This window comes from Rubrimonas cliftonensis (assembly GCF_900107585.1).
Lineage (GTDB): Bacteria > Pseudomonadota > Alphaproteobacteria > Rhodobacterales > Rhodobacteraceae > Rubrimonas > Rubrimonas cliftonensis.
Map to the genome: position 1 here is coordinate 502,040 of NZ_FNQM01000002.1, position 54,815 is coordinate 556,854.

52 protein-coding genes and 2 tRNA genes (2 of these 54 running past the window's edge) are annotated in these 54,815 nt (G+C 72.4%); 20 read left to right on the forward strand and 34 right to left on the reverse strand.

All coding sequences use genetic code 11. The annotated features are described in order from the left end of the window. Window positions 1-883 carry the 3' portion of a dihydrodipicolinate synthase family protein gene (locus tag BLW43_RS05015; protein ID WP_093249597.1) on the forward strand. The gene continues 20 nt to the left of window position 1, outside the view, so 883 of the gene's 903 nt are visible here — the last part of the coding sequence; its start codon lies off the left edge, out of view; the stop codon is at window positions 881-883. Window positions 884-1,075: 192 nt separating this feature from the next. Here BLW43_RS05015 and BLW43_RS05020 read toward each other — a convergent pair whose 3' ends face one another. From BLW43_RS05020 to BLW43_RS05055, 8 genes are all read right to left on the reverse strand, one after another. Next, window positions 1,076-2,764, reverse strand: coding sequence for a sensor histidine kinase (locus BLW43_RS05020; protein WP_093249599.1), 1,689 nt, complete (start codon window positions 2,762-2,764; stop codon window positions 1,076-1,078). A 332-nt stretch (window positions 2,765-3,096) separates the two neighbouring features. Further along, the gene (locus tag BLW43_RS24250; RefSeq protein ID WP_245730923.1) at window positions 3,097-3,816 is read right to left on the reverse strand and encodes a YcbK family protein; all 720 of its coding nucleotides are present in this window, start codon (window positions 3,814-3,816) and stop codon (window positions 3,097-3,099) included. 268 nt (window positions 3,817-4,084) lie between these two features. After that, window positions 4,085-4,510 carry a nuclear transport factor 2 family protein gene (locus BLW43_RS05030; protein WP_093249601.1) on the reverse strand — a complete coding sequence of 142 codons (426 nt, stop codon included), beginning with the start codon at window positions 4,508-4,510 and terminating at the stop codon, window positions 4,085-4,087. A 138-nt stretch (window positions 4,511-4,648) separates the two neighbouring features. After that, a complete protein-coding gene (locus tag BLW43_RS05035; RefSeq protein ID WP_093249604.1) occupies window positions 4,649-5,680 on the reverse strand; it encodes an ABC transporter substrate-binding protein in 1,032 nt (343 codons plus the stop codon). A gap of 14 nt (window positions 5,681-5,694) precedes the next feature. Then, a complete protein-coding gene (locus BLW43_RS05040) occupies window positions 5,695-6,468 on the reverse strand; it encodes an ABC transporter permease (RefSeq protein WP_093249607.1) in 774 nt (257 codons plus the stop codon). An 18-nt stretch (window positions 6,469-6,486) separates the two neighbouring features. Next, window positions 6,487-7,335 carry an ABC transporter ATP-binding protein gene (locus BLW43_RS05045; protein ID WP_217632098.1) on the reverse strand — a complete coding sequence of 283 codons (849 nt, stop codon included), beginning with the start codon at window positions 7,333-7,335 and terminating at the stop codon, window positions 6,487-6,489. A 276-nt stretch (window positions 7,336-7,611) separates the two neighbouring features. Beyond that, entirely contained in the window at window positions 7,612-8,388 is a 777-nt protein-coding gene (locus BLW43_RS05050) for an SDR family oxidoreductase (protein WP_093249609.1), read from the reverse strand. A gap of 42 nt (window positions 8,389-8,430) precedes the next feature. Beyond that, window positions 8,431-9,837: an NAD(P)-binding domain-containing protein gene (locus BLW43_RS05055; RefSeq protein ID WP_093249612.1), complete on the reverse strand. Its 1,407-nt coding sequence runs from the start codon at window positions 9,835-9,837 to the stop codon at window positions 8,431-8,433. Window positions 9,838-9,875: 38 nt separating this feature from the next. On the opposite strand from BLW43_RS05055, the gene BLW43_RS05060 reads away from it, so the two are divergent. Continuing rightward, window positions 9,876-10,847: an NAD-dependent epimerase/dehydratase family protein gene (locus tag BLW43_RS05060; RefSeq protein WP_093249614.1), complete on the forward strand. Its 972-nt coding sequence runs from the start codon at window positions 9,876-9,878 to the stop codon at window positions 10,845-10,847. A gap of 5 nt (window positions 10,848-10,852) precedes the next feature. On the opposite strand, the gene BLW43_RS05065 is transcribed toward BLW43_RS05060, so the two are convergent. The 7 genes from BLW43_RS05065 to BLW43_RS05095 form a co-directional block, all read right to left on the reverse strand. Continuing rightward, window positions 10,853-12,169 carry a TRAP transporter large permease gene (locus BLW43_RS05065; RefSeq protein WP_217632099.1) on the reverse strand — a complete coding sequence of 439 codons (1,317 nt, stop codon included), beginning with the start codon at window positions 12,167-12,169 and terminating at the stop codon, window positions 10,853-10,855. Next, window positions 12,166-12,678, reverse strand: coding sequence for a TRAP transporter small permease (locus tag BLW43_RS05070; RefSeq protein WP_093249621.1), 513 nt, complete (start codon window positions 12,676-12,678; stop codon window positions 12,166-12,168). Before BLW43_RS05070 ends, BLW43_RS05065 begins: the two co-directional genes overlap by 4 nt. Before the next feature lie 30 nt (window positions 12,679-12,708). After that, entirely contained in the window at window positions 12,709-13,719 is a 1,011-nt protein-coding gene (locus tag BLW43_RS05075) for a TRAP transporter substrate-binding protein (protein ID WP_175478764.1), read from the reverse strand. A gap of 542 nt (window positions 13,720-14,261) precedes the next feature. Beyond that, window positions 14,262-14,729 (reverse strand): DUF302 domain-containing protein, encoded by a 468-nt coding sequence (locus tag BLW43_RS05080; protein WP_093249637.1) that lies wholly within the window; start codon window positions 14,727-14,729, stop codon window positions 14,262-14,264. A 455-nt stretch (window positions 14,730-15,184) separates the two neighbouring features. Further along, entirely contained in the window at window positions 15,185-16,066 is an 882-nt protein-coding gene (gene bufB / locus BLW43_RS05085) for an MNIO family bufferin maturase (protein ID WP_093249641.1), read from the reverse strand. A 60-nt stretch (window positions 16,067-16,126) separates the two neighbouring features. After that, window positions 16,127-16,447, reverse strand: a complete 321-nt coding sequence (locus BLW43_RS05090) for a BufA1 family periplasmic bufferin-type metallophore (protein ID WP_093249645.1) — start codon at window positions 16,445-16,447, stop codon at window positions 16,127-16,129. Between the two features lie 22 nt (window positions 16,448-16,469). Beyond that, complete coding sequence (locus BLW43_RS05095) at window positions 16,470-17,003, reverse strand: YHS domain-containing (seleno)protein (RefSeq protein ID WP_093249653.1); 534 nt, start codon at window positions 17,001-17,003, stop codon at window positions 16,470-16,472. A gap of 352 nt (window positions 17,004-17,355) precedes the next feature. Here BLW43_RS05095 and BLW43_RS05100 point away from each other — a divergent pair, with 352 nt between their 5' ends. From BLW43_RS05100 to BLW43_RS05125, 5 genes are all read left to right on the forward strand, one after another. Further along, complete coding sequence (locus BLW43_RS05100) at window positions 17,356-18,930, forward strand: amidohydrolase (RefSeq protein ID WP_093249657.1); 1,575 nt, start codon at window positions 17,356-17,358, stop codon at window positions 18,928-18,930. A 345-nt stretch (window positions 18,931-19,275) separates the two neighbouring features. Continuing rightward, complete coding sequence (locus BLW43_RS05110; RefSeq protein WP_093249665.1) at window positions 19,276-20,358, forward strand: SPASM domain-containing protein; 1,083 nt, start codon at window positions 19,276-19,278, stop codon at window positions 20,356-20,358. A 46-nt stretch (window positions 20,359-20,404) separates the two neighbouring features. Beyond that, window positions 20,405-21,610 (forward strand): ABC transporter substrate-binding protein, encoded by a 1,206-nt coding sequence (locus tag BLW43_RS05115; protein WP_093249669.1) that lies wholly within the window; start codon window positions 20,405-20,407, stop codon window positions 21,608-21,610. Window positions 21,611-21,731: 121 nt separating this feature from the next. Then, entirely contained in the window at window positions 21,732-23,381 is a 1,650-nt protein-coding gene (locus tag BLW43_RS05120; RefSeq protein ID WP_093250008.1) for an ABC transporter permease, read from the forward strand. Then, on the forward strand, window positions 23,374-24,024 hold the full coding sequence (locus BLW43_RS05125) for an ATP-binding cassette domain-containing protein (protein WP_093249673.1): 651 nt from the start codon (window positions 23,374-23,376) through the stop codon (window positions 24,022-24,024). The genes BLW43_RS05120 and BLW43_RS05125 overlap by 8 nt, the downstream gene beginning before the upstream one ends. Window positions 24,025-24,279: 255 nt before the next feature. Here BLW43_RS05125 and BLW43_RS05130 read toward each other — a convergent pair. From BLW43_RS05130 to BLW43_RS05160, 7 genes are all read right to left on the reverse strand, one after another. Further along, window positions 24,280-24,356: transfer RNA gene (locus BLW43_RS05130), tRNA-Pro, on the reverse strand. A 91-nt stretch (window positions 24,357-24,447) separates the two neighbouring features. Further along, window positions 24,448-24,807: an MmcQ/YjbR family DNA-binding protein gene (locus tag BLW43_RS05135; protein ID WP_093249679.1), complete on the reverse strand. Its 360-nt coding sequence runs from the start codon at window positions 24,805-24,807 to the stop codon at window positions 24,448-24,450. 22 nt (window positions 24,808-24,829) lie between these two features. Continuing rightward, window positions 24,830-26,236, reverse strand: a complete 1,407-nt coding sequence (locus BLW43_RS05140; RefSeq protein WP_093249692.1) for an FAD-binding oxidoreductase — start codon at window positions 26,234-26,236, stop codon at window positions 24,830-24,832. 28 nt (window positions 26,237-26,264) lie between these two features. Then, complete coding sequence (locus tag BLW43_RS05145) at window positions 26,265-27,524, reverse strand: cytosine deaminase (RefSeq protein WP_093249700.1); 1,260 nt, start codon at window positions 27,522-27,524, stop codon at window positions 26,265-26,267. Beyond that, entirely contained in the window at window positions 27,521-28,390 is an 870-nt protein-coding gene (locus BLW43_RS05150; protein ID WP_245730924.1) for an ABC transporter permease, read from the reverse strand. Before BLW43_RS05150 ends, BLW43_RS05145 begins: the two co-directional genes overlap by 4 nt. Continuing rightward, a complete protein-coding gene (locus BLW43_RS05155) occupies window positions 28,387-29,163 on the reverse strand; it encodes an ABC transporter ATP-binding protein (protein ID WP_245730925.1) in 777 nt (258 codons plus the stop codon). Before BLW43_RS05155 ends, BLW43_RS05150 begins: the two co-directional genes overlap by 4 nt. Window positions 29,164-29,180: 17 nt before the next feature. Then, window positions 29,181-30,182 (reverse strand): ABC transporter substrate-binding protein, encoded by a 1,002-nt coding sequence (locus tag BLW43_RS05160; RefSeq protein WP_093249708.1) that lies wholly within the window; start codon window positions 30,180-30,182, stop codon window positions 29,181-29,183. Window positions 30,183-30,389: 207 nt separating this feature from the next. Here BLW43_RS05160 and BLW43_RS05165 point away from each other — a divergent pair, with 207 nt between their 5' ends. Continuing rightward, window positions 30,390-30,776, forward strand: coding sequence for a RidA family protein (locus BLW43_RS05165; RefSeq protein ID WP_093249709.1), 387 nt, complete (start codon window positions 30,390-30,392; stop codon window positions 30,774-30,776). Here BLW43_RS05165 and BLW43_RS05170 read toward each other — a convergent pair. The 4 genes from BLW43_RS05170 to BLW43_RS05185 form a co-directional block, all read right to left on the reverse strand. Further along, window positions 30,773-32,869, reverse strand: a complete 2,097-nt coding sequence (locus BLW43_RS05170) for a TRAP transporter permease (protein ID WP_093249710.1) — start codon at window positions 32,867-32,869, stop codon at window positions 30,773-30,775. The two genes, BLW43_RS05165 and BLW43_RS05170, sit on opposite strands and share 4 nt — an antisense overlap. 27 nt (window positions 32,870-32,896) lie before the next feature. Further along, complete coding sequence (locus BLW43_RS05175) at window positions 32,897-33,916, reverse strand: TAXI family TRAP transporter solute-binding subunit (RefSeq protein WP_093249711.1); 1,020 nt, start codon at window positions 33,914-33,916, stop codon at window positions 32,897-32,899. A 123-nt stretch (window positions 33,917-34,039) separates the two neighbouring features. Further along, the gene (locus BLW43_RS05180; RefSeq protein ID WP_093249712.1) at window positions 34,040-34,852 is read right to left on the reverse strand and encodes a spondin domain-containing protein; all 813 of its coding nucleotides are present in this window, start codon (window positions 34,850-34,852) and stop codon (window positions 34,040-34,042) included. A gap of 326 nt (window positions 34,853-35,178) precedes the next feature. Next, complete coding sequence (locus BLW43_RS05185) at window positions 35,179-35,589, reverse strand: DUF4864 domain-containing protein (protein ID WP_093249713.1); 411 nt, start codon at window positions 35,587-35,589, stop codon at window positions 35,179-35,181. Between the two features lie 188 nt (window positions 35,590-35,777). Here BLW43_RS05185 and BLW43_RS05190 point away from each other — a divergent pair, with 188 nt between their 5' ends. The 3 genes from BLW43_RS05190 to BLW43_RS05200 are packed head-to-tail and all read left to right on the forward strand — an operon-like array spanning window position 35,778 to window position 37,774. After that, the gene (locus BLW43_RS05190; protein ID WP_093249716.1) at window positions 35,778-36,743 is read left to right on the forward strand and encodes a 2-hydroxyacid dehydrogenase; all 966 of its coding nucleotides are present in this window, start codon (window positions 35,778-35,780) and stop codon (window positions 36,741-36,743) included. 13 nt (window positions 36,744-36,756) lie between these two features. Then, the gene (locus BLW43_RS05195; RefSeq protein WP_093249723.1) at window positions 36,757-37,308 is read left to right on the forward strand and encodes a thioredoxin family protein; all 552 of its coding nucleotides are present in this window, start codon (window positions 36,757-36,759) and stop codon (window positions 37,306-37,308) included. Between the two features lie 13 nt (window positions 37,309-37,321). Continuing rightward, on the forward strand, window positions 37,322-37,774 hold the full coding sequence (locus BLW43_RS05200) for a YaiI/YqxD family protein (RefSeq protein WP_093249726.1): 453 nt from the start codon (window positions 37,322-37,324) through the stop codon (window positions 37,772-37,774). Here the strand turns inward: BLW43_RS05200 and mscL are convergent. Continuing rightward, on the reverse strand, window positions 37,765-38,190 hold the full coding sequence (mscL, locus tag BLW43_RS05205; protein ID WP_093249730.1) for a large conductance mechanosensitive channel protein MscL: 426 nt from the start codon (window positions 38,188-38,190) through the stop codon (window positions 37,765-37,767). The two genes, BLW43_RS05200 and mscL, sit on opposite strands and share 10 nt — an antisense overlap. Before the next feature lie 205 nt (window positions 38,191-38,395). On the opposite strand from mscL, the gene BLW43_RS22855 reads away from it, so the two are divergent. Continuing rightward, window positions 38,396-38,614: a DUF1127 domain-containing protein gene (locus tag BLW43_RS22855; protein ID WP_139283987.1), complete on the forward strand. Its 219-nt coding sequence runs from the start codon at window positions 38,396-38,398 to the stop codon at window positions 38,612-38,614. Window positions 38,615-38,954: 340 nt separating this feature from the next. On the opposite strand, the gene BLW43_RS05215 is transcribed toward BLW43_RS22855, so the two are convergent. Further along, window positions 38,955-41,315, reverse strand: coding sequence for an ATP-dependent helicase (locus BLW43_RS05215; RefSeq protein WP_093249736.1), 2,361 nt, complete (start codon window positions 41,313-41,315; stop codon window positions 38,955-38,957). A 281-nt stretch (window positions 41,316-41,596) separates the two neighbouring features. Between BLW43_RS05215 and BLW43_RS23385 the strand changes: the two genes are divergently transcribed. The 3 genes from BLW43_RS23385 (at window position 41,597) to BLW43_RS05225 (ending at window position 42,890) form a co-directional block, all read left to right on the forward strand. Then, on the forward strand, window positions 41,597-41,773 hold the full coding sequence (locus BLW43_RS23385) for a hypothetical protein (RefSeq protein WP_175478765.1): 177 nt from the start codon (window positions 41,597-41,599) through the stop codon (window positions 41,771-41,773). Next, window positions 41,770-42,249: a hypothetical protein gene (locus tag BLW43_RS05220; RefSeq protein ID WP_093249740.1), complete on the forward strand. Its 480-nt coding sequence runs from the start codon at window positions 41,770-41,772 to the stop codon at window positions 42,247-42,249. Before BLW43_RS23385 ends, BLW43_RS05220 begins: the two co-directional genes overlap by 4 nt. A 101-nt stretch (window positions 42,250-42,350) precedes the next feature. Beyond that, window positions 42,351-42,890 (forward strand): adenine phosphoribosyltransferase, encoded by a 540-nt coding sequence (locus BLW43_RS05225; protein ID WP_093249743.1) that lies wholly within the window; start codon window positions 42,351-42,353, stop codon window positions 42,888-42,890. Window positions 42,891-42,949: 59 nt separating this feature from the next. On the opposite strand, the gene BLW43_RS05230 is transcribed toward BLW43_RS05225, so the two are convergent. The 3 genes from BLW43_RS05230 to lipB form a co-directional block, all read right to left on the reverse strand. Then, window positions 42,950-43,615 carry a glutathione S-transferase family protein gene (locus BLW43_RS05230; RefSeq protein ID WP_093249747.1) on the reverse strand — a complete coding sequence of 222 codons (666 nt, stop codon included), beginning with the start codon at window positions 43,613-43,615 and terminating at the stop codon, window positions 42,950-42,952. Window positions 43,616-43,744: 129 nt separating this feature from the next. Further along, window positions 43,745-44,173, reverse strand: coding sequence for a c-type cytochrome (locus BLW43_RS05235; protein WP_093249750.1), 429 nt, complete (start codon window positions 44,171-44,173; stop codon window positions 43,745-43,747). Between the two features lie 102 nt (window positions 44,174-44,275). Then, complete coding sequence (gene lipB / locus BLW43_RS05240; protein ID WP_093249754.1) at window positions 44,276-44,932, reverse strand: lipoyl(octanoyl) transferase LipB; 657 nt, start codon at window positions 44,930-44,932, stop codon at window positions 44,276-44,278. A gap of 73 nt (window positions 44,933-45,005) precedes the next feature. Here lipB and BLW43_RS05245 point away from each other — a divergent pair. Beyond that, a tRNA-Leu gene (locus tag BLW43_RS05245) sits at window positions 45,006-45,092 on the forward strand. 14 nt (window positions 45,093-45,106) lie between these two features. Here BLW43_RS05245 and BLW43_RS05250 read toward each other — a convergent pair. The 3 genes from BLW43_RS05250 to BLW43_RS05260 all read right to left on the reverse strand — a co-directional run bounded on the left by BLW43_RS05250 (window position 45,107) and on the right by BLW43_RS05260 (window position 50,105). Further along, the gene (locus tag BLW43_RS05250; RefSeq protein ID WP_245730926.1) at window positions 45,107-46,801 is read right to left on the reverse strand and encodes an ABC transporter permease; all 1,695 of its coding nucleotides are present in this window, start codon (window positions 46,799-46,801) and stop codon (window positions 45,107-45,109) included. Window positions 46,802-46,904: 103 nt separating this feature from the next. Continuing rightward, complete coding sequence (locus tag BLW43_RS05255; protein ID WP_093249757.1) at window positions 46,905-47,939, reverse strand: hypothetical protein; 1,035 nt, start codon at window positions 47,937-47,939, stop codon at window positions 46,905-46,907. Window positions 47,940-48,197: 258 nt separating this feature from the next. Beyond that, on the reverse strand, window positions 48,198-50,105 hold the full coding sequence (locus tag BLW43_RS05260; protein ID WP_175478766.1) for a PAS domain-containing protein: 1,908 nt from the start codon (window positions 50,103-50,105) through the stop codon (window positions 48,198-48,200). 104 nt (window positions 50,106-50,209) lie between these two features. Between BLW43_RS05260 and dapF the strand changes: the two genes are divergently transcribed. The 4 genes from dapF to BLW43_RS05280 form a co-directional block, all read left to right on the forward strand. Beyond that, complete coding sequence (dapF, locus tag BLW43_RS05265) at window positions 50,210-51,046, forward strand: diaminopimelate epimerase (RefSeq protein WP_245730927.1); 837 nt, start codon at window positions 50,210-50,212, stop codon at window positions 51,044-51,046. Then, window positions 51,043-52,308 (forward strand): tRNA (N(6)-L-threonylcarbamoyladenosine(37)-C(2))-methylthiotransferase MtaB, encoded by a 1,266-nt coding sequence (mtaB, locus tag BLW43_RS05270; RefSeq protein WP_093249765.1) that lies wholly within the window; start codon window positions 51,043-51,045, stop codon window positions 52,306-52,308. Before dapF ends, mtaB begins: the two co-directional genes overlap by 4 nt. Window positions 52,309-52,966: 658 nt before the next feature. After that, window positions 52,967-54,415, forward strand: coding sequence for a signal recognition particle-docking protein FtsY (ftsY, locus tag BLW43_RS05275; protein WP_093249768.1), 1,449 nt, complete (start codon window positions 52,967-52,969; stop codon window positions 54,413-54,415). After that, window positions 54,412-54,815 carry the 5' portion of a glycosyltransferase family 2 protein gene (locus BLW43_RS05280; protein ID WP_093249770.1) on the forward strand. It continues 334 nt past the right edge of the window, so the window shows 404 of its 738 coding nt (coding positions 1-404); it begins with the start codon at window positions 54,412-54,414; its stop codon lies off the right edge, out of view. Before ftsY ends, BLW43_RS05280 begins: the two co-directional genes overlap by 4 nt.

The following is a 54,815-nucleotide window of genomic DNA, read 5'->3' on the forward strand; positions in this document are numbered from 1 at the left end:
GTTCGGGGGTCTGGTGGCGTTCCCCATCACGCCGGCCGATCCTGAGGGGCGCGTGGATGCGGACCGTCTGTCGGCGCTGGTCGACCGTCTGGCGGCGGCGGGCGTCGATGCGGTCGGCCTGCTCGGCAGCACGGGAACCTACGCCTATCTGTCGCGCGCCGAGCGCGGCAGGGCCGTGACGGCGGCGCGGGAGGCGCTGGCGGGCCGCGCGTCGCTGGTCGTTTGCGTCGGCGCGCTGCGCACCGACGCGGCGACGGCGCTCGCGCGCGACGCCGAGGCCGCTGGCGCCGACGCCCTGCTGCTTGCGCCGGTCTCCTACACGCCGCTGCTCGATGCTGAGGTCTTCCGGCATTTCGAGACGGTGGCGGGCGCGACGGGCGCGCCGATCTGCATCTACAACAACCCCTCGACCACCCGCTTCACCTTCAGCCCAGCGCTGATCGAGCGGCTGGCGGCGTCGGGCGCGGCGGCGGCGGTGAAGAACCCCGGCGGCGCGCCGGAGGCGATGGCGGCGGAGATCGCGGATCTGCGCGGGCGGCTGCCGGCGGGCTTCTCGCTGGGCTACAGCGGCGACTGGTTCTGCGCCGAGGCGCTGCTCGCCGGCGCCGACGCCTGGCACTGCGTCGCGGCCGGCGTCCTGCCTGCGCAGGCGCTGCGGCTGGCGCGCGCGGCCCAGGCCGGCGATCGGGCCGAGGCGGAACGGATCGACGCCCTCTTTCAGCCGCTCTGGGCGCTCTTCAGGGAGTTCGGCAGCCTGCGCGCCTGCTATGCCGCCGCGGCGCTCATGGGTCTCTCGGACCTGCCGCCGCCCCTGCCGCTGCTGCCCCTCTCGCAGCCCGACCATGACCGCGTCGCCGCGGCGCTCGACGCGCTGGAGGCCTGACGGCGCCGCACGGAGCGCCGCGGCGGGCCTTCCGTCAGGCTGGCGCGGTCCGGCGAGGGGCGCGGCGCCTGCGGGCGGCGCGAAGGGCGCGTCTGCGGGCCCGCGCCGCCGCCGCCCCCCTCCGGGCGACCGAGGCGGAGAGACCCGTCCGCGCGGGCGCGCCGCCATCCCGCGACGGGAGGCCGCCCCCACTCAGGCGCGCGGCAGACTCACGGAAATCGTCACCACGCCCTCCGCCACCGCCGTGGACACCTTCGCGCCTATGCTGGCGGAGAGGCGGCCGACGAGCGGCAGACCGATCCCCAGCCCCTGCGAACCGCCGGCGGGGCCGGTCTCGCCCCTGATGCGCCGGTCGAGCTGGTCGGCGGTGACGGCGCTCGAGGCGTTCGCCACCGAGATGACGACGTGCTCCCGCGTCACCGAGCAGGCGACCTTCACCGAGTTCCGCGGGTCGGAGTATCTCATGGCGTTGACCAGCAGATTGACGAGTATCTGCAGCAGGCGGTTACGGTCCGATCTCACCGGCGCCCCGCTCGCCCTGAGGTCATCGGGTATCACCATCTCGCTGGGGCCCCGCGCCTGGGAGATCAGGGCGAGGTCCTCCAGCGTATCCAGAACGTCGAACTCGGCGATCGTCGGCTCAAGGCCGGCGCGCGACGCCCTCGCGACGTCGAAGGCGTCGTCCACCAGCGTGTTGAGATAGAGCGCGCAGCCGCGCATGTGCTTGAAGTATCGCGCAGCCTGCGCCTGGCCCGCTCCGGCCGGCGCGTCGCCGCGCCGCTCGGCCGCGGCGCCGACTTCGACGATCTCCAGCAACCCGATGATCCCGCCGAGGGGCGTCTTGAGTTCGTGGGCGAGTTGGGCGAACTCGTCCTCGATGGTCTTGATGCGCCGGTTGAGCGCGTCGCGCTGCCCCGCCAGGTCCGCGATCCTGACGCGGCGGACGGCGGCCGCGGCGCGCAGGCGCATCCGGTCCATCGACAGCGCGACCGTCGCATAGGAGGCGATCAGGAAGGTGACGATCTGGACGGCGAACTCAAGCCGCGCCGCCGGCGCCAGCTCGGTCGAGAGCCACGCCGCCGACAGCGTCGACACGGCGAAGAGGTAGATCAGCGTCGACGTCGGCGACAGGACGCTGGCGACGACGACGCTGTAGACGCCCACGCCGACGACCGTGACCAGCCGGAAGCTCACGTCCTCCTCCCGCGAGAGCATCGCGAACAGGGCCGCGAGCGCGACGGCGATCGCGAAGGCGGCGGCCGACGCCTTCACATGCCGCGCAAGACCCTTCCAGAGCCCGCGCGACGCCCGCAGCCGCGTCCCGAGAAACAGGAGAAACGGGCAGATCGACATCGCGCCGAAGAAATCGCCCACCGTCCAGCCGAGGAGGTTGCGGAAATTCAGCGCGTGCGTCCCGCCGCTTTCGAGGTGGTGGTTGAGGTTGCCGAGCGCGGAGGCCAGCGTCGCTCCGAGAAGCGCGGCGCCCATCAACGCGACCACGGCCCTCGGCCTGAGCGACCGGCGGCCCCGCTCGACGGCCGCGCGATAGAACAGCGCCGCCGCGGCGTAGGCGGCGACATGCGCGAGGCTCGCGGCGACATGGTGCAGGCCCGGCGACGCGCTGAACCTGTCCAGACTGACAAGCAGCGTCGCGCAGAAGACGCCGACCGCGCCTGACCACCCGTAGCGGATCGTCATCAGCAGCGAGATCGCCGCCGGCGGGTACCAGACGCTGATCCCGTAGGCCACCGCCAGGAAGGATGCGACGTGCCACAGGGCGATCCAGGCCAGGCTCCAGAAAGCGATCGTCGCCGCCCGCCTGAGGGAGAGCCGCGAACTGCGCCGTCCCGCATGCGCCGCGAAGCGTCCGGTTGCGACCATCCTGGCTCCAAATCCCCGCGGGACCGTCCGCAGCACTCTGCGCGTGCTGGCGGCCGTTGCGGGCCCGGTCGTTCATCGCAGGCGGTTGGATCCTTAAATCAATCCCTTCCCGGACCTTAGTTGATGACGGCAGGGCCTGCCACGGGTTTTCCGATCTGCGCGCCGTGTCGACGGCGGCGGCCATGGCGCGGCGCGGGGGCGGTTCGGGCCGGAGAGTCTTGCGAGCCGACCGGATCGCTCGGCGGCGGGAGAGCCGCTACGGAGAGATGACGCGGCGCGGCGGACCCGACGCAGTCAGGTCGAACGCCGCTCCAGTTCGGGCCGGGGCGGGGTCAGGCGCGCCAGCTTCGCGGCGCGCCGCTGTCCACATGCACGAAGCCCGACGCGTCGTACCGGCCGACGCCGCCGGCGCCCAGCGCCAGCGCAGCCTTCGCGAGCGTGGCGGCGGTCCGGTGGGGGTGGGCGATGTCCAGCGCCATCCCGCGCATGTGCAGCGAGTCCGGCGCGGCCCCCCTCAGCGAGTTGTTCGTCTTCCGGGTCCGGTAGCCCGACAGCAGGACGAGCGGGCCGGGCGCGTCGATGCGGGCGGCGACGGCGTGGACGATGTCGAGCGTCGCGGGGTCGATCGGCTTGACGGCGTTCTCGCGCCAGTCCCGCGCGAAGCGGGAGAACTCGGCCAGCGCCTCGGGGTCGTGGCGACCGCGGACCATGTAGCGCAGGTCGATGCGTTCGCCGGTGTGCGCGCTCAGCATGCTGAGGCGCCGCTCCGCCGGACCCGCGAGCGCCAGCCTCGCGGGCGCCGCGTCGCCGGGCAAGGGCGGCGCCGCCGGCTCCCGCTCCCACAGCGCGCCGGCGCGCGGCAGGCGATGGACGAGCGATCCGGCGGTGCCCGCGTCGTCGGCAAGGGCGCCGCCCGCGATGAGTCCGCGCCGGTCCGACGGCGTGGCGCGCGGAAACAGGCTGCCCGCGCCCGCCGCGGCCTCGGTCGCCGAGAGCACGCCGCAGGCCGCGCCGACGAGAAAGCCGCGGCGCGAGGCCCCGCCGGCCCCCAACGCATCGTCGAACCTTGGCCGATCGTCCAGCGCACCGCTCCATCGGCGTTTTCGAAAGCGTCCGTGATGGCCGCTGGCGCATGCGTAGTCCACGGTTGCTGGAGAGACCGTTAACGTCGCGCGCCAGGCCTCCCGCGCGCCACGCATGCGCCCGAGCCCGCCCGCCGCAGGGCTTGGTCCAACTCGGGGAGGCGACGAGAGGGTCGCTTCGCTCGGCGGGGCGCCGCCAGGCGCCACGGTCCGCGGCGCTGGTCGGCGGAGCCGCCGGTCAGAGCGGCGCTTCGGCCAGCCCGGCGCGGGCGAGCAGGATTTCGGCGCTGTCGTTCCAGACGTCGGTGGCGACGATCAGGCCGTCTCGCACGAGGAACGTGTCGATGTAGCGGTTGCCGTCGAAGGTGGTTCCGTCCGGCCACTCGCCGTACAGATGGCCGGTGTTGAACACCCGCACCTCGCCCGTCTCGGGGTCGAGCGCCGCGTCGGTGCGCAGGAAGCGCTTCTTGACCCAACGGTAGCGCTTCGCGTTGAAGGCCGTCGCGTCGGCGGGGCCTGAGAACGCCCGCCCGCCGGTGAAGGTCAGCCTGAGATCGGGCGCGACATAGGTTGCGGCCGTCTCGGGGTCGGGGATCATCGAGGCGGTCAGATACGCTTCCACGACGGCGCGGGCATGGGCGACGGGATCGAACGGCTTGTTCATCGGGCGCTCCGCATCTGCCGGTCGGCGGGCGTGCTGCGCGGCGACTGCGCAGCGACTGCGCGGTGAGCGTCAGCGATTTCCGCGCCGGCGTCGAGACCTTGGGGCCGCGGGCGTGGCGAGACGCCCGCGGCCGTCGGCTCAGTTGATCGCAACCGTGAGCTTGCGGTCCTCGAGCGGCGGCAGGAAGCTCCGGTCGAAGATCTCCGACGCCTCGGGCGCGCGCTCGAGGCCGTAGCCCTCCGCCACGATGCCGATGGACCGCGTCAGGCGCTCGTCGTCCAGGTCGCCCATGCCCAGCGTCGCGCCCTCCGGCGCGTTCATCAGGTTCGTGAGCGAGAACACCAGGCGCTGGCGCTCGATGTCGACGTTCACGAGGTTGTCGAAGGCGACGATGGCCTCCACCGCGGCGTCCTGATCCTGAGCGACCTCCAGCGTCGCGCGGTTCACGGCGCGCACAAGCCCCGCCACGACCTCGGGCTTCTCCGCAAGCATGGCGCGCGACACCATCATGCCGTTGGAGTAAAGGTCCATCCCGTAGTCCTCGAAGCTGAACCAGTTGTAGTCGGCGGCCGGATCCTGCCGGTTGGCCAGCAGGTTGAACCAGCTCGTGATGTTGAACACGAAGGCGCCGTCGATCTGCCCGCGGATCATCATCGGCTCTTGCAGGTTCGGCGCCATGTTCTCGATCGCGACCTTCGACATGTCGATGCCGTTGCGCTTGGCGAAGACCTCCCACATCCGCGTGGTCGGCGTGCCCTGCGCGCCGCCGAGCGTGCGGCCCTCGAAGTCGGCGACGGTCTCGATGCCGGTGGATTTCGGGACGACGATGGCGAAGGGGGGGCGGTTCCAGAGCTGGTAGACCATCACCGGCGCCTCGCCCGGCCGGGCGGCGGCGTTCTGGATGATGGCGTTGATGTCGCCGAAGCCCGCGTCATAGGCCCCGCCCATGATGCGCGTCACGGTCGCCGCCGAGCCCTCGCCCTGGTCGATGGTGACGTCGAGCCCCTCCTCGCGGAAGTAGCCCTTGCTGAGCGCGAGCAGGAAGGGCGCGTCGGAGCCTTGGGTCTTCCAGCCCAGCGTGAAGCGGACGGGCGTGAGGTCCTGCGCGAAGGCCGGCAGCGCGGTCAGCGCGGCGGCGGCGGCGAGCAGCAGCGGGCGGAGTGCTTTCATGCGGATGTTCCCTGTCAGGTGACGGCGAAATCGTTCTTGCGGGTTGCCCAGCCGGTCACGCGACGCTCCAGCATCGAGAACACGACGTAGAGCGCGACGCCGAGCGCCGCGAGGATCATCAGCCCCGCGAAGACGAGCGAGACGTCGAAATTCGACGATGCGCTCATCATCACGTTTCCGATGCCGCGGTTGCTGGCGACCGTCTCCGACAGCACGGCGCCGACGAAGCTGAGCGTGATGGCGACCTTCAGCGAGGCGAAGAAGTAGGGCATCGTCCGGGGCAGGCCGACGTTCCAGAGGATCTGGCGCCTGCTGGCGCCGAGCGATTTCAGGACGTCCTCAAGCTCGGGCTCGGTGGTGGCGAGGCCGGTGGCGATGTTCACGACGATGGGAAAGACGCAGATGACCATCGCGGTCAGGATGGCGGGCGTGGTGCCGGAGCCGAACCAGAGCACGAAGATCGGCACCACCGCCACCTTCGGGATCGACGAGAAGCCGACCAGCAGCGGATAGGCCACGCCATAGGCGATGCGCGACACCCCGATCAGCACGCCGATCGCCACGCCGATCCCGACGCCGAGCGCGAAGCCCACCAGCGTCGTGTAGAGCGTCTGGAGGATGTGCGGCCACAGCACCGGAAAGCGGTCGATCAGCGTCGCCACGATGTCGGATGGCCGGGGCAGGATCAGGTCCGACACGCCCAGCAGCAGGCAAAGCACCTCCCACAGCGCGAAGAACCCGCAGATCAGCGCCGCGGAGGCGATGTTGATGCTCAGCTCGTCGTCCATGTCGTCCTCACGGCCGGGTCATTTGCGGACCTGCGCGATCAGCGCGCGCAGCTCCTGGGTCATCTCGACAAAGGCGGGCTGGTAGATCAGGCCGATGTCGCGCGGGCGCGGGATGTCCACAGCGCGGTCGGAGATGATCTTGCCGGGGCGAGGGCTCATCACGCAGATCCGGCTGGCGAGAAAGCCGGCCTCCCGCAGGTCGTGGGTGACGAGGATGACGCTCGGCCGGCGGTCGAGATAGAGATCCTGCAGGATCGCCCAAAGCTCCTCGCGGGTGAACTGGTCGAGCGCGCCGAACGGCTCGTCCAGCAGCAGCAGGTCGGGCTCATGGATCAGCGCCCGGCAGAGGCTCGCGCGCTGGAGCATCCCGCCCGAGAGCTGCCAAGGAAAATGGTCGCCGAACCCGGTCAGGCCGACCTTGTCGAGCAGCGCGTGGACCCTGTCGCGGAACTCGCCCTTCCGCTCGGCGCGGAAGCGATGGCAGTAGGGCGGCACGATCTTGAGCGGCAGCATGACGTTCCGCTCGATGCTCAGCCACGGCAGCATCGTGGGGTTCTGGAAGGCCATGCCGACCTTCAGCGCCTTCGCCTTCGCCTCCTTGCCGCCGACGATCACCACGCCGGACGACGGCGCCAGCAGGTTGCTGACGAGCTTCAGGATCGTCGACTTGCCGCAGCCGGACGGCCCGACGAGGGCGAGGAAGGCCCCCTTCTCGAGATCGAGCGTCGTCGGCGCGAGGGCGGTCACGGCTTTCTCGCCTCGCCCGAAAACGACCGAGACGTTCTCGAGCTTGACGGCTTTCGGCGCACGCGTGGTCACGGCGTCTACGCCGGGCTGGGCCGCGTCAATGGGTCGCTGCACTGTCATGCCGCGACTCATCGTCGGCGCCGGCCCGATGCTCAAGGCGACATCGCAATGCTACGCCAATTTCCCGCCTGCAAGCGCAGTAAAGCGGCAGGAATCTGGCATTTGAGCGATAATCAATCATGGTGAGACGCGGCGAAGGCGGCGTCTCGCCCGTCGCCACCGAGCGCCAAGCGCCGTCGACCGCGTTCACGCGCGGCCGGAAGGCGGGCTTCGCGGCTCCGTCCAGTCGAAAGACCGGCGTCTTGATGCTGCAGGCGTGGTTCGATGGGGCGCGCGCTAGGCGACCAGCCAGCCCCCGTCCGCATGCAGCGTGGCGCCGGTGGTGAAGGCGGCGTCGTCGGAGGCTAGGAAGACGGCGGCGCGCGCGATCTCCTCCGGGCGGCCGATGCGGCCCATGGCGTGACGGCCGGCGCAGCGCCGTCGCGCCGCTTCGGGGTCGCCCGACCGCGCGAAGGACCGCGCGAGCAGCGGCGTCTCCACGGCGCCCGGCGCCAGCACGTTCACGCGCACGCCCTCGGCGGCGTAGTCGAGCGCCATGGAGCGCGCCAGCGCGGCGACGGCGCCCTTGGAGGCGACGTAAGCCGCGTTGGAGACGCCGCCGGCGGTGGCCAGCTGCGAGCCGATCAGGACGATCGAACCCGCCCCCCGCGCGCACATGCCGGGCAGAGTGGCGCGCGACCAGAGGAATGCGCCGATGAGGTTGGCGTCGAGCACGGCGCGGAAATCCGCGAGCGTCTCGTCGCCGGCGCGCCTGCCGGTCGACCAGCCCGCGGCGGCCACGAGGATGTCCGGGCCCGCGCCATGTGCCTCGGCCGCGCGCGCGACCGCGGCCTCCGCGGCGGTCTCGTCGGTCACGTCGCAGACATGGACGAGCGGCGCCGGCGCGCCGGGCGGCCACGCGGCGGCCAGCGCCGCCAGGCCTTCGGCGTCCCGGTCGGCGAGGAGCAGCGCCGCGCCCTCCTCGGCCATCAGGCGCGCGGTGGCGGCGCCGATGCCCGACGCGGCGCCCGTGACGGCGGCGATCTTCCCCGTGAGACGGCCATGGCGGGTCATCGGCGCTTCCCCTTGTCAACCGCCGCAGCCCTGCGCGGCGGCTCAGAATTCCGGCGCATCGTAGGTCAGCAGGTCGGCGAGATGCTCCCCGGCGCCCTCGGTGAACAGCGCCCGCGTCAGGCCGGCCGCCAGCCGCGGCGCCGCAAACTTCAGCGCGTTGATGGACGACCCGGAGGGACCGAAGCTCATCGTCGCCGCAAAGGTGAAGAGCCGCACGCGCGCCAGCGCCGCGGCGTCCTCCGCCGCCAGCGCGGTCAACTCGAAATGCGGGCCGAGATAGGGGTAGGCGGCGAGGCGCGCGTCGCACTCGCCCGGCGGAGGCGCGTAGCGGTCGCACCAGAGCGCGACCCTGGGCGCCAGCGCCGCGAGGGTCGGCGACGCCGCAAGGTCGATCGCGAAGCCCGTGCCGCAGATCGCGAAATCGCAGTCGAAAGGCCCCTGCGCCGTCTCGATGCGCAGGCCGCCGCATTCGTCCGGCCGCGCGCCGGTCCAGCCGGCGCCGGGGTGCAGCGTCGCGTTGGCGCGGCCCGCCACGCGCGCATGGGTCTCGGCCGGGAAGGCTTCGCGCAGGGTGAGCAGGTGGCGCATGAAGCGCCATCGCAGCGCGTCGTCGAGATCGCCCATATGGCGCAGGAAACCCGCATAGGAGATCTGCTTGTAGGGCTGGACGCGCTGGAGCTCCGGCCTGCGAAAGAAGACGTGGACCTCCGCCGCGCCGGCCTCCAGCGCCGCGGCGGCGTTGTCGAAGGCCGAGGCGCCGGCGCCGAGCACGGCGATGCGCCGGCCGCGCAGCGCCGCGAAGTCGATCTCGTCGCCGGCATGGGCCCAGAGCCGCCGCGGCAGCCCTTCGATGAAGTCGGGCGCCCGCCAGCGGCCCGGCGTCTCGATGCCGGTGGCGACCACGACCTGCCGGGCGAAGATCGTGCGCGGTCGGCCGTCGGCCTCGCGCACGTCCACCGCGACGTGATCGCCGACGGGCCTGACCGCGAGCGCTTCGACGCCGGCCCGCACCGGCAGCGCGAGCACCCGCTCGAACCAGCCCAGATAGGCGCTCCAGAGTTCCTTCGGGATCTTGCCGAGCGCGTCCCACGCCTCCCGGCCGCGCTGCGCCTCGAACCAGCTGCGGAAGGTCAGCGAGGGGATGTCGAGGTCCGGCCCGCTGACCTGCTTGGGCGAGCGCAGGGTCTTCATGCGGCCATAGGTGGTCCATGGGCCGCGCAGGCCGCTCGGCGCGCGGTCGATGATGAGGACGCGTTCGACGCCCTCCCGCTTCAGGGCGAAACCCACCGTCAGCCCGCCCTGTCCGGCGCCGATCACGAGCGCGTCGAGCATCGGCGCGCCGTCCGGCCCGCGGCGGGGCTTGACCCAGGCGACGCCGGGCCAGGCGATCTTCTCGAGGTCGCTGGACACCTGGGCCTCCAGCCTCGACAGTCCGTCGACCGCGTTCATGCGGGCGCTCCCTGCGGCGATGGAAGGACGCGGCGTCCATGAGGGTTCTGATCACCGGCGGATCGGGGTTTCTGGGGCTGGCGCTGACCGAGGCGCTGCTGGAGGCGGGCGCGGAGGTCGAGACGCTCTCGCTCGATCCCGTTCCCGGCTGGGCCGCCGCAACGGCCCCTGCAGGCGTCCGACGCCAGACCGGCGATGTCCGAGACCGCGAGGCGCTCGACGCGATCCTGCGCGCAGGGCGCTTCGACGCCGTGATCCATGCGGCCGCCGCGACGCCCGACGCCGCGCGCGAACGCGCCGGGGGCGCCGCGGCCTTCGTGGCGCTGAACGTGGGCGCGGCCGCCGACGTGGTGGAGGCGGCCGCGGCGGCCGGGACGCCGCGCGTCGTCGCGATGTCGTCTGTCGCCGCCTATGGCCGGACTGCCGACGAGACAGACCGGCTGGACGAGGCCGGGACGGTCTGCGCGCCGCAGAGCCTCTACGGCGCGACCAAGCTGGCGGCGGAGGCGGTGGCGCTGCGCGTGGGCGCGGCGCTGGGCGTCGAGGTGGTCGCGCCGCGCCTCGGGCCGATGTGGGGGCCGTGGGAATGGCGCACGCCCGTGCGGCCCACGCCCTCGCCACCCTACCAGATGGTCGGGCTGGCGCGGCGCGGCGCCGCCGTGGCGCTCGCCCGGCCCGCGCGGGCGCCGCTGATCTACTCCCGCGACGCCGCAAGGGCGATCGTGCGGCTGCTCGCGGCGCCGGGCGCGGCCGGCGCCGCCGTCAATGTCGGGGCCGCCCAGACGACCGACCTCGCCGACTTCGCGGCGGCGGTCGCCCGGCGCTGGCCCGCGTGCGAGGGCGGCGGCGCCGGCGACGTCGCCCTGCTGGGCGCGGACAGGCCGCCGATGAACCTCGACCGGCTGGAGCGGCTCATCGGCCCGGCGCCGGCGACCCCGATGGAGGCCGCGCTCGACGACTGGGCGCAATGGCTCGGCCAGTTCGGCCCGGGTGACGGCCCGTTCGGCTGAGCGCGTCACGAGAGCCCCGTCAGCCAGAGCGCGAGGCCCGGAAACGCGACGATCAGCCCAAGGCGCAGAACGTCCGACAGGCAGAACCCGGCCACGCCGAGATAGGTCTGCGTCATCGGAACGTCGCGCATCAGCGCGTTGATCACGAACAGGTTCAGCCCGAACGGCGGCGAGATCATGCCCACCTCCACGGCGATCAGCACGAGTATGCCGAACCAGACGAGCGCGGCGGGGCCGCTCATCCCGAGGTCGAGCGCCAGGATCATCGGCGTGACGACCGGCAGGGTCAGCAGCACCATGGCGAGGGACTCCATCACGCAGCCGAGCACGAGATAGACGCAGAGCACCAGCGCGATCACCGCCAGCGGCGCCATGTCCAGCGCGGCGACGCGGGCGGAGAGCTCCGCCGGCATCCGCGTCAGCGCGAGCGCGGCGGAGAACAGCTCGGCCCCGAGCAGGATCAGGAAGATGAAGGCGGTGGTGCGCGCCGTGCCGAGGATGGCGTCGCGCAAGCCGTCGAGCCGCATGCCGCCGAGGACGACCGCCAGCGCGCCCACGGCGACGGCCCCGATCGCCGCCGCCTCGGTCGGCGAAAACCAGCCGCCATAGATGCCGCCGACGACAAGCAGGAACACCGCCGCCGCCGGCCACGCCGCCCGCATCTCGCGCCAGCGCGTGGGCCAGTCGCGCCGCTCCGCCCGCGGCGCGGCGCCCGGCGCCACCCGCGCGTAGATGGCGATGACCGCGAGATACCCGGCGACGGCGAGCGCGCCGGGCAAGATCGCCGCGACGAACAGCACGCCGATGCTCAGCTCGGTGTAGATCGCGTAGATCACCAGGATCACCGAGGGCGGGATGAGGATGCCCAGCGTGCCGCCGCCGGCCAGCGTGCCCGTGGTGAGCGCCCCGGAATAGCCGTGTCGGCGCATCTCGGGGCCGGCGACCTTGCTCATCGTCGCCGCCGTGGCGATCGACGAGCCGCACAGCGCGCCGAAGGCGGCGCAGGCCCCGATCGTCGCCATCGCGAGCCCGCCGCGTCGATGCCCCAGCAAGGCGCGCGCCGCGCGGTAGAGCGCGATGTTGAGGCCGCCACGGCTCGCGAACTCGCCCATCAGCAGGAACAGCGGGATGATCGACAGCGTGTAGCTGGAGAAACGGCTGAAGGTCAGCGTCTTGAGCGTCGCCAGCAGGGGGCCCCAACCCGTCACCCCCGCATAGCCGCAGGCGCCGGCGATCAGCATGGCCGCCGCCACCGGCACCCGCAGCACGAGCATGACGAGCACCGCCCCGAACATCGCGACGCCGACCTCGAAGCCGCTCACGCCGCCATGCCTTCTTCCGGCGGCGGCTCCCGGCCCAGCAGGCGCTCGACGAAGACGAAGACCGCGCAGACCGCCCACAGCGCCGCCGGCGCGGCCACGGCGGCGTAGCCCCACCATTGCGGCGCCTGCAGGAACATCGAGATGCGTCCGCGGCTGTAGGCGTCGATCCCGCCCTGCGCCATGCGCCAGACGAGCACGAGCACGACCACGGCGAAGAGGCCCGCCGCCACGGTCTCCAGCACGCGGCGCACGCGCGCCGGCGCCCTGTCGGTGAACGCCGTCACGGCGATGTGCCCGCCCGCGAGCTGGCAGACCGGCATGAAGCAGGTCACGGCCACGCCGGCGGCGAGTTCGACAACCTCGCTGTCGCCCAGCACCGGCGCGCCGAAGGCCGCGGCGACGACCGCGCCGACGGTGAAAAGGGCCGCCGCGCTCAGCGCCAGCCCGCCAAGGAGCGCGGCGAGACGGCTCAGCGCGTCGAGCCGGGCGCGCAGGCTCTCAAGGCGCATCGGAGGGCGCCGATCGCGCCGCCGACGGGCTCACTGGCGGCCGTGCCTCGCCGTGATCTCCTGGAGCGCGGCGAACAGCGCCGCGCCGTCGTAGCCGCGGCTGGTCATCTCCTCGATCCACACGTCGTAGGCGGGCTGCACCGCGGCCTTCCAGCGCGCGACCTCGGCGGGGTCCAGCTCGAAGACGTCGTCGCCGGCGGCGATCGTGGCCTGGCGCGCCGGCTCGGTCGCCGTATCCCAGATCTCGCCCATGCGCGTCGCGTACTCGACCCCGGAGTTCGCGTCGATCACGGCCTGAAGGTCGGGCGGCAGGGCATCGTAGCTCTCCTGCCGCATCAGCGTCATCAGCATCGACTGGAACAGCGGATAGTCGGTGTGGTGCTGCGTGACCTCGTAGAAGCGGAAGGGCTGGGTGATCGCCCAGTTGATCAGCATCCCGTCCACCTGGCCGCGCGACAGCGCCTCGTAGACGCCGGGCAGGGGAATGCCGACGGGCGTGGCCCCAAGCGCGGCGACGGCCTCGCCGATGAAACGGCCGGCGACGCGCAGTTTCAGCCCCTGAAAGTCCTCCATGGTCCGCACGGGCCGGTCGACGGTGTGGATCAGCGCCGCGTCGGTCGCGTGGACCGAGATAACCTTGACGCCCTCGAACTCCTGCTGGAGATGGCCGGTGACGAACTCCATCGCCGCAGGGCTCATGGTGGCCGACCTGCCGGTGTTCATGAAGGGCAGCTCCAGCCCCTGCGCGCCCGGAAACCGCCCCGGCGTGAAGCCCGGCAACGTCCAGATGATGTCGACGACGCCATCCTCCATCTGCTGCACGAGGTCCGCCGGCGATCCGCCGAGCTGCATGGACGGATAGACCTCGACCGCGATGCGCCCGCCGCTGTCGGCCTCGACGCTCTCGGCCCAGCGGTCGAGATGCGCCGTGTGGTCGAGCGAGGCCGCCGAGCCGAAGGAATGGATGCGCAGCGTGTGCTCCTGCGCCGAAGCCGTGAAGGCCATGAGGGCCGCCAGCATGGGGACGGACAGTCTGATCATTCCGCGGCCTCGCTTTCCTGACAGGTGATCATAGCAGCGCCTGTTTCCGCCTCTGGCAACCGCCAGTCGCGCCGGATGCCGCCGATTCCGACCCATGATCGAGAGTTGCACAGGAATGATGCGCCATGAAAGGCCGGTGGCGCGAAGGTGGATCGCGGCGCGCCGCATCGGCCCGCCCGATCGCCGGCGCGCGGCGCGCTGGCGGCCGGTCCGGGCGACGAATGGACCGGGCGGCGCTGGCGGCGGCGCCACGCCGGGCGCGCAGGGTCAGGCGGAGACGGGTACGGGCGCCCTGCGTCGGCGCGACGCCCGGCGCGGCGGCGTTCATGGCGGCGCGCATCCCGGTCAGGTCGCGCCGATGATGTCGGCTTTCGGCGCGCTGGCGCGGGCGGCGGGACGCGGCGCGGGGCAGGTCATGGGCGCCGCCCCCTTCGCGGTCGGCCCGCTCGTCCCCGAGCGGGCTGGACAGGCAGGCGGTGGGCCGGCTGGCGCAGGCCTCCCCCTGATCGCTGGCCCGGCTGACGACGGCTTTCCAGCGTGTCTCAGTCGGCCGCCAGCGCCCGTGCGGCGATCGCGGCGAAAACGGCGTCGAGCTCATCGCCGACGGACGCAAGCGCCGCCCCGCCCTCGTCCACGTAGGGCGCGAAGACGAAGGAAGGCGTCTTGTAGGACAGCGTGGCCGTGCCGTCGGCGTTCTCGGTGACGTAGAACCGGATCGGCGCCTCGATCATCGCCGCCTCGCTGGCGCGCACCGCGCGCACCGCGAAATCGGGCCGGAACACGCCGACGACGCGGTTGCCGGGGATGGTCTCGCCCCGCGCCGCGGCGGCCTCGGTCGGACCCGCCTCCGTGACGAGGCCCATCTTCTCGGCCTTGACGGCGTCCTTCAGGTCCGCCAGCAGCGCGGCGTAGGACTTGGCGCTGTCGGCGACCGCCCAGCCCTCGCGAGGGTCGAGCGCCGTCGCGGCGGTCGCGGCGAGGATGAGGGCGGCGGAGGCGATGATGCGCATGGGTGGTCTCCTGTGCAGGGTGGCGTCATCCGACATGGTGGATCGTCGCGACGGGGTTGAAAGCCTGGAAGGCGGAAGGCGCATCGTGCGTGACGTCCTAGGGGTTTCCTTCGACGAAACGGCGCCGGACGCCGACGGTTCCGGCGTCGCGCGCCTCCGCCGTCCTTGCGGCGTCGAGCGCGCAGGCCCGCCCGGGCCGCCTCCGGCGCAGCGCAGGATCGCCCGCCGCGACCCGCCCCTGGCGGCGCGGCGGCGCGACGCCCCTGCGACCGCATGGCGAAGGGCGCTCGCGGCGCGAGATCGCCTGCGGCGCTCGCGGAGGAACTCTCCGTCCCGTCGCCGCGCCGGTCGACCTCGGGCGCCGGTTCCCGGCGCTGGCGAGGCGGTCTGCGGCGCTCGGGATGCGCCGGGAGGCCCGCGGCCGGCCCGGAGCGGCGGGCCGCCCCCGGTGGCGCTCAGACGGCGCAGGCATGGCGGGCGGCGCCTCCGGTCAGCATGACGTGATCGACCAGCGCAGCCTCGGCGAGCAGGATGTCGAGTTCGGGGATCTCGGCGTCCCACTCCACCAGCGTCGGCAGCGGCCCGGTCATCGCGACGACCCGCCCGTAAAGCGCCCACACGGCGGCGTCCACGCGCCGGTCATGGCTGTCGATCAGCAGCCGCGACCCGTCGGCGCCGACCTCGACCGCATGGCCGGCGACGTGGACCTCGCCGACGGCGGCCAGCGGGAAGGCGTCGAGATACGCCGCCGGAGCGAAACCCTGGTTGGTCGCTGAGACGTACACGTTGTTGACGTCGAGCAGCAGCCCGCAGCCGGTGCGGCGGACGACCTCGGCGAGGAAGTCGGTCTCGGCCATCGTCGCGCTTTCGAACGCGACATAGGCCGACGGGTTCTCCAGCAGCAGCCGCAGACCCAGCGCCTCCTGCGCCTGCTCGACATGCGCGCAGACGCGGCCGAGCGTCGCTTCGTCGTAGGGCAGCGGCAGCAGGTCGTTGAAAAAGACGCCGTCATGGCTGGACCATGCCAGATGCTCGGAGAAGCTCGCGGGCGCGTAGCGGTCGACCAGCGCCCGCAGGCGGACGAGGTGGTCGCGGTCCAGCGCGCCCGCGCCGCCGATCGACAGGCCGACGCCGTGCAGCGACAGGGGCCAGCGCGCGCGCAGCGCCTCCAGCATCCGGTGCGGCGGGCCGCCTTCGCCCATGTAGTTCTCGGCGTGGACCTCGAAGAAGCCCACCTCTGGCGCCTCGGCCTCGATCGCCGGCCAGTGCTGCGGCTTGAAGCACACGCCGGCGCGGGCGGGCAGCGCGGGCGCGGTTGGTCCGGCCGGGGCGTTCATCGCGGTCTCCTCGCATGCGCCCGCCCGGGCCGGGCGGCCCGGGCGGCTCTCGGCGGGATCTCAGGCGGAGGGCAGGTCACGCTCCAGCGGCTCCAGCGAGCCTTCGCGGTCGCCGGGCAGCTCGAACGCCGCGTTCTGCTCGTCCACGCCGTATTTCAGGCAGTCCCCGGCGGGCACCAGCGTCCAGGCGTTGCCCTGGAAATCGACGGTCGACGTGCCGGCGCAGGTCGTGCCGGGCCCCGCCGCGCAGTCGTTCTTGCCGGCGAGCGAGACGCCGTAGCACTTCTCCTTGGCCTGCGCGTGGGCGGGCTGGGCGGCGGTCAGCGCCGAGACGGCGGCGGCGAGGGCGGCGGCGGCGGCGATGGCGGTCTTCGTATTCATGGGTCGATCTCCCTGGTGTGGATCAGTTCGCGACGGGCGCGAGGCCCGCGGTCAGCTCAGGCACGGGTCGTTCCGAGGCTGGCTTGGGGTCGAGGCCGGGCCAGTTCCCACCGGCGGTTGCGATGTGGCCGGGGATGTCCTGCTCCCACATCCCCTGGACCGATTTCTGGAGGTTCAGGTAAAGCCTGCCGTCCACGATCCGCCACAGCTGCGGGTCGCCCGGCACCTTGCCGCCCTTGGCCACGCCGAAGGCGCAGTGGCCGTCGAACTGCGGCGCGTAGGCTTCGGGATCGGCGAGGAACCGTGCCCGGTTCGCATCGGTGGCGAAGGCGAAGGTCGCCCCGTTGTGCTCGGCGGTGATCGACGCCTTGCCCGGCGTCGGCGCGGGCTGCGACTGCCCGACCGGGGCCTGCGCCTTGTCGAAATAGGCGACGACGTCGAATCCGCTCACGGCGAAACCGCTGGCGTCGACATATTGCGGACCGGCCAGCGCGGCGCCGCCCAGCGATACGGCGAGCGCGGCGGCCGCGGCGAGCGTTCGGAAGGTTGATCGCATCTTGGTCTCCCTGATCGGCCAGGCGCGGCGGGCGGCCCGGTCGAAATCTTTTCGTCCCGGCCCACGCCGACGTTACGCGGCTCTCGACAGGCTCACGCAGGCGTGACGGCGCCGAGGGATCGCGCGGTCATGTTCGCCCTCGTCCTCGCCGAGGCGCAGTGACCCTTTCACCCTCGGCCCGACCGCAAGGAGAGGAGATGCAGCCATGGCGGCTCCGACGCGGCCCCGACGCGGCTCCGACGCGGTTCCGACGCGCCGCCGGGCGATCCGGTCGCGCCTCGCGCCATTTCGCGTTACGATCCCGACGGGTCCGGACGGCGTATCGGGGCGCGGGCTTGCACGGAGGCGGTTCATGAAGGACGTGCTTGGGGCGAACAGACGGGACTTTCTGGCGTCGGGCGCCGGGGTCGCCGCGGTGCTGGCGGGCGCGCCCGACATCGTGCTCGCTCAGGCCGGCGGCGGCGCGTCGCAGGGGACTGCGGACGCGGTCGGCGGCGGTGCGCCTGCGTCGGTCGCAGCCGCCGAGGCGGCGGTCGAGCGCCATGCGGAGGCGATCCTGCGCATCAGCCGCGAGGTGTGGGCGCTCGCCGAGCTGTCGATCGTGGAGATCGAGTCCGCCCGCGTGCATCTGCGCGAACTCGCGGCGGCGGGCTTCCGCACGGTCTCGAGGGGCACGTCGGGCTATCCCACGGCCTTCGTCAGCGAGTGGACGCAGGGGGCCGGCGGTCCGGTCATCGCGCTCCTGCCGGAATACGACGCGCTGCCCGGGCTCGGCAACGCCGCCGAGCCGCGCCAGGCGCCGGCGCCGAACGGCCGGACGGAGGGGCACGGCTGCGGCCACAACATGCTCGGCGCAGGCTGCACCGGCGCGGCGCTGGCGCTGAAGACCATGATGGAGGCGACCGGCGCGCCCGGAACCGTCCGCGTCTACGGCTGCGCGTCGGAGGAGGCGCAGGGCGCCAAGGTCTACTTCGTGCGCGACGGCCTGTTCGACGACGTCGACGCCGCGCTCGCATGGCACCCGGCGCCCTTCGCCGCCGTCGGGGAGGTCGCCACCTCGGCCAACATGGCGGTCAAGATCCGCTTCAACGGCCGAACCGCGCATGCCGGCAACACGCCCTGGGACGGCCGCTCGGCGCTCAAGGCGGCCGAGCTGTTCGGCGCGGGTCTCCAGTTCATGCGCGAGCACGTCCTGCCCACGACGCGTCTTCATTACGTCTACGAGAGCGCGGGCGTCGCGCCCAACATCGTGCCGGACTTCGCGCAGGTCTGGCTGACGATCCGCGCCGCGAACGGGCGCGACCTGAAGGCCGTGGTCGACTGGGCGCGTCAGGTCGCGGAAGGGGCCGCGCTGATGACGCAGACAGCCGCCGAGTTCGACCCTTATTACGGGATGCACGAGCTGCTGCCGAACGCCCCGCTGATCGGCCTGATGCATCGGCACATGACCGCCCGCCCGCCGGTCTGGACCGACGCCGAGCAGGCGTTCGCACGGGCCTGCCAGCGCGAGATGGGCCTGCCCGACGCGGGCCTAGCGACCGCCGTGGCGCCGCCGGTTCCGCCGACCAAGGTGGGGGGCTCCTCCGATCTCGGCGACATCAGCAAGGTGGCGCCGCTCGGCGCCTTCGCCTGGCCGACGGCGGGTCTCGGCACGTCGCTGCACACCTGGGCGATCACCGCCTGCGCCGGCATGTCGATCGGCGACCGCGCCGCGCTCGACACCGCGCGCATCCTGGCGGGGGCGGGCCTCGACCTGATGACGGACCCCGAGCTGCGCGCCGCCGCCCGCGACGACCTCGACAGGCGCATGGCGGGCGAGACCTTCGTCCCCCTGCTGCCGGCCGACCGCGCCGAGCCGCTGGGACTGCCGGACTGGCTGCGCAAGACCGGCCTCGACGAGCTGACCGCCTTCGACCTCGACCCCTGACGACAGGCGCGCCGAGCGCAGGATCGGGCGTCCGCCGCGCTCCGCAGGGGGGCGATCGCCGGATGGCCGCCGCCCGGCGCCCGGTCGAGAACGAAAGCGCCCGGGACGCGGATAGCGCATTCGCGAGGTCGCCGTTCAGGATCGCGAATGTCGGCGCCGGCGACGTCCGGCGGCCTTTCGGGCGCGGCGGGGGCGACGAGCGGCGTGGGCGCCGAATCGGCCCCGCGCGCGTTCGACCCGGCGACGTCACGCGTTACATCCCGATGCGAACGAATTCTTGACTTCCCCGCGTCGAGCCGACGCGCGAGTGTGCAGTCCCGAGCAGAGAGAGCGACGCGCCGACCAATGGAAAGCATCTACTACGTCCTGTGCTGGGCCTGTCATCGCAAGTGCCGTCACTGTTACGAAAGCCGCTTCCGTCCCTATGTCCGTGGCGCGCTGCGCAAGGTGGTGGACGAGGCGCGCGCGGCGTTTCCGCGGGTGATCTCGAACCTGCCCGCCGAATTGGCCTATCTCGACCTGAACTCCCCGGACGAGGGCGCGCCCGGCGGCTATCTGCGCCGCCCCGGCCGCATCATTCTCGCCGGCGGCGAGGTTCTGGTGGATCCGGTGCGCGAGGAGGTGCTGTATCCCGCGCTTGAGGCGCTGCGCGAGCGTTACGCCGGGCAGGGCGTGCGCGTGGTGGTGCAGACCACCGGCGATCTGGTGACGCCCGCCATCGTCGACGACCTGCTGGCGCGCGGGGTCTGGATGATCTCCTGCGCCGGCATGGACGATTTCCATGTCGGGCTGGAGGGTGAGAAGCGCGTCCCCCTCCAGCAGCGGCTGCGCGAGATGTTCGAGGCCGCGGGCATGCGCGACGGCAGGCTGGCGAGCGCGAAGCGCGACTGGGCGGATCAGACCGCCGACGCGCCGGTCTACTCCTTCTTCGGCGCGACCGACGACGCGTGGATCGGCAAGATCTGGCCCCGCGGTCGGGCGTGGGAGAATTCGCTGTCGAAGGCGACCGTCGCCGACAATTTCTGCAACGCGTGGTCCGGCGGGCTGGGGTTTCTCAATCGCGGCCTCTCGGGGTCGGAGGTCTCGATCGACCCCAACGGCGACGTGTTCCCCTGCTGCCTCAAGACCGCCGCGCCGCTCGGCAACCTGTGCGAGGAACGGCTGGAGGACATTCTCGAAAGCCTGGTCGGTCATCCGGCCTTCGAGGCGATCGCAATGGGGCATCCCGAGCGCATGGGCCTGTCCCATGGCTGGGACGTGGCGCGCTTCTTGGAGGCCAGCCGCACCAGCCGGCCCGACGGCGCGCCCTACCGCAACCTGTGCATCGGCTGCGACCGCTTCCATGCCGAAGTGCTGGGGCCGGAGATCGCGCGCATCCGCGCCGCCCGACTGGCCGCCCGGCCCGCCGCGCGCCGCGCCGCCGAATAGCGCCACGCCGCGTCCTTGGATTTCTGGACGATACCGGAGACGCACCATGATCCGCATGATTTCGGCAGGCCTCGCGCTTCTGGCCTCCGCGGCCGCCGCGCAGAGCCCCGACCCCGCCGACTGGGACGCGGTGCTTGCCGAGGCGCGCGGCCAGACCGTCTATTGGCACGCCTGGGGCGGCTCCGCGGCCGTGAACGACTACATCGCCTGGGCGGGCGCGCAGGTCGCCGAGCGCCATGGCGTGACAGTCGAGCATGTGAAGCTGGCCGACACCGCCGAGGCCGTCAGCCGCGTGATCGCCGAGAAGGCCGCGGGCCGCGACGAGGGCGGCGCGGTCGACCTCATCTGGATCAACGGCGAGAACTTCGCAGCGATGAAGCAACAGGGCCTGCTGTTCGGGCCATGGGTCGAGCAGGCGCCGAACTGGGCCTTCGTGGACGTCGAGGGCAAGCCCGCCGTCACCGCCGACTTCACCGTGCCGACGGACGGGCTGGAGGCCCCCTGGGGCATGGCGCAGCTGATCTTCTACCACGACGCGGCGCGCGCCCCCGCGCCGCCGCGGTCGATGCCCGCGCTGCTGGACTGGGCCGCCGCCAACCCGGGGCGCTTCGCGTTCCCGCAGCCGCCGGACTTTCTCGGCTCGACCTTCCTGAAGCAGGCGCTCCACGAACTGACGCCGGAGCCCGACGTCCTGCTGGCGCCGCCCGAGCAGACCGACTACGCCGCCGCGACCGCGCCGCTGTGGGACTTTCTCGACGCGCTGACGCCGGACCTGTGGCGGTCGGGGCGCGCCTGGCCGCCGAACGGCGCGCGGCTGATCCAGTTGATGGCCGACGGCGAGATCGACCTCGCGCTGAGCTTCAATCCCAACGAGCCGTCGAACGCCATCGCCAGGTTCGAGCTGCCCGAGACCGTGCGCGCCTATGTGCTGGACGGAGGGACCATCGGCAACGCGAGCTTCGTCGCCATCCCCTACAACGCCAGCGCCAGGGCCGGGGCCATGGCGCTCGCGGATTTCCTGATGTCGCCCGAGGCGCAGGCCCGCAAGCAGAACCCCGAGATCTGGGGAAACGGCACGGTGCTGGCGATGGACAGGCTCCCGCCAGCGGACCGCGCGGCCTTCGAGGCCCTGCCGCTCGGCGTCGCCGCCCTGACGCCCGAGGAGCTGGGCGAGAGCCTGCCCGAGCCGCACCCCGGCTGGATGGTCCGGCTCGAGGAGGACTGGACCGCGCGCTACGGCCTGGCGCCGTGACCGCTTCCGCGCTCCGCTTCGGCGCGACGGCGTGAGCGACGCGGCGCTGGCGCAGCGGCCGGGGGGCCCGAGGCTTCGCGGCCGGGCGCTGCCCTGGGCGCCGGCGCTGACGCTGGCCGTGATGCTCGGCCCCGTGGCGGCGGGGCTCGCTGGAACGGTCGGCCCGGCTTTCGGCTGGATGCCGGCGCTCGGCGGCCACACCCTTACGTTCGAGGTGATGCGCGGCCTGTTCGACTGGCCGGGGCTGACCCGGGCGGCGCTGCTCAGCGTCGGCGTCGGCTTCGCCGCTACGGCGCTGTCGCTGGCGGCGGTCGCGCTGATCGTCGCGGGATGGCGTGGGACGCGGGCCTTCGGCGCGATGGAGCGGGCGCTCTCGCCGCTCCTTTCCGTGCCGCACGCTGCGGCCGCCTTCGGCCTCGCCTTCCTGATCGCGCCGTCGGGCTGGGTCGCGCGGGCGCTCTCGCCCTGGGCGACGGGGTGGGAGCGTCCGCCCGACCTGCTGACCGCGCAGGACCCTGCGGGCGTGGCGCTGACCCTCGGCCTCGTCGCCAAGGAGATCCCGTTCCTGCTGCTCATGACGCTGGCGGCGCTGGCGCAGGCGCGGTCTGCGCAGGGCGCGACCACGGCGCGCGCGCTGGGTTACGGGCGCGTCACGGGCTGGCTCAAGGCCGTGTTCCCGCAGGTCTATCGCCAGATCCGGCTGCCGGTCTACGCGGTGCTGGCCTATTCGATGTCGGTGGTCGACGTCGCGATGATCCTCGGCCCCAGCACGCCGCCGCCGCTGTCGGTGCAGGTGGTGCGGTGGATGGGCGACCCGGACCTCGCGCTGCGCTTCCGCGCCGCCGCCGGGGCGCTGCTGCAGCTTGCGCTGGTGCTCGCCGCGCTCGGCGTCTGGCGGCTGGGCGAAATCGCGGTCGGACGCCTCGGCCGCCGCTGGGCCGAGGGCGGCGGGCGCGGCGCGCCGGCGGTCGAGACCGCGCTGCGCCTGGCGGGGCTGGCCGCGGGGCTGCTCGCGGCGCTGGCGGTCTTCGCGGGGCTCGCCGGTCTGGCGGTGTGGTCGGTCGCGGGTTTCTGGACCTTCCCCGACGCGCTGCCCGACGCGCTGACGCTGCGGACATGGGAGCGGCATGGGCCGCGGCTCGGCGCGCTGCTGGCCGAGACGGCGCTGATCGGCGCGGCCGCCACCGTCCTCGCCATGCTGCTGACAGTCGCCTGCCTGGAGGCCGAGCACCGGCACGGGCTGCGCCCCGCCCAGCGCGCGCTCTGGCTGCTCTACCTGCCGCTGATCGCGCCGCAAGTGGCTTTCCTGACCGGTTTCCAGACGCTGGCGCTGGTCGTCGGTCTCGACGGCGGACGGGCGGCGGTGATCGTGGCCCACCTGGTGTTCGTGCTGCCCTATGTGTTCCTGTCGCTCGCGGACCCGTGGCGGGCCTGGGACGGCCGCTTCGACGTCGCCGCCCGCGCGCTGGGCGCGGGGCCGGACCGGGTGCTCTGGGCCGTGCGGCTGCCGATGCTGCTGCGCCCGCTGCTGACGGCTGGAGCGGTGGGCTTCGCCGTCTCGGTCGGCCAGTACCTGCCGACGCTGCTGGTCGGCGGGGGGCGGGTGCAGACGGTGACGACGGAGGCGGTGGCGCTGGCCTCCGGCGGCGACCGGCGGCTGATCGGGGTTCATGCGCTGGCGCAGGCCGCGGCGGCGCTGGTCCCGTTCCTCGCGGCCGTGCTGCTGCCGCGGCTGATCTGGCGCGACCGCAAGGCGCTGCGCCATGGTTGAGGGCGCGCGAAGGGGGCTGGCGCTCGAACGCCTCGCGATCACCCATGCGGGCAGGCCGCTCGTCGCGCTCGACATCGTGGTGGCGCCGGGCGAGGCGGCGACCGTCATGGGGCCCTCCGGCGTCGGCAAGTCCACGCTGCTGGCCGCCGTCACCGGGACGCTGGACCCGGCGTTCGCGATGACGGGGCGCGTGCGCCTCGACGGCGTCGACGTCACGGGCCTGCCGACCGAGGCCCGCCGCATCGGGATCCTGTTCCAGGACGAGCTGCTGTTCCCGCACCTCTCGGTCGGCGGCAACCTCGCCTTCGGCCTGCCGGCGCATGTCCGCGGCCGTGCGGCCCGACGCGCGCGCGTCGAGGCGGCGCTGGAGCGCGTCGGCCTGTCGGGATACGCCGGCCGCGACCCGGCCACGCTGTCGGGCGGCCAGAAGGCGCGGGTCGCCTTGATGCGCATGCTGCTGTCGGAGCCGCGGGCGCTGCTGCTGGACGAGGCGTTCTCGCGCCTCGACGCGGCGCTGCGCGACCAGATCCGGCGGCTGGTGTTCGACATGGCGCGGCGCGACGGGTTGCCGGTGCTGCAGGTGACGCATGACCGCTCGGATGCGGCGGCCGCGAACGGCCCCGTCTTGGAGCTTCACCCATGACCGGTCGCTCCCGCCATCATCGATGACGACCCTCCCCGGCGCCATCGCGGCGGCCGCCCTGCCCGGGCCATGTGGGTGGATCGGGTGACGGGTCGCGGGATGCGGCGGGGCCGCGCGGTCGCCGCGTCGACGTCAGAGTGGCGATGCGGGAAACAGACTTGCCCGGCAAGCCGAAAAGTCACACGCCGCGGACCCTCAATGCAGGGCGGAGCGACCCAGGCCGTGCTCACCGCCTCGGGAATGCGGTGCGAATCATGGTCGGAGTGAGAGGATTCGAACCTCCGGCTTCTGCCTCCCGAAGACAGCGCTCTACCAGGCTGAGCTACACTCCGAACACGCGCTCTCTTAGCCAAGCGGCGCGGGCGGCGCAAGCGGCTGCGATGCTGCGCGAGCGCCCCGGCGGGTCAAGTCGCCCGCGCCGCCTCAAGCCCCGTCGAAGGGCGCCAGCGCCGCCTGCGCCTTCTTCGTGAGGTTGCGCCGGATGAGCGCGTAGGATGCGCGAAGGCGGTGCGCGAGCTCGTCGTCGGCGACGTCCTCCGGAAGCAGCGCCCAGCTTCGGTGAAAGTAGGGCGCGCGGGACGCAACGCCGGCGTCGATCAGCATGGCGGCGGTCTCGATGTCGCGGCATTTGACCGCGACGCCCGGCGTCACGGCCCCGATGCAGGCGAAGAGCTTGCCGCCGACCTTCCACGCCGCATGGCCGCCGCCCCAGGGATCGGAGACCTCGGCGCCGGGCATGTCCCGGCAGAGCCCGGCGACACGGTCTGAGAGGCCTGGCGCCATCCTGGTCCTCCCCCGCCGCCGGCTACTGCGCCGCCATGCCGGGGAACAGGTAGAAGCCCTGCGCCGCGAAGTCATGGTCGGGGTCGTCCCAGGCGATCATCTTGCCGGGGTTGAGCAGGCCCTTGGGGTCCGTCTCGCGCTTGAAGCCGAGCTGCGCGGGGTCGGACTGCTTCATGCCGCCTTCCTCAAGCGTGTAGCGGTGCGGGTTGAAGACGGGGCAGCCGCGCGCCTCGTGCCCGGCGACGATCGCATCGAGCCGCGCCTCGTCGGTGAAGCGCACCAGCGGCAGGCCCATGCCGCGCACCCTGCCGTCGAAGCGCACGAACTCGACATGGCCGGGAACCTCGTCGCCATAGACCTCGGCCATCTCGACGATCTTCTCCACGGTCGGCTCGCCGTAGAGCACCTGGAGGTAGGTGATCGAGGGGTCGACGCGCAGGGCGCGCAGCGTGGTGTGGTTCCAGCCGAGTTCGTAGGCCGGCGGCAGCCCCTCGGTCGCGTCGCGGTCGGAGCGGAACAGGACGCGCGCCGACGGCCAGCGGGCGGCGAAGGCGTCCAGCGCGCCCATGGCGTTGGGCGCGGCCATCGCGACGACAAGGTGATCGTGCGGTCCGATGAAGCGCGCGTGGCGCTTGAAGAAGTTCTGGCCGATGGGGGCGGCGACCGTGCAGAGCTGCTTGAGAAGCATGCCGTCCTGGTGGCCGAGGGCGTAGGCGAAGGCGTTGGCCTCGCGCCATGTGTCGAAGCCGAGCAGGACGTCGCGCCATTCATAGGCCGGCGCCAGCGGCGCCTCGACCTCGGTGATGACGCCGTTGACGCCATAGGCGTGGCTGGCCTTGTGGATGTCGTCGCCGGTCAGCCTCAGGGTCCGCGGCTCGGCCTCGCAGGTCACGAGCGTCAGCGACAGGAGGTTGCCGGCGTCGCGCAGGCCGCCCCAGCGGATCGAGCCGACGCCGCCCGAGCCGCCGGCGACGAAGCCGCCGATGGTGGCGGTCTGGGCGGTGGAGGGGTGCATCCGCAGCTCCTGCCCGGACTGCGCGCGGGTCTGGCGATCGATCCCGGCGATGATCGCGCCGGCCTCGGCGCGCACCCGGCCCGGCGCGATCTCGAGCACGCGGTCGAAATGCTTCATGTGCAGCACCATGCCGCCGGCGAGCGGCATCGCCTGGCCGTAGTTGCCGGTGCCGGCGCCGCGGGTCGTCACGGGCACGTCATGGGCGTAGGCGGCGGCGAGCGCGCGGCGCAGTTCGTCCGCATCCCGCGGCGCGACGACGAAATCGGCGGTCAGATGGTCCATCCGGGCCTTGAGCACGGGAGAATACCAGAAGAAGTCGCGGCTCTTCTGCTTCACCGTGGCGGGCGTGTCGTCGATGTCGAGGCCGGCGAGCGCGGCCTTGCAGCCCGCGATGTCAGGTCTTGCGGCGGTCATCGGCGGACTCCTGATGGGCGGCGCGGTCTCAGGCCTGCGCCGGCTCCGGCGCGAAAAGCTGGTCGAGTTCGGCGTAGTCGGGCGGGCGCGCGTCGATGGCCCTGCCGCCGCGGATCACCAGGCGGTCGGAATGCGGGCGCGAGAGCAACTCGGTCCATTCCCGGGCCGGAAACACGACGAGGTCGGCCGGCGCGCCTTGCGCGATCTCGCCCGCCTTCACGCCCATGATGCGCGCGGGCGTCGCAGCGAAGGCGGCGGGCCAGTCGCTCACCGGATGATCCAGATGCGCGACCCGCACCGCCTCCCGCATCACTTCGAGCATGTCGTGGTCGCCATAGGCGTAGAACGGGTCGCGCGTGTTGTCGGAGGCGAAGGCGACGGGCACGCCGCGGGCCTTCAGTTCGTGAACGAGCGTCACGCCGCGCGAGCGGGGGGTGCGCGCGGCGTGTCGGTCCTGCAAGTAAAGGTTGCAGAGCGGCAGCGACACAACCGAAAGCGCCGCCGCGGCGACGAGGTCCATGGTGGCCGAGGCCGCGTCGTCGGGCTGGCGGGCGAGCGAGCAGCAGTGGCCGCACAGCACCCGCCCCGCGAAGCCCGTGCGCAGCACGGCGAGCGCGACCTCGCGCAGCGTCGCCGCGTCAGGATCCTGCGTCTCGTCGACGTGGAGATCGACGTCCATCCCGCGCTCTGCGGCCATGCGCAGCAGCAGGTCGAGCCGCGAGGTGATGTCGGGAACCGGAAACGTCACCGCGCCCAGCACGCCGCCGTGGCGCGCTGCGACGTCCGCCGTTTCGCGGAACGCGTCGCTCCCCACCATGTCGATGGGGACGAGGCAGACGGCCTGCAGCGCGATGCGGCCCGCCCAACGGTCCCGCGCCTCGGCGAAGACAGGCCAGCTTATGCCGGTCTGCGGCCCGATGCTGTCGAGATGTGTGCGCAGCGCAACCGTGCCGTGGGCGTAGGCGCAGCGCAGGCCGAACTCCATGCGGGCGGCGACGTCGCGGGCGCTCCAGCGCGCCTCGCGGTCAGCCGCGACGCTCTCCAGCGCACCCTGGAAGCTGCCGTCGGGGTTTGGCGTGCGGGGCCAGATGTGGCCCTTGTCGAGATGGGTGTGGCAGTCGACGAAGCCGGGCATGACGATGCAGCCCCGCAGGTCCACCACCGGCGCGTCCGGCGGCCCCTCGAAGGCGATGCGGTCTCCCGTCAGCCAGATGTCGCGCAGGCCCTGCCCGAGCAGCCGGGCGTGGGCGAGGCGGCAGTCGCCTTCGGGCCGCGTCCAGCGATTCATCGCTCGCGCCTCACCGCGCTCTCGTGCCATCTGCGCAGCGCCAGCCATTGCAGCAGGGCGGTGGCGGCGAAGATCGCGACGCCCGCCAGCGCGATCAGCAGCAGCGCGGCGAACATGCGCGGGATGTTGAGGCGGTAGGACGCCTCGAGGATGCGGAACGCCAGCCCGCCGTTCGTGCCGGTGGAGCCCGCGACATACTCCGCCACGATGGCCCCGATCAGCGACAGCCCGCCCGCGATCCGCAGCCCGCCGAGGAAGTAGGGCAGGGCCGAGGGCGCCTGCAGGTGGCGCAGCCGCTGCCAGCGCGTCGCGCCGTAGATGGTGAACAGGTCGTCGAGGTTGTGGTCGACCGATCTCAGCCCCAGCGTCGTGTTGGAGAGGATCGGGAAGAACGCCACGATCCACGCGCAGATCAGCAGCCCGGCCGTGGGGCTCTCGACATAGATGAAGATCAGCGGCGCGATGGAGACGATGGGCGTCACCTGCAGGATCACGGCGTAGGGAAAGAAGCTCATCTCCACCCAGCGCGACAGCGAGAACAGCACCGCGAGGCCGCCGCCCACCAGCACCGCCGTCGCCAGCGCAAGCAGGGTGATCTTGAGGGTCACGAGCAGGGCGCCGAACAGCACGTCCCAGTCCTCAACGAGCTGGGAGACGACGCGGCCCGGCCCCGGCAGGATGTAGTGCGGCACGGCGTAGGCGGTCACGAACCAGTGCCAGAGCAGTATCGTGCCGCCGACCACCAGCAGCGGCAGGGCGACCGCGCCGACGCGCTCGCGCCGCGCGCGTCGGGCGCGGGCGGCCTCCTCGGCGTCGAGCGGCAGGCTCCGCGCCGCGGCGCGGCCGATGTCCGCCGGCGCGCTCACGCCTGCGCCATCGCGTTCTTGAGCGCGTCCGAGACGCGCCGGCACTGCGCGGCGTATTCCGGCGCAGTGCGGAAGGCGTCGTCTCGCCGGGCGGGGGCCTCGACCGCGATCTCCTCCACAACGCGGCCGGGGCGCGCCGCCATCACCACCACCCGGCCCGAGAGAAAGACGCTCTCGAACACGGAGTGGGTGACGAAGACGACGGTGCAGCCGAGCCTGGCCTGCAGCGCCAGCACGTCGTCATTGAGCTTGAAGCGGGTGATCTCGTCGAGCGCGGCGAAGGGCTCGTCCATCAAGAGCAGCTTCGGCCGCGTGACCATCGCGCGGGCGATGGAGACGCGCATCTTCATGCCGCCGGAGAGCTCGCGCGGATAAGCCTTTGCGAAGCCTTCCAGCCCGACCGAGGCGAGGCTCTCCTCCACCTGCGCCCGCGCGACGCCCCGGCCGACGCCCCTGAGACGCAGCGGCAGCCAGACATTGTCGAAGACCGTGGACCACGGGGCCAGCGTCGGCTCCTGGAACACCACGCCAAGCGCGGCCTCCGCCCCCTCGCGCCAGCGGATGCGGCCGCGCGTCGGCTGCGAGAGCCCCGCGATCAGCCGCAGCGCGGTGGACTTGCCGCAGCCAGACGGCCCCAGCAGCGACAGGAACTCGCCGTCGCGCACCGCAAGCGACATGCCGTCGAGCGCCGTCGTGGCGCCCCCGAACACCTTGGTGACGCCTTCGAGACGCAGCAGGGGCGCCGTCTGGAGAGCCGTCCGGGTGGCTGTCACGGCGCCCGGTCCCGCGCTCAGTTCTGGACCAGCGTCTTCTGCAGCGGCAGCGCGGCGCCGGTGTTGGCGAAGTCCAGCGTGTAGGCCTTCGCGATGTCGAGCCCGTCCTCGATCACCCCGGCCTTCACCATGTTCTCGTAGAAGGACTTCATGCGCGCATCGGTCATGGCGCCGACGCCCATGGTCTCGGCGTCGCCGCTGATGACGATGCCGTAATCGGTCAGCGCCTCGATCGCGAAGTCGATCTGGTCGTCGCGCATGTCGGGGTTGTCGGCCTTGATCATCGCGCGCGCGGCGGCGTTGTCGCCGTGCAGGAAGTTGACCCAGCCCTTCGCCGAGCCCTCCACAAAGCACTTCACGTCCTCGGGACGGGCCTCCAGCGTCTCGCGCGTCACCTCGATGGTGGTGGAGTAGCTGTCGAAGCCGTAGTCGGCGAGCAGCCAGACGTCCGGCGCGAAGCCCGCCTCGGTCTCGATGGAGTAGGGCTCGGAGGTGACGTAGCCCTGCTGGCCGGACTGCGTGTCCGTCAGGAACGGGGCGGAGTTGAAGGTGTAGGGCCGGCGCTGGGCGTCGGTGAAGCCGTAGGCCGCCTTCATCCACTGGTAGTAGCTCTGGTAGCCGGCGTCGCCGATGAGCAGGGTGAGGTCCTTCAGGTCCTCGAACTTCTCCGCCACGCCGGGGTGGGTCATGATGACCTGCGGCTCCTTCTGGAAGCTCGCCGCGACCACGACGATGGGAATGCCCTCGCGGAGCGCGTTGAAGGGCTGGAGCATGTTGCCGCCCATGTAGCCGTCGACGCGGCCGGCGAGCATCAGCGCGCGACCGTTGACCTGCGGACCGCCGGGCGTGATCGACACGTCGAGCCCGCAGGCCGCATAGGTTCCGTCGGCGATGGACTGGTAGAAGCCGCCATGCTCGGCCTGCGCGACCCAGTTGGTCGCATAGCGGAACGGCCGGAGCTCCTGCGCCATGGACGGCGCGGCGATGGCGGCGAAGGCGAGTGCGGCTGCAAGGCGCATGGCGGTCTCCCGTGCGACGACGGTGCGTCGGCTGATCCGTCCCCTAGTTAAAGAGCGCCGCGCGCCGGTGTCGAGGCGCAGCCGTTCAAGTTTCGAGCCCTGGCGCCGCCTGCCGGAAAAAGCGGCGCCCGGGGACGCCGCGCCGCGCGCTTTCGCGTCGCGCTCCAGCGCGCCATGCTGCGCCGAGAGCCCGCTCGGAGTCAGCCCATGCGAACCCTTTCGCCATCCGCCATCCGCCCGCCCTTCGCGCGCTACGCCCATGGCGTGGAGACGCCGGCGGGGGCGCGCCTCGTTGCGGTGTCAGGCCAGCTCGGCGTCGGGCCCGACGACGCGGCGCCGGAGGGCGCCGAGGCGCAGGCGCGGCTCTGCTTCGCCAACATCGCCGCGATTCTCGCTGAGGCGGGGATGGGGGTGGCGGACGTGCTGCGGCTGAACGCCTACGTCACCGGACGCGAGCACCTCGCCGGCTACATGGCCGCCCGCGACGCCTGGGTGGGCGCACATCTGCCGGCCTCCACGCTGATGATCGTCTCGGGCTTCGCCCGGCCCGAGTTCGTGGTGGAGGTGGAGGCGCTGGCGGCGCGCGCGCCCTAGGCGCCTGCGAGCCGCCGGTCGGCGCGCAGCGACAGCGCCAGCGCCGCCAGCACCACCGCGCCGCCGCAGAGATTGACCCAAAGCGGCGAGGGCCAGACCGTCGCGAGGCCGGCGGCGAAGACCACCGCGCGCAGCGGGAGGGTAAGCCGCGTCTCCATCCAGCCCTCCATCCCCGCCGCGAGTCCGTAGACGCCCACGACCGCGAAGGCGAAGGTCTGCAGCGCGGCCAGCGGATCTCCCGACAACAGCGGCGTGTAGGCGAAGAGCACGGGTACGATGTAGAGCCCCTTGGCGAGCTTCCAGCTCGCCAGACCGGTGCCCAGCGGCGAGGCCTTCGCGATGGCGGCGGCGGTGAAGGCGGCGAGGCAGACCGGCGGGGTGACGTTGGAATCCTGGCTCAGCCAGAAGATGATCATGTGGGCCGAGAGCAGCGCCGCGGTCAGCGCCTGCGGCGACACCACCATCTCGCGCAGCGGCGCGCGCACCTCCAGCGGCAGGCCCGCCACCAGCGCCGCGGCCTCCGCCTGGCCCATCGGCGCCGAGAGCGCGGCGGCCGCCTCCGGCGCGCCGAGCATGACGATGGGCAGCGCCGTCTGCGGCAGGGTTCCCGCCGCGATCTGCGCCGCAACGGCGGCGTCGCCGATCATCCCCGCCAGCGCCGGCGCCGACAGCGTCGCCAGCACGATGTAGGCCGCCGTCACCGGCAGCCCCATGCCCAGCACGAGCGAGGCCAGCGCGATCAGAGCGATGGCCAGCAGCAGGTTGCCGCCCGCCCATTGCGAGATCATCAGGGAGAAGGTGTTGCCGACGCCCGCGGTGGTGATGACGTTGACGACGATGCCCACGGAGCACAGCAGCACCGCCGTGGAGATCATGTTGCGCGCGCCGAGCGCCAGCGCCTCGACACAGGCCGACGGACCCATGCGCGTCTCGGTGAGCCAGCTCGCCGCAATCGTAGCGACGATGCCGATGACGGCGGCGTAAGCGGGCGTGAAGCCCCAGAGCAGCATGCCCACGACCACGCCCACCGGCAGGATGAAGCTGGCGCCGCCCTTGCGCAGCGCCTGCCCGAGCGTGATCTCGTCGCCCGGCATCGGGCCGAGCCCGAGCTTCTTCGCCTCGATCCGAACGAAGAACGCGACGGAGGCGAAATAGAGCAGCGCCGGCAGGGCGGCGACGGCCACGATGGTCTCGTAGGGGATCTGCGTGTAGCTCGCCATGACGAAGGCCCCGGCGCCCATGATCGGCGGCATGAGCTGCCCGCCGGTGGAGGCCGCGGCCTCGACCCCGCCGGCGAAATGCGGCTTGAAGCCGGCCTTCTTCATCAGGGGGATGGTGATGACGCCGGTGGAGGCGGTGTTGGCGACGGCCGAGCCGGAGATGGTGCCGGTCAGGGCCGAGGCGAGCACCGCCACCAGCCCCGGACCGCCGATCAGCCTTCCGGCGGCGGCGCGCGCCAGCGCGATCACGAAATCCCCGGCGCCAGACCGCAGCAGGAATGCGCCGAAGATGATGAACAGGAACACCGTGGTGGCGGAGATGCGCGCGATGGTCCCGAACATCGCGTCGTCGCCGTAGAGCGTGCGGAACATCACCGTCTCGGGGCTCAGGCCGGGGAAGGCGAACACCCCCGGCATGAACCTGCCCCACCAGGCGACGTAGCCGAGCGAGAGGATGATCAGGATCGGGATGATCGGCCCCGCGGCGCGGCGGGTGAACTCCAGCGCGCCCAGCACGATGATCACGCCCGCCGCCCAGTCGAAGGGGCTGAGCCGCACGCCGCGGTCGTAGATCGCGCTCTCGTTGAAACCGACCCACAGCGCGGCCGCGAGCACGAGCAGGCCGCAGCCGACGTCGACCAGCCGCAGCGCGCCGCCCCGCGCGGCGGCGAAGGCCGGCGTCCAGAGCGCCGCGAGCAGCGCGAAACCGCCGAAATGCAGCGCGTTGCGCGGCAGTTCGTCCATGAAGGGCCAGATGGCGACCGTCAGGTGAAATACCGAGATCGCCACCGCGAGCGCCGTGGCGGCCCACAGCCACGCCCCGGAGAGGGCGCGCTGCGGGCCGGCGTCGGCTTCGGGTTCCGGAGCGCCCATGCCGTCGAGCCGCCCGTCAGGCGCGGCTCACTCGGCGATCAGGCGCGCGGGGATGTCGAGGCCAGCCTCGCGGTAGTAGCGCAGCGCGCCGGGGTGCAGCGGCGCCGGCAGGCCGGCCAGCGCGCTGTCGAGCGACAGCGCGTCGGTCGCGGGGTGGATCGCCTGCAGGAAGGCGAGGTTCTCGAACATCGTCCTGGTGATCTGGTAGACGTGCTCCTCCGGCACGTCGGCGTTCACCGCGAGGAAGTTCGGCTGCGCGATGGTCGTCACGTCGTAGTCCTGCCCGGGATAGGTTCCGGCGGGGATAGGGTAGGCCGTCCAGAGCCCGAGGTCGCCGTTCGCCTCCTCGATCTGCGCCTCGTTGAAGCCGAGCAGCCGCACCGAGCCGCCCGTGGCGGCAAAGAGCTGCGTGATCGCGCCGACCGGCACGCCGGCGGGGGTGGAGACGCCGGCGACCTGCCCGTTCTGCAGCGCCTCCGCCGCCGGGCCGTAGCCGCCGCCGACGAGCGTGAAGTCCTCGTCGATGTTGAGGCCGAGATTTCCGAGGATCACGCGGTTGGAGCCGATGGTGCCCGAGTTCGGGCTGCCGAGGGCGACGGACGAGCCCTTCAGCGCCACGAAGTCGCTGATCGTGCCGCTGGAGGCCGCCGAGCCCTCCACGACGAAGTGCTCCACGTTCGGCCAGAGCATCGAGATCGAGCGGACGTTCGCCTGCGGCCCGTCGGCCTCGACCGGCCCGAGCCCCTTCACGGCGTAGTAGCCGAACAGGCCCTGAAGGATCGCGAACTGCGCCTCGTTCTCGCGCAGCAGGCGGACGTTCTCGCCGGAGCCGGCGGAGGAGATGGCGGACATGCCGATCTTCTGCTTCGGCTCCAGCTTCACCTTGGTCAGCGTCGCGAGCGCCACGCCGACGGGATAATAGGTGCCGCCGGTGGAGGCGGTGGAGAGGATGTAGCTGCCGCCCTCCTGAGCCTGCGCGGGGGCGTGGGCCGCAATCGCGGCGGCGGCGAGCGCGCCGAGCGCGGCGCGGCGGGTGAAGGCGATCATCTTAAGCTCCCTGCTTCTCGCGCGGTTGACCCGCGTCGGACGGGGAGACCTTAGTCGCAGCGATGCGCCCGCGCCAAGTGTTGCGGAGCCGGGCGGCGACGGCGCGCCGCCCGGATGGCCGCGTCAGCGGCGGCGTCGGCCGACGAGCCCGCCGAGCCCGAGCGCGCCGATCAGCAGCCACGCCCCGGCCGGCAGCGGGATGGGCGCCACGTCGATGTCGATGCGCGCGACCTGGAACGCGTCCGGATCGCCCAGGAAGTCGATCAGCGCGCCGTCCAGCAAGAAGCCCGCCGCCGTCTCGATCCCGGCGAAATCGGCGAGGCCGAACACGCCCCGCGTCACCACGCCGTTCTCGTCCGTGCCGAGCATCGCGTCCACGCCGGCGACGAAGGCCGGGCCCTCGAGCGGGTCGTTCACCTCGGTGCCGGCGTCGTAGATGTGGCGGCCGGTGACGTTGATGCTGAGGGGGCCGTTGAAGACGCCCGCGACGTCGAACAGCTCATAGGCGAGCGGGTCGTCGTTGCCGATGAAGGTGTCGTTGGAGGGCACGACCATCGACAGGAACGTGAAGAACCGCTGGGCGGCACGGTTGGCGACATCGATGTCGACAAAGCTGCTCTCGCCCGCCAGCAGGGGCGGGATGGTCGGGCCGAACACCACGCCGGCGACCGCGTCCCCGTCCGCGGCGAGCCGCTCGGCGGGCAGGTCCGCGGGCGAGCCGAGCTCGGCGATGGTCTCGACGCCGAGCGAGGCGGGCTGGCCCGCCGTGAAGGCGTCGAACGAGCCGTCATGCACGGCGGCGTAGACCGGCGTGATGGCGAAGCCGCCAACGGCGGCCGTGTTGGTGACGGAGATCCGCAAGGTCGCGGCCTCGGCGGCGGTCAGGCCCGAAAGGGCGAGGGCGGCTCCCGCCGCAATCACGAACGCGCTGCGCATGGTTTTCTCCCGCTCAGGACCGCAGGGGCCGCGACGCGCATGCGTCGCCAGCCGCCGGGCGGTTGGGTTTCATGGACTTGGTTTGCGGCCCTGCGCCGAAGCCGGCGCAAGCTTTTCTTCCGGGCCTTGTCGCCCGCAAGTTGAGAATTACGGCCGCTTACGCGCGGCGCGTTAATCACGATGCTCGGATGGCGACGTGATCGGGCGCTTTTTTCAGTAACGCCTCAGCGAACGAAGCGCCGTTTCAGACGCGCCGCCTGTCGACGCCAGTCCGCCTCGGCGGCGCTCCGGCGGGAACGGGCGAATCGGCGCTGCGGCGCTGCGCCCTAAACGGTCGCGTCGGGCGCCTTGCGGATGTGGACGCCGTTGATGCGCCACGCGCCGTCGACCATCAGCATCTCGTAGGCGGCGACGTAGCGCGCGCCGTCGGCGGTCTCGAAATACATGATCTGGACGGGGCCCGCGGGCCCTTCCTCCAGCGCGCCGGCCTCGACGCGGGCCGGCCGCCAGACCATCGGATAGCCGCCGCGCACCATGCGGCCGAAGCCGTCTGGCGTGCGGAACATGTTCTGGATCATCGGCGAGGCGAAGGTGAAGGCCTGCGCCCAGTCGTCGGCCTGGAACGCCCGGATCTGGGCGCCGATGACGGCCTGGATGTCCTCCGCGTCGCCGGCTGCGGCGGGTTGGGCGAGGGCCAGCGCAAGCGCAAGCGCGATCGGACGTAGGGAAATCTTCATGCGCGTCTCTCTCCGTTTCTCGCAATGCAAGCTGTCATGGAAAGCCGCCGCGGCAAGGATCAACCGGAAATCGCGTGGCGCCCCCGGCGGCAGGTTGACCATCCCGCCCCGTTTGCGCTTCATCGCACCGCCACATCGAGATAACGGGGGAGACGCGACATGAACGCCAGCCTGAAGGATCGCCGCGGATGACCGCCCCGCGCGTGCTCGTCACCCGCCGGTGGCCTGCGGACGCCGAGGCCGCGATGGCCGCGGCCTTCGACGTGACCTTCAACGAGGGCGACGTCGCCATGAGTCCGCAGGCGCTGGCCGAGGCGCTCCGCAGCTTCGACGCGGTGGCGCCCACCGTCTCCGACAGGCTGACGGCGGACCTTTTCGAGGGCGCGACCGCGAAGATCGTCTCCAACTATGGCGTCGGCTACACCAACATCGACACCGAGGCCGCGAAGAAGGCCGGGATCACGGTGACGAACACCCCCGGCGTGCTGACCGACTGCACCGCCGACCTCGCCATGGCGCTGATGCTCTCGGCCGCGCGCCGGCTGGGCGAGGGCGAGCGCGAACTGCGCGCGGGCAAGTGGACCGGCTGGCGGCCCACTCACATGATCGGCGTGAAGCCCACTGGCGCGACGCTGGGCGTGATCGGCTTCGGCCGCATCGGGCAGGCGGTGGCGCGCCGCGCCCACCACGGCTTTGCGATGAAGGTGATCTACTTCGACGCCTACCCGATCCCCGCCGAGGCCGCCGCCGCGGTGGGCGCCGAGCAGCGCGCCAGCGTCGAGGACGTGCTGCGCGAGGCCGATTTCGTGACGCTTCACACCACCGGCGGCGCCGAGAACCGCCACCTGATCAACGCCGAGCGCCTCGCGATCATGAAGCCCGGCGCTGTGCTGGTGAACACCGCCCGCGGCGAGTGCGTCGACGAGGCGGCGCTGGCGCAGGCGCTCAAGGACGGGCCGATCGCCGCCGCCGGGCTCGACGTCTTCGAGGAGGAGCCGAAGGTGAACCCCGCGCTGATGGCGATGGAGAACGCCGTGCTGGCGCCGCATCTGGGCTCCGCCACGCATTCCACCCGCGTCGCCATGGGCATGACGGCGCTGGAGAACCTCAAGGCGTTCTTCGACGGCCGCGAGCCGCCGAACCGAGTCGCGTAAGGGAGAGACCGGCATGGCCGAGGCCCCCGTCTGCGATTTCGGCTGGAAGGCGCCCGCGTTCACGCTGCCCGGCGTGGACGGGCGCGACCACGCGCTCGCCGACGTCAAGGGGCCGAACGGCGTGCTGGTCGCCTTCATCTGCAACCATTGCCCTTATGTGAAGGCGATCGCCGACCGGCTGGCGCGCGACTCCAGCGACCTCGCGGGCCTCGGCGTATCGACGGTCGCGATCTGCGCCAACGATGCGACGACCCATCCCGAGGACAGTTTCGACAACATGAAGCGCTTCGCCGAGGCGCATTGCTTCGGCTTCCCTTATCTGCATGACGAGAGCCAGCAGGTGGCGAAAGCCTGGGGCGCCGTCTGCACGCCCGATTTCTTCGGGTTGAACGCGGCGCTGGAGCTGCAGTATCGCGGCCGGCTCGACAGTTCGGGTTCTCGCGCCGCTTCGCCGGACGCGCGGCGCGAGCTGTTCGAGGCGATGCGCCAGGTCGCCGAGACCGGCGCGGGGCCGCGCGACCAGACCCCGGCCATCGGCTGCTCGATCAAGTGGAAGGCGGCGTGAGCCGCAGCGCGCCTTGACGCTCTATGTCGACGCCGACGCCTGCCCGGTGCGGGCGGAGGCGCTGAAGGTCGCCGAACGCCACAAGGTGCGGGTGATCTACGTCGCCAACGGCGGCATCCGGCCGCCGGCGCACCCGCTCGCCACGCTGCAGATCGTGCCGGAGGGCCCCGACGCCGCCGACGACTGGATCGCGGCTCAGGCGGGCCCCGGCGATGTCTGCGTCACGGCCGACATACCGCTCGCCCATCGCTGCGTGACGGCGGGAGCGCTGGTGCTGAAGCCGAACGGCGAGACGCTTACGCCGGCCAATATCGGCTCGGCGCTGGCGACGCGCGACCTGATGGCGGATCTGCGCGCCGCCAACCCGCTGGGCGGCGAAGGCGGCGGCAAGGGCTTCACGAAAGCCGACCGGTCGCGCTTTCTCGACGCGCTCGACCGGACTTTGCGGCGCGCGGCTCAGGCCTGACGCGCGGCGAGCAGGTCGCGGATCTCGCCCAGCAGCTTTTCCTGAGCCGGAGCCTGCGGCGGCGCGGCCTCCTCCTCGGCGACGGCGGCCTTCTTCAGATTGTTCACGGCCTTGACGATGAGAAAGAGCACCCAGGCGACGATAAGGAAGCTGATCACCGCGTTGAGGAACATGCCGTAATTCAATGTGGCGGCGCCGGCCGCCTTGGCTGCGGCGACAGAACTGAACTCCTGCCCGCTCAAGTTCAGGAAAAGGTTTGAGAAATCGATGCCGCCCGTGAAGAGGCCGATGATCGGGTTGATCAGATCCTCGACGAAGCTGGTCACGATCGTGGTGAAGGCCGCGCCGATGACGATGCCCACGCCCATGTCGACGACGTTGCCACGGATGGCGAACTCCTTGAATTCCTGTAGCATTGCAAATCCTCGTGTTACGCGCGCCGCGCAGGTGCGACGGTGCGCGCAGAATTCTTTTCCCCGACGATTCCGACAAGCGACAATTTTAAGCTTTGCCGTCGGCGCAATGCGGAGCTGCGCCGGCGGCTGTTGTTGCGGCGCACAACAGGGAGCATCTGCGCTTGGCACAGGCGCTTCCCGCGCCCTCCTTCCAAGGAAAAGCACCATGACCGCCATCACGCACGCCCGTTCCGACCGCGCGACGGGCTTCTTCGACCGCGCCGTTGCGACGCTGCGCGACATCGGCCGCGCCTACACGCAGGCGCTTGCGCTGCGCCGGACCTATCAGGAGCTGTCGCAGCTGAGCGACCGCGAGCTCGACGATCTGGGTCTCGACCGCGCCTCCATCGGCGCCGCGGCGCGCAAGGCCGTCTTCGGGGCCTGACGCGCCGCCCGCCGCGGGGGGGCGCCTGACGGATCTGCGCCGCTGCCCCCGATGAAGGCTGTGGCGCGGCCTGCTCGCGCCAGCGCATCAAATATGCGACGTTCCGGCGCAAGGCGCGCAGTCGCGCGGCAGCGCCTCGCGCCGAGCCCGGTCGGTCAGCCGTCCGCGGGCGCGCGAAAGCGTCTTCGCGAAGCTCGGGAAGAACGTCCCGGTGAGGGGCGTCGCGCGCCCGGCCTCGGGGAGGTCGTGCGCGGGAGCGCAGCGCAGCGTCCCCAGACGATGAGCATGACCCGGCCGGGCCCGGGGCGGGAGGGCCGTGGAGCCGCGATCGGCCCGCGCATCAGCACGGCGCGTCGTCCGCCGCGGTCACGAAGCTCGCCAGCACTCTCTTCTCGCCGGCTTTCTCGAAGGCGATGGTCAGCTTGTCGCCCTCGACGCCAAGGACTGCGCCATAGCCGAATTTCTGGTGGAACACCCGCGCGCCCGTCTCGAAGCGCGCGACGGCCTGGGCGTCGATCACCAGCGCGCGGGCCTCGGCCGGCGCCGCCGCGCCGCGCTCCCGCCCCCGGCTCTGGAGCCGTCGCCAGCCGGGCGAATTGTACACCGAGGCGTCCGCCGCGCCCTGCTCAAGCACTGACGGGCTGAGCGGCCCGGCGGCGCCATAGCCGCCGCCCGCCAGCCCCGGCGGCGTCAGCACCTCGACATGGGCCTTCGGCAACTCGTCGATGAAGCGCGAGGGCAGGGCGGACTGCCACTGATTATAGATGCGCCGGTTGGCCGCGAAGCTGATCGCGCAGCGCTCCCGCGCCCGCGTGACGCCGACATAGGCGAGGCGGCGCTCCTCCTCGAGGCCCTTGGCGCCGTTCTCGTCCATCGAGCGCTGCGAGGGAAACAGCCCGTCCTCCCAGCCGGGCAGGAACACCGCGCGGAACTCCAGCCCCTTGGCGGCGTGCAGCGTCATCACCGAGACCTTCTCGCCGGCGTCGTCGGAGGCGTTGTCCATCACGAGGCTGACATGTTCGAGGAAACCGGTGAGATTCTCGAACTCCTCCAGCGCCTTCACCAGCTCCTTGAGGTTCTCCAGCCGCCCCGGCGCCTCGGGGCCGCGGTCCGCCTGCCACATCGCCGTGTAGCCCGACTCGTCGAGGATGACGCGGGCGACGTCGACATGATCGGCGCCGGGCGCGGCGAGCTGCGCGCGCCAGCGGTCGATGTCGCGCAGCAGCCGCGCCAGCGCCCCGCGCGCCCGCGCCGTGAGCCCCTCCTCCGCCACCACCAGCCGCGCGCCGTCGATCAGGCCGGCGCCGGCGGCGCGGGCGCGGGCGTTGATCTCCGCCTGCGCCTTGTCGCCGAGGCCGCGCTTGGGCGTGTTCAGGATGCGCTCGAAGGCCAGACCGTCATCCGGCTGCGCCACGACCCGGAAATAGGCCATCGCGTCGCGAATCTCGAGCCGCTCGTAGAAGCGCGGGCCGCCGATGACGCGGTAGGGCAGGCCGATGGTGAGGAACCGGTCCTCGAAGGCGCGCATCTGGTGCGAGGCGCGCACCAGCACCGCCATGTCGTCGAGCGGGATGCGGTCGTCGCCGCGGTCGCGGCGCGAGAACCGCTCAAGCTCCTCGCCGACCCAGCGCGCCTCCTCCTCGCCGTCCCAGTGGCCGATGAGGCGAAGCTTCTCGCCGCCGTCGCCGGCCGTCCACAGCTCCTTGCCGAGCCGGTCGCGGTTGGCGCGGATCACGCCCGAGGCGGCGCCGAGAATGTGGGCGGTGGAGCGGTAGTTCTGCTCCAGACGTATCACGGTCGCCCCGGGGAAATCCTTCTCGAAGCGCAGGATGTTGCCGACCTCGGCCCCGCGCCAGCCATAGATCGACTGGTCGTCGTCGCCGACGCAGCAGATGTTTCCACCCTGAACCCCGCCCGCCAGAAGCCGCAGCCACATGTACTGCGCAACGTTGGTGTCCTGATACTCGTCGACGAGGATGTAGCGGAACCAGCGGCGATACTTGTCGAGCACATCGGGGTTGTTCTGGAATATCTTCACACAATGCAGCAGCAGGTCGCCGAAATCGCAGGCGTTCAGTGTGCGCAGCCGCGCCTGATAGGCGGCGTAGAGCGCGCCGCCCGCGCCGGCGTAGAGCGCCGCGTCGGCTGCCGGCACGGCCTCGGGGCCGAGCCCACGATTCTTCCACTGGTCGATGAGGCCCGCGAGCATCCGCGGCGGCCAGCGCTTCTCGTCGATGTTCGCGGCCTGCACGACCTGCCTGAGCAGCCGAAGCTGGTCGTCGCTGTCCAGAATCCCGAAATTGGACTTCAGGTCCACAATTTCAGCGTGTCGTCGCAGTAGCTTCACGCAGAGCGCGTGGAAGGTGCCGAGCCACGGCATCCCCTCCACCGCGCCGCCGACGAGGTCTCCGATGCGGTGGCGCATCTCGCGGGCGGCCTTGTTGGTGAATGTCACCGACAGCACTTCGTTCGGCCGCGCCTTGCCCGAGGCCAGCAGATGCGCGATCCGCGCGGTCAGCGCGCGGGTCTTGCCGGTGCCGGCGCCTGCGAGCACCAGCACCGCGCCGTCGGTCGTCTCGACCGCCTTGCGCTGGGCGGGGTTGAGGCCGTCGAGATAGGGCGCGCGCGGGCGCGGCGCGGCCAGCTGCGAAAGCGGCGCTTCCTCGAAGGCGTCTGGATCGTCGGTCCATCGCTGGGTCATGCCAGCAGCATAGCTGCGCTGAGGCCGCTGGAAAAGCGAATGTTCGAGATTTGTTCAGGTCTCGCGCGATCTTTGCGCGCCCGTCCGTCACCCTTCGCGCGGCGCGGCGCTGCGCGAAATCGCCGCCGGATGTCATTTCCGCGGCGATGTTCGACGCAATTTTAATATTACTGTGAATAATGGCCGCCATGCGACGACGCAGCGCGCAGCCGCGGCCGCCTGGCGGCGACGCCAGGCGTATTCATGAAGATCATTGTTAGAATTCGTTCGGGGGTAGCGGCATGCTCGAGAAACCGATCTTTCGCGTCGGCACTGGAAAGAACCGCAAGAGAGAAACTTTCCAGATCGGCAAGACGCCCTCCGGCGCCAAGGTCGTCACGGTGAAGCCGGAGACGTATCGGCGGGCGCTTGCGGCGGCCGCGGCGGCCAACGGCGTCTCCAAGGAGATGAAGTCTTGAGCGAGACGATGCAGCCCGATCTCGACCAGATCTTCGAAATCCTCGCGCCGGTGGACGACGACATCGAGGGACTGCTCGCCTACGCCTATTTCAAGCGGCACAAGCGCGCTTGGAGCCACAACTTCCTGCGCGCGCGGGGGCGGCATCCCAGTGAGGTCGAGGAGATCGCGTTCTCCGAGAGCGCCTGCGTCAGCGACCAGATCTCGCGCTACCGCCAGCAGGCGCAGAACGCCCTCGTCGCCTATGGCGCGATGTGCGTCGGCGACGCTCGGGAAGACATCGCGCGCGAGGCGATCACCGCCCGCATGGAGCGTTCCGCCGAGGTCGTGGAGCAGAGCGGCTCGCTCGACTCCCAGGTCAAGTCGAGCGTCATCTCGACCCTGCTGACGACGGCGATCCTCGTGCTGCTTGCGGCCGGCGTCCGCCTGCTCGGGATCGACCTGCTCGACGTCGTGGACGCCGTCAACGCCAAGTGAAGGCGGTCCCGCCGCTGCAGGGCTTGACGCGCCGCCGCGTTCGCGGCGGGGTGATGCGGTCGCGCAAGAGGGTGCGCGGCGTCTGACCGAAAGTCCGCTCCATGATCAAGCGCCTAGACGTGCGGGACTACATCCGCACCATCCCCGACTTCCCCCATGAGGGGATCATGTTCCGCGACGTGACGACGCTGTTCGGCGACCCCCGCGGTTTCCGCATGGCCATCGACCTGCTGCTGCACCCGTATGCGGGGCTGCGGATCGACAAGGTGGCGGCGCTGGAGGCGCGCGGGTTCATCCTCGGCGGCGCTGTGGCGCACCAGCTTTCGGTCGGGTTCGCGCCGATCCGCAAGAAGGGCAAGCTGCCCTGGAAGACCATCGCGCAGGAATATCAGCTCGAATACGGCGAGGCGATCGTCGAGGTCCACGAGGACGCGATCCTGCCCGGCGAGCAGGTGCTGGTGGTGGACGACCTTCTGGCGACCGGGGGCACGGCGGAGGCCGGCATCAAGCTGATCGAGCGGCTCGGCGGCGAGGTCGTCGGCTGCTGCTTCGTCATCGACCTGCCGGATCTCGGTGGGCGCAGTCGTCTTGAGGCGCTGGGCGTGGACGTCCATGCGCTCTGCGCCTTCGAGGGCGGTTGACCGGGGTGCACGCGCGCTCGTCGGCGCCGCAGGCGAGACAGCCTGCGGCGCGGGCGGCTTCAGTAGTTGGAGGGGAACATCGCGCGGCGGGCTTCGTCGTCCATCTCTGTCTTGAAGCCGGCGTCGGCCCCCAGCGCCAGCGCCTTCCGCGCCGCGGGGCGAGCGGAGATATCGGCGTGCCAGCGCTTGAGGTTGGGGAAGTCGTCGAACCGCTCGGGGCCTTCGAGGATCAGCGGCAGCGGGTTCGTCCAGCCCCATGCCGCCATGTCGACGATGGTGTAGGCGTCGCCGAGCACATAGGGGTTGCCGCCGATCTTGCGGTCGATGATCGCGAAATGGCGTGCGGCCTCCTTGCGGTAGCGGTTGACCGCGTAGGGCAGCGTCTCCGGCGCCATGCGGCCGAAATGCACCGACTGGCCGTTGTAGGGGCCGAGCCCGGTCGCGACGAACATCAGCCACGAGAGCAGCGCGGCGCGGTCGTCATGGAGGAACTTGCCGGTCTTCTCGGCCAGGTACAGCAGGATGGCGTTGCTGTCGAACACCACGGCGCCGCCGTCCTCGATCACCGGGGCCTTGGCGTTGGGGTTCAGCGCGAGGAACTCCGGGCTGTGCTGTTCGCCGCGGCGCGTGTCGACCCTGACCGGCTCGTATTCGAGCCCGGCCTCTTCGAGAAAGAGCGCGACCTTCCTTGGGTTCGGCCCGGTGTTGTAGTGAAAGCGGATCATCGCGCTGAGGTCCTTTCCCGGCGTTGGAGCCGGGCAGAAGTAGCGGGGCCGGGCCCGGCCGTCCAATGACGATCCTGAATGTGCCGCCCGGCGCGTGGGGGCGCCGGGCGTCGTGGCCTTCTTCGCGGCTCAGGAGCCGGGCGAGACGCTGGCGAGGTAGGCCGCGACGTTGGCGCGATCATCGTCGCTCGGCAGCTTGTAGGCCATGTTCGAGCGGGCCTTGCTGTCGTCGAGCTTGGCGCGGAGATAGTCGCGCGGGTCGGCGAGGTAGGCGGCGATCTCCGCCTCGGTCCAGGTGAAGCCGGTCGCGCCGAGCGCTTCGAGAGACTTGCCGTAGCGCTTGAAGTCCTCACCGGACGCCGCGACGCGGCCGACGATGCCGTAGAGGTTCGGGCCGGTCTTGCCGCCCTTCACGAGCGTGTCGCCGCCGTCGGTGACGACCATGTGGCACGTCCGGCACGCCTTCTCGAACGTCGCCTCGCCGGCCGCCGGGTCGGCGGCCTGCGCGGCGCCGCCGATGAGCGTCGCCGCGACTGCGGCCGTGATCAGGTACTTCATGAAGCGTCTCTCCCTGCTTCCCTAGAATCCGCGGCGGCTCTCCGCCGCTCACGCATGAGGTATAGCGCGTCGCGCGGGACCGCGCAGCGGGGCGCGACGGCGTTACGCACGCCCGAATGTTTCATCGAACGCGGCGCGTAGCGCAACATCCGCATCCGCCATCGTCGCGGTGACGCCGAGATCGGCGAGGCTGGTGACGCCGTGCCCGCTGATCCCGCAGGGCACCACTCCGGCGAAGCGCGCGAGGTCGGGCTCGACGTTGAGGGCGACGCCGTGGAAGGAGACCCAGCGGCGCACGCGCACGCCGATGGCGGCGATCTTGTCCTCTGCGGGCGCGCCGTCCGGCAGCGGCGGCTTGTCGGGCCGCGCCACCCAGACGCCGACGCGCCCCTCCCGGCGCTCGGCGCGGATGTTGAAGCGCGCGACCGTCGCGATCATCCAGTCTTCGAGCAGCCTGACGAACCGCTTCACGTCGCGCCCGGCGCGGTCGAGGCGCAGCATGGCGTAGGCCACGCGCTGACCTGGGCCGTGATATGTGTACTGGCCGCCGCGGCGCGTCCCGATCACGGGCAGGCCGCCGGCGTCGAGCAGGTGCTCGGGTCTCGCCGATGGGCCGGCGGTGTAGAGGGGCGGGTGCTCAAGCAGCCAGACCAGCTCCGGCGCCGCGCCCGCGGCGATCGCGGCGACGCGCGCCTCCATCTCGGCGAGGGCTTCGGCGTAGTCCACCGGCGCGTCGCTCACGCGCCATTCCGGGGGCATGAACGCCGCATCGCGCGATGTGTGCGGGGCCTCTTCACAAGCGCGATTCACCCCGCTATACCCCGCGCCCAGTGCGGTCGTGGCGGAATTGGTAGACGCGCAGCGTTGAGGTCGCTGTGGGGTAACTCCCGTGGAAGTTCGAGTCTTCTCGACCGCACCATCATCATCCTGAAATCACTCCCCGGCGCGCCGGCCCGGCCGGCTGGCGCGGATGCGCGCGCTGAGCACGATCACGGGGATCATGCCGACCGCGACGATCACCAGCGAGGGCGTCGCCGCCTGCGTGAGGCGCTCGTCGGAGGCGAGGCGATGCGCCTGCACCGCCAGGGTGTCGAAGTTGAACGGGCGCATGATCAGCGTCGCCGGCAACTCCTTCATCACGTCGACGAAGACGATCAGCGCCGCGGTCAGCAGCGCGCCGCTGAGGATGGGCGCGTGCACCCGCGCCAGCGCGCCGGCCGGCCCCGCGCCGAGCGTGCGCGCCGCGTGGTCCATCGACGGGGTGATCTTGCCGAAGCCCGCGTCGACCGTGTTGAGCGCGACGGCGAGAAAGCGCACCAGATAGGCGAAAAGCAGCACGCCGATGGAGCCGCTCAGCAGCAGGCCGGTGGAGACGCCCAGCGCCTCCCGCGCCCAGGCGTCGAGCCCGTTGTCGAGCGCCGCCAGCGGGATCATCACGCCCACCGCGATCACGCCGCCCGGTATCGCGTAGCCCATGCCGGCGACCCTGTTGGCGCAGGCCGTCAGCCGCCCGGGCGCCAGCCGCTCGGCGTAGGCCAGGATCACCGCCGCCAGCACGCAGAGCGCGGCGGCCAGCGCGGCCAGCGTGATCGAGTTCAGCGTGAAGCGCAGATAGCGCGGGCCGAACAGGCTGTGGCCGTCGCGCAGCGCCATCTCGCCCAGCATCGCCAGCGGCGCGACGAAGCCGAGCAGCACGGGCAGCGCGCAGGCCAGCGCAGCCGCCGCCGCCCTCCACCCGCGCAGCCGAAAACACGCGAGCGCCTCGAAGCCGCCGGCGGGATGGTAGCGCGCCGCGCGCCGCTGCGCCCGCTCAAGCGCGACCAGCGCCAGCACGAAGATCAGCAGGCAGGCCGAGAGCTGCGCCGCGGCGATGCGGTCGCCCATCGCGAACCAGGCGCGGTAGACGCCCGTCGAGAAGGTCTGCACGCCGAAATGCGCGACCGCCCCGAAATCGGACAGCGTCTCCATCAGCGCCAGCGCGACGCCGGTGACGACGGCGGGGCGCGCCATCGGCAGCGCCACCCGGCGAAAGGCGCCCCAGGGCCCCAGGCCCAGCGTTCGCGCCACGTCGAAGGCCCGCGCCGACTGCTGCAGAAAGGCCGCGCGCGCAAGCAGATAGACGTAAGGGTAGAGCACCAGCACGAACATCAGCGCCGCGCCTCCCAGCGAGCGCACCTCGGGGAACCAGTAGTCCCGCGGCCCCCAGCCCGTCGCGTCCCGCAGCGCGGTCTGCACCGGGCCGGGATGGTCGAGCAGCGCGGTGTAGGCGTAGGCCATCACATAGGCGGGAAAGGCGAGGGGGGCGGCGAGCGCCCACTCGAACGCCGCCCTGCCGGGAAAGCGGCACATCGTCACCAGCCACGCGGCGCCCACGCCCACCGCGCCGGCGCCGAGCGCCACCATGGCCCCCAGCGCGAGCGTGTTGGAGACGTAGAGCGGCAGCACCGTGTCGACCATGTGCCGCCACGCGCCCTGGCTCGGCATGGCGAGCGCGCCGATCACGCCGAGGATCGGCGCAGCCACGAGCGCGGCGAGCAGGATGGCGCCGATGGACAGGGCGCCGGTCGCGCGGTCGCGGGCGGGGGCCCTGCGGTCGCTGTCGGCGCGAGGGTCGACCGCGGCCGTCACTGCGGCGCCTCGGCGCTGGTCGGAGTTTCGTTCATGGCGAAGACCTAGCGCCGGGCGCCGCTCCGCGCAACGCGACCGGGCCGGGGCGTGCGGCGTGGGGCGCTCAGTGCAGCGTCGCCCTGCGCTCGCGCCCGTCCATCACCAGTCGCGTGGGCGCGCGGGGGTCCACGGCCTCTATCGTCATCGCCGCGATCTCCTGCACCGGCCCCTTCGCGCGGCGCACGCCGGTGTCGAGCATCAGCCGCAGCAGGCCGTCGGGATGCAGGGCGCAGTCCGTCGGGGTGATCTGTTCGAAGCCGCGGACGCGCCCTTCCTCCATCTCGGCGAAGGCGAAGACGGCGCCGCCGGCGGTCTGCGCCACGCCGACGCCGGGGGCCAGCGCCGCGGGCGCCTCGCTGGGCGCGCCGCCCGACAGCGCGTCGAACAGGCGCGCGCTGTCCACCAGCCGCGCCGTCAGACGCCAGGCGAGGCCGCGGCCGCGCCGCGCCTCGATGGCGCGCATGAGGTCCGAGTCGGCCACGCGCGCGGCGACCGAGTTCTCGAAGGGCGCGCCGTCATATTCCGCCTCGCGCCAGTCGAGCGCCTGTCCGCGCGCGCCGGCCCGCCAGAGGGGGAGTTCGGCGCGGCCCCAGCGGCTGTCCCACCGCCGCCAGACATGGTCGAGCACGCGGGCCGCCGGCGTCGCGCCGGACGCCATCCAGCGCTCGAAGTCGGCGATGCGCATCGGCGCGCCCGCGTCGCCGAACACCGCGGAGGCGAGCAGCGCCGGCTCGTCGTCGCGCGGATCGGGCGCGGAGGCGGGGTTCTCCACCCCGTCGGCCGCCGGCCAGCCCAGCGCGCGCGGCCAGGCCACGGCGAACTTGAACGCGTGCTCGCGCAGCGTCTCCAGCGCCATTGCCCGCGCCATGTCCTCGGCCTCCGCCCCCACCGGGGCGGGCAAGCCGAAGGCGGCGCGCGCGGCGGCCTCATGGGCCAGCGGGCAGCTGTCGCACATCAGCCCGGCGAGGCGGGCCGCCTCTGCCGCGGGCTTTCCGGCCATCATGCGCGAGAGGGAGATCGGCGTGGGAGCGTCCACCACCGCTTTCAGTCCGCCGCCGCGTCGGGCGACCGTCACGATAAGGGCGCCGCCGTCGATCATGTCGCATCACCGTAGTCGTTTGGGCGACCGCATCGACCCGTGGGCCCGCGGCCATGCGCTCCCTGCCCATATGGCAGGCGCCACATGCGGGAACGTGCTGAGAGAGTGAGCCAACGCCGCGGCGGGGGGCTATGCGATCAAGGCGCCATAGGCGACGGCGTGGCCGCGCGCGGCCCCGAATTGACGAGCCGTCATAGCGGGATGCAGGGCGCCCGCGTCAGTCGGACGCAGCGCCCGGGCCCTCGGCGCCGGCGTCGTTCAGGCTTCGTCCGCCGCCGACGGGGTCGCCGGCGCCGTGAACCAGAAGGCTGCGCCGCCGCCCGGCGCCGCCGCGACGCCGATCTCGCCGCCCATGCCGTGGACGATCTCGCGCGCCACGGCGAGGCCCAGCCCGAGCCCGCCGTGGCGGCGCGTCACCGAGTCGTCGCCCTGCCTGAAGGGCTCGAAGATCGCCTCGCGCTGCGCCTCGGGGACGCCGGGGCCGGTGTCGGCGACCGTGAACCGCAGGGCGCGGCCCCCGGCCTCGGTCCCCGCCGTGATCGTCACGCCGCCGCTGACCGTGAACTTGGCCGCATTGCCGGCGAGGTTGATCAGCACCTGCCGGATCATCCGCGCGTCGCCGCGCCATGTTCCGGACGGAGCGGCGGCGGCCAGCCTGAGCCCCTTCCCGAGCGCGATCGCGCGAATCGGGTCGAGGGCCGCCTCGCACAGGGCGCGCGGCTCGAAGGTCTCGGAACGGTGCACCGCCGCGCCGGCCTCGATGCGGGCGAGGGCGAGCACGTCCTCGATGATCGCGAGCAGGGAGAGCCCGGAGCTCTCGATCGCCTTCAGCCGCGCCACGACCTCCGGGCGGTTTTCGGCGGCGAGCAGCAGCGCCGTCATGCCCAGCACGCCGTTGAGCGGCGTCCGCACCTCATGGCTCATCTTCGCGAGGAAGTCCCGCCGCATCCGCGCGATCTCCTCCGCGGCGGCGCGCGCCTCCATCAGCGCCGACACGTCGCTGTTGACGCCGATGACGCTGGTGGGCCTGCCCTGCGGGTCGCGCAGCGCCGCCGCGCGCGAGCGCCACCACACCCACGAGCCGTCGCGGCGGCGGATGCGATAGGTCTCGTCGAAGGGTTCGCCGTCGATGCGGCACCGGTCCGACGCCGCCATGACGCGCTCGACGTCGTCGGGGTGGAGGCGGCGGAGCCAGCTGTCGAGCAGGTCGGGGAAGCTCTCCGCGTCGTAGCCGAGCATCTCGCGGTAGCGGTCGCTGTACTTGACGCGGCGGCCGGGAACCTCAAGCTCCCAAAGCCCGTCGAGGGAGGCGTCGACGGCGATGCGAAGTCGCGCCTCTCCCAGCGCCGCCTGCGCCTGCGCGCGCTCCTCCTCCGTGACGTCGACCAGCACGGCGACGATCAGCGACCGCGCGTCGCGCCGCAGCGTGGTGAGGCGGGCGCGGTAGGGGCGCAGGGCGCCGTCGGCGCAGCGCTGCTCCACGCGCAGGGCGACGGCGCGTTCCCGCCCCTCCAGCAGCGGCGCGAGGCTGAGCCGGAGCCCGTCAGCGTCGAACGCCGGCCAGAAGTCGGCGGGCCCGACCTCAGAGAGCCGCTCCGCGGCGAGCCCGAGACTGCGGCGGGCCTCCTCGTTGAGCATCTCGTAGAGAAAGCTCCGCGCGTCGAAGATGTGGATCTCGGACGTCACGCTGTCGACGACGTCCGCGAGCAGATCGGCCCTTCGCCGGCTCTCCTCCAGCGCCTTCTCCGCCGCGCGTTCGGCCGTGACGTCGCGCTGTATCGACATCCACAGCCGCGGGCGGCCCGGCTCCCCGCCCTCGACCGGCACCGGCAGATAGCTCGCGTCGACCCAGAACGGCTCGCCGTTCTTGCGATAGTTGACGAAACGCTCGCGGCGCGGGCGCCCCGCCCGACGCGCCTCGGCGAGGCGCGCGATCGTTTCGGCGTCGGTGAGGGGGCCGCGCAGGAAGGCCGGGGTGCGGCCGACGATCTCCGCCGGCGAATAGCCGGTCATCGCGCAGAATCCGGCGTTGCACCACAGGATGAGCGGCGCAGGCGCGTCGGGGTCGGCGTCCACTAGCACGATGGCGTCGTCGCCGTAGGCCTCCGTCTGGGCGATCAGGTCGTCGATCGCTGATTTCGGGAGCTTCACGGCGAAACCCGCCATCCGTGGCATGCGCGCTAGAGCGCGGTGGAACATTCTCACGGCATCTGGATATATGCGGTTTTCCGAATCGGAAAGGCGTCCGGATGCGCGTGGCGTTCCGAAAGATGCACGGAATCGGTAACGATTTCGTCGTGCTCGACCTGCGCGACGGGGCTCCCGCCCCGACGCCGGCGCTCGCGCGCGCGCTCGCGGATCGTCATCGGGGCGTGGGCTTCGACCAGCTCGTGACGCTGTCGCCGGCCGAGGCCGGGTCCGGCGCGGACGCCGTCGTGGGCTTTCTCAACGCCGACGGCTCGCCTTCGGGCGCGTGCGGCAACGGCGCCCGCTGCGCGGCGCTGCTGCTGATGGAGGAGAGCGGGCGCGACAGCGTCGCCCTGCGCACTGAGGCGGGCCTGCTGACGGCGCGCCGCGCCTCCGACGGCTTGATCACGGTGGACATGGGGCCGCCGAGGCTCGGCTGGCGCGAGGTTCCGCTGGCCTTCGAGGCCGACGTCGACGCGCCGCCGCTCTCGACGCCGCATCCGGCGACCGCCGTCTCCGCCCTGTCGATGGGCAACCCCCATTGCGTGCTGTTCGTGGCGGACGCCGAGGCGGCGCCGTTGGAGACGCTGGGGCCGGCGCTCGAGCGCGACCGGCTGTTTCCCGAGCGCGCCAACGTCGAGTTCGCCCAGGTGATCGACCGCGGCGCGGTGCGCGCGCGCGTGTGGGAGCGCGGGGCGGGCGTGACGCTGGCCTGCGGCTCGGGCGCCTGCGCGGTCGGCGTCGCCGCGATGCGGCGCGGGCTGGTCGATCGGCGGGTCGCCGTGCGGCTGGACGGCGGGACGCTGACGATCGAGTGGCCCGAGACGCCCGGCGCCGGCGTGCTGATGACCGGCCCCGCCGCGACGGTGTTCGACGGCGAGCTGAGCGCCGGGTTCCTCGCCGGCGTGGAGGCCGCATGAACGCCCGCGCCGCGCCCCCGATCTTCGAGACCTTCGGCTGCCGGCTCAACGCCTACGAGACCGAGGGCATGAAGCGCATGGCCGAGGCGGGCGGGCTGGAGGGCGCGGTGGTCGTCAACACCTGCGCCGTCACCGCCGAGGCCGTGCGCCAGGCCCGCCAGCGCATCCGCCGCCTGCGCCGCGAGAACCCCGGCGCGCGCCTCATCGTGACGGGATGCGCCGCGCAGACCGAGCCGGAGACCTTCGCGGCGATGCCCGAAGTCGATCTCGTGCTCGGCAACGCCGAGAAGATGCGCCCGGAGGCCTGGACGCCGGATTTCATCGGGGCCGCGCAGCGGGTGACGGTGGAGGACATCTTCGCCGCGCGCGAGACCTCCGGCCACATGCTCGACGGCTTCGGCGCGCGCTCGCGCGCCCATGTGATGATCCAGAACGGCTGCGACCACCGCTGCACCTTCTGCGTGATCCCCTTCGGCCGCGGCGACTCGCGCTCCGCCGCGGCGGGCGAGGTGGTCGAGCAGGTGCGCCGCCTCGTCGCCGCTGGCTACAATGAGGTCGTGCTGACCGGGGTGGACCTGACGAGCTGGGGCGCCGACCTGCCGGGCGCGCCGCGGCTCGGCGCGCTGGTGCGGCGCATCCTGCGGCTCGTCCCGGAGCTGCCGCGCCTGCGGCTCAGCTCCATCGACAGCGTCGAGGCGGACGAGGATCTCTTGGCCGCCTTCGCCGAGGAGCCGCGGCTGATGCCGCACCTGCATCTGAGCCTGCAGGCCGGCGACGACATGATCCTCAAGCGCATGAAGCGCCGGCACCTGCGCGCGGACGCGATCGGCTTCTGCGCCCGGCTGCGCGCGCTGCGGCCCGGGATGACCTTCGGCGCCGACCTCATCGCCGGGTTTCCGACCGAGACCGAGGACATGTTCGGCAATACGCTCGATCTGGTGGAGGCGTGCGGGCTGACCTGGCTGCATGTCTTTCCCTACTCGGCGCGCAGCGGCACGCCGGCGGCGCGGATGCCGCAGGTCGCCAAGCCGGTGCGTCTCGAACGCGCCGCGCGGCTGCGAGCGCTCGGCGACCGGCGGGCCGCCGCCTGGGCGCGTTCGCGCATCGGCGGGCGGGAGGCCTGCGTCGTCGAGACACCGAGGACGGGGCGCACCGAGGGCTTCGCGGAGATCGCCTTCGCAGAGGCGCGTGCGCCCGGCGCGCTGACCGAGGCCGTCGTGGCGGGCGCGGACGGCGCGAGGCTCGTCGCGGCGCCGGCCTGACGCCGCTTCCGCCCGGCAGGCCCCCGGCAGGCCCCCGTCAGCGGCGATCGGTCCCCGATCGCGGCTGACGGCCTGATCCGCCGGCGGCGTCGCTGCGGGTCGGATGCGGGAGCCTATCCCCGACCCTGCGGTTGAGGCGGGCGCCAAGGTCGCCGCCGCCGGCGACGGCCGCCGATCGCCGGCCGCCCATGCCGCTCTCGCCGCGCATTCCCGGCCCGGAGCTTGCGGCCCGCAGGCGCGCGGAACGGCGCGGGACGCGCGCGCCTCGACCCCGCGTCTGAGGGTCGGGTGGCGACGCGCAGCGCGGGCGGCGACGAACGGGGCAAAGGCCGTCCCGATGGGCGCCGGCATGTCGCGGACGGACGGCTTGGCCGCGGCGCGGGCGATTCGCGGGCTCGTCGCGTCGACGCCGGCCCCGCCGATCACCGCGATGACCGGCGCCCGCCATGGCGGGCGAGAGCGAGGGCCCGGCGCCGCAGGGCGTGGACGAACTCCTCCGCCGGCCGATCGAACCAGAGCGCTCGCGAGAAGGCTCAGGCGCGCAGGCGCCGCCGCGCGCCGCCGCGCCGACCGCCTGACCGCGACCGCGGCCGGCGGGCGTCTTTCGCCGCCGCGCGCGGCGCCTTAAAGCTTGCGGCCACGCGACGGAGGCCGCTCGATGTCCTTTTTCAGCAAGCTGCGCCAACGGCTGACCCGCTCCTCCTCGAAGATCGAGGAGGGGGTGGACGCGCTGGTGGGCGGCGGCGATGCGGATCGGGCGGCGCCGGAGCAGCCTGCGGCGCCGCCCGCGCCGGCTCCCCGGTCCCCGGCCGCTCAGGCTCCGGAAACTTCCGCGTCCGTCGCGCCCGCTGCGCCGCCGGCCGCCGCACCGCCCGCTCCGATCGAGGCCGCTCCGATCGAGGCCGCTCCGGTTCCGCCTGCTCCTGTTCCGCCTGCGCCAGACGCCCGGCCTCCCGCATCGCGGCAGTCCGCGGCGCCCGCCGCGCCGCAAGATGAGCGCGCGCCGTCGAAGCCGCCGGAGCAGCCGAGGCCGTCGGCCACCCCGCCTGCGCCGACGGCCGAGCCGGTGAGGCCGTCGCCGCAACCTTCCGGCCAGCAGCCCGCCCAGCAGCCCGCCCCGCAGCCAGCCCAGCAGCCTGGGGCCGCTCCGCCGGCCGCGGCGCCGCCCCCCCGCGGCTTCTTCGCGCGGCTGACGGGCCGCGCCGCGCCGGCGGCCGGGCCAGCGGACGCCGCGCCGCCGCCCCCGCCATCCCCGCGAGAGGCGCCGCGCAGGGCGCTCGACGACGCCATGCTGGAGGGGCTGGAGGAGCTGCTGATCTCCGCCGATCTCGGCGTCGAGACCAGCCTGCGCGTCGCCGCCAACATCGCCGAGGGGCGCTTCGGCCGCCGCGTCAGCGCCGACGAACTGCGCGCGCTGCTCGCCGCGGAGGTCGCGCGCATCCTCGAGCCCGTGGCGCGCCCGCTGCCGATCTACCCGAAACGTCCGCAGGTGGTGCTGGTCGTCGGCGTCAACGGCTCCGGCAAGACGACGACCATCGGCAAGCTCGCCAGCCAGCTGAAGGCGGCCGGCAAGTCGGTGGTGATCGCCGCCGGAGACACCTTCCGCGCCGCCGCCGTCGAGCAGCTCGCGATCTGGGGCGAGCGCGCCGGGGTGCCGGTGATGAAGGCCGAGCAGGGCTCCGACCCCGCCGCGCTGGCCCATGACGCGCTAGCCCGCGCCCAGGCCGAGGGCGCCGACATGCTGCTCATCGACACCGCGGGCCGCCTCCAGAACAAGGGCGACCTGATGGAGGAGCTGGCCAAGATCGTCCGCGTCCTGCGCAAGCGCGACCCCGACGCCCCGCACAACACGGTGCTGGTGCTCGACGCCACCACCGGCCAGAACGCCCTCAATCAGGTGGAGGTGTTCCAGAAGGTCGCCGACGTGACCGGGCTGGTGATGACCAAGCTCGACGGCACCGCCAAGGGCGGCGTGCTGGTGGCGCTGGCCGACCGCTTCGGGCTGCCGATCCACGCCGTCGGCGTCGGCGAGGCGATCGACGACCTGTCGCCCTTCGACCCCGACGAGTTCGCCCGCGCGCTGACCGGAGCGGAGCGCGTCGGATGATCGCGCCCTACACCGTCGTCCTGACGAGTTGCGGCCGTTTCGACCTGCTGGAGCCGACGATCGTATCGCTGGTGGCGACGCTCGACGCGCCGCCGGCCGACTTCATCGTCATCGAGGACAGCGGCGACGAGGCCGTGCGCGAGATCGTCCGACGCGCGGCGCCGGAGGCCCGGGTGATCGTCAACGAGACGCGGCTCGGTCAGATGCGCTCGATCGACCGCGCCTATGCGGAGGTCGGCACGGACTGGGCGTTCCATTGCGAGGACGACTGGGAGTTCGGTCGCCCGGGCTACCTCACGGAATCCTTCGCCTTGCTGCGCGCGTTCCCGCAATTCAGCATGGTGGGACTGAGGGCGCAGGCCGAGCTGAACCCGCTGGTGCGCTCTGCGGCCGTCGAGGA

What these genes read in the sequence shown, in the direction of transcription:
- BLW43_RS05145 (WP_093249700.1), bottom strand. Translation starts at nt 27,524, where the DNA reads ATGAATCGCTGGACGCGGCCCGAAGGCGACTGCCGCCTCGCCCACGCC.
- BLW43_RS05165 (WP_093249709.1), top strand. Translation starts at nt 30,390, where the DNA reads ATGCGAACCCTTTCGCCATCCGCCATCCGCCCGCCCTTCGCGCGCTAC.
- BLW43_RS05030 (WP_093249601.1), bottom strand. Translation starts at nt 4,510, where the DNA reads ATGAACAAGCCGTTCGATCCCGTCGCCCATGCCCGCGCCGTCGTGGAA.
- BLW43_RS05230 (WP_093249747.1), bottom strand. Translation starts at nt 43,615, where the DNA reads ATGATCCGCTTTCACTACAACACCGGGCCGAACCCAAGGAAGGTCGCG.
- mtaB (WP_093249765.1), top strand. Translation starts at nt 51,043, where the DNA reads ATGAACGCCCGCGCCGCGCCCCCGATCTTCGAGACCTTCGGCTGCCGG.
- BLW43_RS23385 (WP_175478765.1), top strand. Translation starts at nt 41,597, where the DNA reads ATGCTCGAGAAACCGATCTTTCGCGTCGGCACTGGAAAGAACCGCAAG.
- BLW43_RS05175 (WP_093249711.1), bottom strand. Translation starts at nt 33,916, where the DNA reads ATGATCGCCTTCACCCGCCGCGCCGCGCTCGGCGCGCTCGCCGCCGCC.
- BLW43_RS05115 (WP_093249669.1), top strand. Translation starts at nt 20,405, where the DNA reads ATGATCCGCATGATTTCGGCAGGCCTCGCGCTTCTGGCCTCCGCGGCC.
- lipB (WP_093249754.1), bottom strand. Translation starts at nt 44,932, where the DNA reads ATGCCCCCGGAATGGCGCGTGAGCGACGCGCCGGTGGACTACGCCGAA.
- BLW43_RS05215 (WP_093249736.1), bottom strand. Translation starts at nt 41,315, where the DNA reads ATGACCCAGCGATGGACCGACGATCCAGACGCCTTCGAGGAAGCGCCG.
- BLW43_RS05255 (WP_093249757.1), bottom strand. Translation starts at nt 47,939, where the DNA reads ATGATCGACGGCGGCGCCCTTATCGTGACGGTCGCCCGACGCGGCGGC.
- BLW43_RS05180 (WP_093249712.1), bottom strand. Translation starts at nt 34,852, where the DNA reads ATGCGCAGCGCGTTCGTGATTGCGGCGGGAGCCGCCCTCGCCCTTTCG.
- BLW43_RS05095 (WP_093249653.1), bottom strand. Translation starts at nt 17,003, where the DNA reads ATGCGATCAACCTTCCGAACGCTCGCCGCGGCCGCCGCGCTCGCCGTA.
- BLW43_RS05020 (WP_093249599.1), bottom strand. Translation starts at nt 2,764, where the DNA reads ATGGTCGCAACCGGACGCTTCGCGGCGCATGCGGGACGGCGCAGTTCG.
- BLW43_RS05040 (WP_093249607.1), bottom strand. Translation starts at nt 6,468, where the DNA reads ATGGACGACGAGCTGAGCATCAACATCGCCTCCGCGGCGCTGATCTGC.
- ftsY (WP_093249768.1), top strand. Translation starts at nt 52,967, where the DNA reads ATGTCCTTTTTCAGCAAGCTGCGCCAACGGCTGACCCGCTCCTCCTCG.
- bufB (WP_093249641.1), bottom strand. Translation starts at nt 16,066, where the DNA reads ATGAACGCCCCGGCCGGACCAACCGCGCCCGCGCTGCCCGCCCGCGCC.
- BLW43_RS05035 (WP_093249604.1), bottom strand. Translation starts at nt 5,680, where the DNA reads ATGAAAGCACTCCGCCCGCTGCTGCTCGCCGCCGCCGCCGCGCTGACC.
- BLW43_RS05140 (WP_093249692.1), bottom strand. Translation starts at nt 26,236, where the DNA reads ATGACCGCCGCAAGACCTGACATCGCGGGCTGCAAGGCCGCGCTCGCC.
- BLW43_RS05070 (WP_093249621.1), bottom strand. Translation starts at nt 12,678, where the DNA reads ATGCGCCTTGAGAGCCTGCGCGCCCGGCTCGACGCGCTGAGCCGTCTC.
- BLW43_RS05110 (WP_093249665.1), top strand. Translation starts at nt 19,276, where the DNA reads ATGGAAAGCATCTACTACGTCCTGTGCTGGGCCTGTCATCGCAAGTGC.
- BLW43_RS05055 (WP_093249612.1), bottom strand. Translation starts at nt 9,837, where the DNA reads ATGAACGCGGTCGACGGACTGTCGAGGCTGGAGGCCCAGGTGTCCAGC.
- BLW43_RS05225 (WP_093249743.1), top strand. Translation starts at nt 42,351, where the DNA reads ATGATCAAGCGCCTAGACGTGCGGGACTACATCCGCACCATCCCCGAC.
- BLW43_RS05125 (WP_093249673.1), top strand. Translation starts at nt 23,374, where the DNA reads ATGGTTGAGGGCGCGCGAAGGGGGCTGGCGCTCGAACGCCTCGCGATC.
- BLW43_RS05075 (WP_175478764.1), bottom strand. Translation starts at nt 13,719, where the DNA reads ATGATCAGACTGTCCGTCCCCATGCTGGCGGCCCTCATGGCCTTCACG.
- BLW43_RS05235 (WP_093249750.1), bottom strand. Translation starts at nt 44,173, where the DNA reads ATGAAGTACCTGATCACGGCCGCAGTCGCGGCGACGCTCATCGGCGGC.
- BLW43_RS05090 (WP_093249645.1), bottom strand. Translation starts at nt 16,447, where the DNA reads ATGAATACGAAGACCGCCATCGCCGCCGCCGCCGCCCTCGCCGCCGCC.
- BLW43_RS05080 (WP_093249637.1), bottom strand. Translation starts at nt 14,729, where the DNA reads ATGCGCATCATCGCCTCCGCCGCCCTCATCCTCGCCGCGACCGCCGCG.
- BLW43_RS05120 (WP_093250008.1), top strand. Translation starts at nt 21,732, where the DNA reads ATGCTCGGCCCCGTGGCGGCGGGGCTCGCTGGAACGGTCGGCCCGGCT.
- BLW43_RS22855 (WP_139283987.1), top strand. Translation starts at nt 38,396, where the DNA reads ATGACCGCCATCACGCACGCCCGTTCCGACCGCGCGACGGGCTTCTTC.
- BLW43_RS05260 (WP_175478766.1), bottom strand. Translation starts at nt 50,105, where the DNA reads ATGGCGGGTTTCGCCGTGAAGCTCCCGAAATCAGCGATCGACGACCTG.
- BLW43_RS05190 (WP_093249716.1), top strand. Translation starts at nt 35,778, where the DNA reads ATGACCGCCCCGCGCGTGCTCGTCACCCGCCGGTGGCCTGCGGACGCC.
- BLW43_RS05050 (WP_093249609.1), bottom strand. Translation starts at nt 8,388, where the DNA reads ATGACCCGCCATGGCCGTCTCACGGGGAAGATCGCCGCCGTCACGGGC.
- BLW43_RS05170 (WP_093249710.1), bottom strand. Translation starts at nt 32,869, where the DNA reads ATGGGCGCTCCGGAACCCGAAGCCGACGCCGGCCCGCAGCGCGCCCTC.
- mscL (WP_093249730.1), bottom strand. Translation starts at nt 38,190, where the DNA reads ATGCTACAGGAATTCAAGGAGTTCGCCATCCGTGGCAACGTCGTCGAC.
- dapF (WP_245730927.1), top strand. Translation starts at nt 50,210, where the DNA reads ATGCACGGAATCGGTAACGATTTCGTCGTGCTCGACCTGCGCGACGGG.
- BLW43_RS05195 (WP_093249723.1), top strand. Translation starts at nt 36,757, where the DNA reads ATGGCCGAGGCCCCCGTCTGCGATTTCGGCTGGAAGGCGCCCGCGTTC.
- BLW43_RS05045 (WP_217632098.1), bottom strand. Translation starts at nt 7,335, where the DNA reads ATGACAGTGCAGCGACCCATTGACGCGGCCCAGCCCGGCGTAGACGCC.
- BLW43_RS05185 (WP_093249713.1), bottom strand. Translation starts at nt 35,589, where the DNA reads ATGAAGATTTCCCTACGTCCGATCGCGCTTGCGCTTGCGCTGGCCCTC.
- BLW43_RS05060 (WP_093249614.1), top strand. Translation starts at nt 9,876, where the DNA reads ATGAGGGTTCTGATCACCGGCGGATCGGGGTTTCTGGGGCTGGCGCTG.
- BLW43_RS05100 (WP_093249657.1), top strand. Translation starts at nt 17,356, where the DNA reads ATGAAGGACGTGCTTGGGGCGAACAGACGGGACTTTCTGGCGTCGGGC.
- BLW43_RS05160 (WP_093249708.1), bottom strand. Translation starts at nt 30,182, where the DNA reads ATGCGCCTTGCAGCCGCACTCGCCTTCGCCGCCATCGCCGCGCCGTCC.
- BLW43_RS05135 (WP_093249679.1), bottom strand. Translation starts at nt 24,807, where the DNA reads ATGGCGCCAGGCCTCTCAGACCGTGTCGCCGGGCTCTGCCGGGACATG.